At 41.5% G+C, this 57,671-nt stretch carries 45 protein-coding genes and 8 tRNA genes (1 of these 53 running past the window's edge); 28 read left to right on the top strand and 25 right to left on the bottom strand.

Features of this window, described 5'->3' with window-relative positions; all coding sequences use genetic code 11:
- Positions 1-172, bottom strand: partial view of a LytTR family transcriptional regulator DNA-binding domain-containing protein gene (locus N475_RS02565; protein ID WP_063355265.1) — the beginning only. The gene continues 671 nt to the left of window position 1, outside the view; the window shows 172 of its 843 coding nt (coding positions 1-172); its start codon is at positions 170-172; its stop codon lies off the left edge, out of view.
- 114 nt (positions 173-286) lie between these two features.
- Between N475_RS02565 and N475_RS02560 the strand changes: the two genes are divergently transcribed.
- Positions 287-1,489, top strand: coding sequence for an acyltransferase family protein (locus N475_RS02560; RefSeq protein ID WP_063355266.1), 1,203 nt, complete (start codon positions 287-289; stop codon positions 1,487-1,489).
- A gap of 40 nt (positions 1,490-1,529) precedes the next feature.
- Here the strand turns inward: N475_RS02560 and N475_RS02555 are convergent, their stop codons facing one another.
- Both N475_RS02555 and queC read right to left on the bottom strand, forming a co-directional pair.
- Positions 1,530-1,760 carry a hypothetical protein gene (locus tag N475_RS02555; RefSeq protein WP_063355267.1) on the bottom strand — a complete coding sequence of 77 codons (231 nt, stop codon included), beginning with the start codon at positions 1,758-1,760 and terminating at the stop codon, positions 1,530-1,532.
- A gap of 188 nt (positions 1,761-1,948) precedes the next feature.
- Positions 1,949-2,605: a 7-cyano-7-deazaguanine synthase QueC gene (gene queC / locus N475_RS02550; protein ID WP_063355268.1), complete on the bottom strand. Its 657-nt coding sequence runs from the start codon at positions 2,603-2,605 to the stop codon at positions 1,949-1,951.
- A 146-nt stretch (positions 2,606-2,751) separates the two neighbouring features.
- Here queC and queE point away from each other — a divergent pair, with 146 nt between their 5' ends.
- Entirely contained in the window at positions 2,752-3,417 is a 666-nt protein-coding gene (queE, locus tag N475_RS02545) for a 7-carboxy-7-deazaguanine synthase QueE (RefSeq protein ID WP_063355269.1), read from the top strand.
- A gap of 27 nt (positions 3,418-3,444) precedes the next feature.
- Here the strand turns inward: queE and N475_RS02540 are convergent, their stop codons facing one another.
- The 3 genes from N475_RS02540 to N475_RS02530 form a co-directional block, all read right to left on the bottom strand.
- On the bottom strand, positions 3,445-4,341 hold the full coding sequence (locus N475_RS02540) for a substrate-binding periplasmic protein (RefSeq protein ID WP_227008447.1): 897 nt from the start codon (positions 4,339-4,341) through the stop codon (positions 3,445-3,447).
- Positions 4,342-4,722: 381 nt separating this feature from the next.
- Positions 4,723-5,691 carry a cysteine synthase A gene (cysK, locus tag N475_RS02535; protein ID WP_063355270.1) on the bottom strand — a complete coding sequence of 323 codons (969 nt, stop codon included), beginning with the start codon at positions 5,689-5,691 and terminating at the stop codon, positions 4,723-4,725.
- A 182-nt stretch (positions 5,692-5,873) separates the two neighbouring features.
- Entirely contained in the window at positions 5,874-8,174 is a 2,301-nt protein-coding gene (locus N475_RS02530) for a carbohydrate binding family 9 domain-containing protein (protein ID WP_063355271.1), read from the bottom strand.
- A gap of 196 nt (positions 8,175-8,370) precedes the next feature.
- Between N475_RS02530 and N475_RS02525 the strand changes: the two genes are divergently transcribed.
- The 12 genes from N475_RS02525 to N475_RS02470 all read left to right on the top strand — a co-directional run bounded on the left by N475_RS02525 (position 8,371) and on the right by N475_RS02470 (position 13,709).
- Positions 8,371-9,516, top strand: coding sequence for a dicarboxylate/amino acid:cation symporter (locus tag N475_RS02525; RefSeq protein WP_063364631.1), 1,146 nt, complete (start codon positions 8,371-8,373; stop codon positions 9,514-9,516).
- Positions 9,517-9,660: 144 nt separating this feature from the next.
- A complete protein-coding gene (gene uvrY, locus N475_RS02520) occupies positions 9,661-10,311 on the top strand; it encodes a UvrY/SirA/GacA family response regulator transcription factor (RefSeq protein ID WP_063364630.1) in 651 nt (216 codons plus the stop codon).
- 8 nt (positions 10,312-10,319) lie between these two features.
- The gene (gene uvrC / locus N475_RS02515) at positions 10,320-12,143 is read left to right on the top strand and encodes an excinuclease ABC subunit UvrC (protein ID WP_063364629.1); all 1,824 of its coding nucleotides are present in this window, start codon (positions 10,320-10,322) and stop codon (positions 12,141-12,143) included.
- A gap of 42 nt (positions 12,144-12,185) precedes the next feature.
- Complete coding sequence (pgsA, locus tag N475_RS02510) at positions 12,186-12,731, top strand: CDP-diacylglycerol--glycerol-3-phosphate 3-phosphatidyltransferase (protein WP_063355274.1); 546 nt, start codon at positions 12,186-12,188, stop codon at positions 12,729-12,731.
- Positions 12,732-12,903: 172 nt separating this feature from the next.
- Positions 12,904-12,979, top strand: a tRNA-Gly gene (locus tag N475_RS02505).
- A gap of 18 nt (positions 12,980-12,997) precedes the next feature.
- Positions 12,998-13,071: transfer RNA gene (locus N475_RS02500), tRNA-Cys, on the top strand.
- A 38-nt stretch (positions 13,072-13,109) separates the two neighbouring features.
- Positions 13,110-13,196 (top strand) — tRNA-Leu (locus N475_RS02495).
- Between the two features lie 8 nt (positions 13,197-13,204).
- Positions 13,205-13,280: transfer RNA gene (locus tag N475_RS02490), tRNA-Gly, on the top strand.
- Positions 13,281-13,313: 33 nt separating this feature from the next.
- Positions 13,314-13,400 (top strand) — tRNA-Leu (locus tag N475_RS02485).
- A 19-nt stretch (positions 13,401-13,419) separates the two neighbouring features.
- Positions 13,420-13,495: transfer RNA gene (locus N475_RS02480), tRNA-Gly, on the top strand.
- 17 nt (positions 13,496-13,512) lie between these two features.
- Positions 13,513-13,586, top strand: a tRNA-Cys gene (locus N475_RS02475).
- Positions 13,587-13,622: 36 nt separating this feature from the next.
- Positions 13,623-13,709, top strand: a tRNA-Leu gene (locus N475_RS02470).
- A gap of 718 nt (positions 13,710-14,427) precedes the next feature.
- Here N475_RS02470 and N475_RS02465 read toward each other — a convergent pair.
- From N475_RS02465 to N475_RS02455, 3 genes are all read right to left on the bottom strand, one after another.
- A complete protein-coding gene (locus tag N475_RS02465; protein WP_063355275.1) occupies positions 14,428-15,003 on the bottom strand; it encodes a hypothetical protein in 576 nt (191 codons plus the stop codon).
- On the bottom strand, positions 15,000-15,761 hold the full coding sequence (locus N475_RS02460) for a hypothetical protein (RefSeq protein ID WP_063355276.1): 762 nt from the start codon (positions 15,759-15,761) through the stop codon (positions 15,000-15,002). The genes N475_RS02465 and N475_RS02460 overlap by 4 nt, the downstream gene beginning before the upstream one ends.
- 165 nt (positions 15,762-15,926) lie before the next feature.
- On the bottom strand, positions 15,927-19,487 hold the full coding sequence (locus N475_RS02455) for an nSTAND1 domain-containing NTPase (protein WP_063364628.1): 3,561 nt from the start codon (positions 19,485-19,487) through the stop codon (positions 15,927-15,929).
- 772 nt (positions 19,488-20,259) lie between these two features.
- Between N475_RS02455 and N475_RS02450 the strand changes: the two genes are divergently transcribed.
- The gene (locus N475_RS02450) at positions 20,260-22,140 is read left to right on the top strand and encodes a S8 family peptidase (RefSeq protein WP_063355278.1); all 1,881 of its coding nucleotides are present in this window, start codon (positions 20,260-20,262) and stop codon (positions 22,138-22,140) included.
- 59 nt (positions 22,141-22,199) lie between these two features.
- Here the strand turns inward: N475_RS02450 and N475_RS02445 are convergent, their stop codons facing one another.
- From N475_RS02445 to N475_RS02415, 7 genes are read right to left on the bottom strand one after another with little or no spacing between them, the layout of a single operon-like run.
- Positions 22,200-23,294, bottom strand: coding sequence for a hypothetical protein (locus tag N475_RS02445; protein WP_155730808.1), 1,095 nt, complete (start codon positions 23,292-23,294; stop codon positions 22,200-22,202).
- Between the two features lie 47 nt (positions 23,295-23,341).
- Positions 23,342-24,670, bottom strand: coding sequence for a sensor histidine kinase (locus tag N475_RS02440; RefSeq protein WP_081215808.1), 1,329 nt, complete (start codon positions 24,668-24,670; stop codon positions 23,342-23,344).
- Positions 24,670-26,004 (bottom strand): sigma-54-dependent transcriptional regulator, encoded by a 1,335-nt coding sequence (locus tag N475_RS02435; protein WP_063355280.1) that lies wholly within the window; start codon positions 26,002-26,004, stop codon positions 24,670-24,672. Before N475_RS02435 ends, N475_RS02440 begins: the two co-directional genes overlap by 1 nt.
- Positions 26,005-26,055: 51 nt before the next feature.
- Complete coding sequence (locus tag N475_RS02430) at positions 26,056-27,282, bottom strand: ABC transporter permease (protein ID WP_063355281.1); 1,227 nt, start codon at positions 27,280-27,282, stop codon at positions 26,056-26,058.
- A gap of 4 nt (positions 27,283-27,286) precedes the next feature.
- Complete coding sequence (locus N475_RS02425; RefSeq protein ID WP_063355282.1) at positions 27,287-28,654, bottom strand: ABC transporter permease; 1,368 nt, start codon at positions 28,652-28,654, stop codon at positions 27,287-27,289.
- A 10-nt stretch (positions 28,655-28,664) separates the two neighbouring features.
- Complete coding sequence (locus N475_RS02420; protein ID WP_063355283.1) at positions 28,665-29,360, bottom strand: ABC transporter ATP-binding protein; 696 nt, start codon at positions 29,358-29,360, stop codon at positions 28,665-28,667.
- A gap of 17 nt (positions 29,361-29,377) precedes the next feature.
- Complete coding sequence (locus N475_RS02415) at positions 29,378-30,646, bottom strand: efflux RND transporter periplasmic adaptor subunit (protein WP_063355284.1); 1,269 nt, start codon at positions 30,644-30,646, stop codon at positions 29,378-29,380.
- Between the two features lie 385 nt (positions 30,647-31,031).
- Between N475_RS02415 and N475_RS02410 the strand changes: the two genes are divergently transcribed.
- Complete coding sequence (locus N475_RS02410; protein WP_063364627.1) at positions 31,032-32,387, top strand: hypothetical protein; 1,356 nt, start codon at positions 31,032-31,034, stop codon at positions 32,385-32,387.
- A 34-nt stretch (positions 32,388-32,421) separates the two neighbouring features.
- Here the strand turns inward: N475_RS02410 and N475_RS02405 are convergent, their stop codons facing one another.
- The gene (locus N475_RS02405; protein WP_063355286.1) at positions 32,422-32,763 is read right to left on the bottom strand and encodes a hypothetical protein; all 342 of its coding nucleotides are present in this window, start codon (positions 32,761-32,763) and stop codon (positions 32,422-32,424) included.
- A gap of 394 nt (positions 32,764-33,157) precedes the next feature.
- On the opposite strand from N475_RS02405, the gene N475_RS02400 reads away from it, so the two are divergent.
- The gene (locus N475_RS02400; protein ID WP_063355287.1) at positions 33,158-34,978 is read left to right on the top strand and encodes a cytochrome-c peroxidase; all 1,821 of its coding nucleotides are present in this window, start codon (positions 33,158-33,160) and stop codon (positions 34,976-34,978) included.
- A gap of 54 nt (positions 34,979-35,032) precedes the next feature.
- On the opposite strand, the gene N475_RS02395 is transcribed toward N475_RS02400, so the two are convergent.
- From N475_RS02395 to N475_RS25700, 3 genes are read right to left on the bottom strand one after another with little or no spacing between them, the layout of a single operon-like run.
- Positions 35,033-36,631 (bottom strand): PepSY-associated TM helix domain-containing protein, encoded by a 1,599-nt coding sequence (locus N475_RS02395; RefSeq protein WP_063364626.1) that lies wholly within the window; start codon positions 36,629-36,631, stop codon positions 35,033-35,035.
- A gap of 4 nt (positions 36,632-36,635) precedes the next feature.
- Complete coding sequence (locus N475_RS02390) at positions 36,636-36,884, bottom strand: hypothetical protein (RefSeq protein WP_063355289.1); 249 nt, start codon at positions 36,882-36,884, stop codon at positions 36,636-36,638.
- A complete protein-coding gene (locus tag N475_RS25700) occupies positions 36,874-37,119 on the bottom strand; it encodes a hypothetical protein (RefSeq protein ID WP_162269578.1) in 246 nt (81 codons plus the stop codon). The genes N475_RS02390 and N475_RS25700 overlap by 11 nt, the downstream gene beginning before the upstream one ends.
- A gap of 830 nt (positions 37,120-37,949) precedes the next feature.
- On the opposite strand from N475_RS25700, the gene N475_RS02380 reads away from it, so the two are divergent.
- Positions 37,950-39,116 carry a hypothetical protein gene (locus N475_RS02380; RefSeq protein WP_063364625.1) on the top strand — a complete coding sequence of 389 codons (1,167 nt, stop codon included), beginning with the start codon at positions 37,950-37,952 and terminating at the stop codon, positions 39,114-39,116.
- A gap of 123 nt (positions 39,117-39,239) precedes the next feature.
- Here N475_RS02380 and N475_RS02375 read toward each other — a convergent pair whose 3' ends face one another.
- The 3 genes from N475_RS02375 to N475_RS02365 form a co-directional block, all read right to left on the bottom strand.
- On the bottom strand, positions 39,240-43,448 hold the full coding sequence (locus tag N475_RS02375; RefSeq protein WP_063364624.1) for a DEAD/DEAH box helicase: 4,209 nt from the start codon (positions 43,446-43,448) through the stop codon (positions 39,240-39,242).
- 73 nt (positions 43,449-43,521) lie between these two features.
- Positions 43,522-44,043, bottom strand: coding sequence for a GNAT family N-acetyltransferase (locus tag N475_RS02370; protein WP_063355293.1), 522 nt, complete (start codon positions 44,041-44,043; stop codon positions 43,522-43,524).
- Positions 44,044-44,105: 62 nt separating this feature from the next.
- Positions 44,106-44,522 (bottom strand): hypothetical protein, encoded by a 417-nt coding sequence (locus tag N475_RS02365; RefSeq protein WP_227008437.1) that lies wholly within the window; start codon positions 44,520-44,522, stop codon positions 44,106-44,108.
- A 113-nt stretch (positions 44,523-44,635) separates the two neighbouring features.
- Here N475_RS02365 and N475_RS02360 point away from each other — a divergent pair, with 113 nt between their 5' ends.
- Complete coding sequence (locus tag N475_RS02360; protein ID WP_063364623.1) at positions 44,636-45,430, top strand: helix-turn-helix transcriptional regulator; 795 nt, start codon at positions 44,636-44,638, stop codon at positions 45,428-45,430.
- A gap of 98 nt (positions 45,431-45,528) precedes the next feature.
- On the opposite strand, the gene N475_RS02355 is transcribed toward N475_RS02360, so the two are convergent.
- Entirely contained in the window at positions 45,529-46,671 is a 1,143-nt protein-coding gene (locus N475_RS02355) for a porin (RefSeq protein WP_063364622.1), read from the bottom strand.
- A gap of 84 nt (positions 46,672-46,755) precedes the next feature.
- Between N475_RS02355 and N475_RS02350 the strand changes: the two genes are divergently transcribed.
- The 8 genes from N475_RS02350 (at position 46,756) to N475_RS02315 (ending at position 55,913) form a co-directional block, all read left to right on the top strand.
- On the top strand, positions 46,756-48,639 hold the full coding sequence (locus N475_RS02350) for a methyl-accepting chemotaxis protein (protein WP_063364621.1): 1,884 nt from the start codon (positions 46,756-46,758) through the stop codon (positions 48,637-48,639).
- An 86-nt stretch (positions 48,640-48,725) separates the two neighbouring features.
- Complete coding sequence (locus N475_RS02345) at positions 48,726-49,178, top strand: YaiI/YqxD family protein (RefSeq protein ID WP_063364620.1); 453 nt, start codon at positions 48,726-48,728, stop codon at positions 49,176-49,178.
- Between the two features lie 169 nt (positions 49,179-49,347).
- Entirely contained in the window at positions 49,348-49,830 is a 483-nt protein-coding gene (locus tag N475_RS02340) for a GNAT family N-acetyltransferase (protein WP_063364619.1), read from the top strand.
- Between the two features lie 20 nt (positions 49,831-49,850).
- Positions 49,851-50,324, top strand: coding sequence for a GNAT family N-acetyltransferase (locus tag N475_RS02335; protein WP_081232361.1), 474 nt, complete (start codon positions 49,851-49,853; stop codon positions 50,322-50,324).
- A gap of 298 nt (positions 50,325-50,622) precedes the next feature.
- Entirely contained in the window at positions 50,623-50,943 is a 321-nt protein-coding gene (locus N475_RS02330) for a hypothetical protein (protein WP_155730810.1), read from the top strand.
- Between the two features lie 254 nt (positions 50,944-51,197).
- Positions 51,198-52,394 carry an efflux RND transporter periplasmic adaptor subunit gene (locus N475_RS02325; protein WP_063364618.1) on the top strand — a complete coding sequence of 399 codons (1,197 nt, stop codon included), beginning with the start codon at positions 51,198-51,200 and terminating at the stop codon, positions 52,392-52,394.
- A gap of 11 nt (positions 52,395-52,405) precedes the next feature.
- Positions 52,406-55,546: an efflux RND transporter permease subunit gene (locus N475_RS02320; protein WP_063364617.1), complete on the top strand. Its 3,141-nt coding sequence runs from the start codon at positions 52,406-52,408 to the stop codon at positions 55,544-55,546.
- A gap of 61 nt (positions 55,547-55,607) precedes the next feature.
- Positions 55,608-55,913, top strand: coding sequence for an Mpo1-like protein (locus N475_RS02315; RefSeq protein WP_063355302.1), 306 nt, complete (start codon positions 55,608-55,610; stop codon positions 55,911-55,913).
- Here N475_RS02315 and N475_RS02310 read toward each other — a convergent pair.
- Entirely contained in the window at positions 55,910-56,836 is a 927-nt protein-coding gene (locus tag N475_RS02310; protein WP_063355303.1) for a DMT family transporter, read from the bottom strand. The genes N475_RS02315 and N475_RS02310 overlap by 4 nt on opposite strands.
- A 268-nt stretch (positions 56,837-57,104) precedes the next feature.
- Between N475_RS02310 and N475_RS02305 the strand changes: the two genes are divergently transcribed.
- Positions 57,105-57,440, top strand: a complete 336-nt coding sequence (locus N475_RS02305; RefSeq protein WP_063355304.1) for a hypothetical protein — start codon at positions 57,105-57,107, stop codon at positions 57,438-57,440.
- The last annotated feature ends 231 nt before the right edge of the window (positions 57,441-57,671 follow it).

The raw sequence follows: 57,671 nt of genomic DNA, 5'->3' as shown, positions 1-57,671 counted from the left end.
TATACTCCCAAACGAAAGGCTCCCAAAGTTGAATTTGTGGCATCCCAGCACGAGAGTGTTCGGTCCAAACAGACAATGCGTTGACCGTATTATTAATCAATAAATATACTGTGGCTGTAATATAACCACACAGTGCTGTGTGCTGTTTGATTATTTTTTCAAGCCAATTCACGGTTCATCCCTTAATTCCACCTTTTATCACTATATGCATGTATTTCAATAACCTGGGTGGTTAACTGAGTTCACTATTAAACTAGATTAAAAAAATAACATGCTAGGAGGGACTATGACAAACTCGCATTTTACACGCCAATGGGATTTAGATTGGCTCCGTGTTTTAGTGTTTGGTGTTCTTATTTTATATCACGTAGGTATGTACTACGTGGCTGATTGGGGGTGGCATATAAAAAGTGCACAGACTTCAGAGCTACTACAAAACTTTATGTTGCTTAGTAATCAATGGCGCATGTCATTACTCTTTTTTATTTCAGGGATTGTCTTAGCCTTTTGCCACCAACGAATGGGCACTTGGCAGCTAATTAAAGCGAAAACTCTGCGTCTGTTTGTGCCTCTGCTCTTTGGAATGTATGTGGTCGTAGCACCTCAAATGTATATTGAGATGCTAGATAAAGGGCTGATCACGATGTCTTTTATTGATTTTTGGCTCGCTTATATCAACCCTAACACATCCCTGTTGGTGCAATATCAATCTGAGATAGGGCTGTTGACTTGGAACCACCTATGGTTTTTGGCTTATCTTTGGGTTTATTGCTTGGTACTGTTGATCTTGACACAAATCGTGCCACTGCGACTTATGTTAGCTGCACTAAAGCCTAAGCTTTCTGCGTCAGTGGCATTGGGAGTGGCGGTTGTTACTCTGTTTGCAGTTTGGATGATGTTAAGGCAAGCATTTCCTTCAACCCACGGACTTGTTGATGATTGGTATAATCACGGTAAGTATTTTTCAGTGTTTTTTATGGGCTATGTATTTGCACTGCTGCCGCATTTAAAGACGAGTGTAATCAGAAGTAGACATAGGTTAATGGCAGTTGCGCTCATTGGCTACATGCTAATTTTGATGGATAAACATGGGTTTTTATATTTCTTTTCACAACACTTTGAGACGAATATCTGGGTAAGAAGTCTTTATGGCATGGTTGTGATTGTAAATCATTGGGCTTGGATGTTGGCATTAATAGGGTACAGTGCTTCTCATTTGACTTCACCAAATCGACAATTGCGCTATGCAACGACGGCGGTTTTGCCTTGGTATATGTTGCACCAAACCCTCATTATAGTTTTTGCTTACTGGTTGAAACCATTCGAGATTTCACCCAGCGTCGAAAGTATTGTCATCATTGCGTTTACTACACTTTGGTGCTATTTGGGGTTTGAGGTGATTAAACGTAATAGGGTTTTGTGTGTTTTATTTGGCGTATCTCAGCAGGATAAACCTTGTACACCGAAAACAAAGTGTCAGACAGCTTGATAAATAGTGGCGCCAGCTTTAGTTGGCGCCACAAACTGCATTAGAGACTCTTAATTTTTTTGTCTACCTGATAGCCTTCATCGGTGACAATTTTTTCTAATACCGCAATTCTATCTTTGAGCTGATCAATTTCAGTTTTTAACTGTTCGCTTTCTTGTTTGTTCAATCCACTAAGCTTTTGTGCTTGTAAGTACTTACCATATAGGTCTCTGATCACGCCAAAACCAACGCTAACAAGTACGATTAAAAATACCATCGTAGTGCCTGACATACATTTATCTCCTTAAGCTTATCTATCCTAATAATAGTTGATAATTGTTGTGGGTATAGTGACAAGTGTCAGATTAAGTCGGTGATCTGCGAATCAATGACTAAGTGTTGTTGGCAAGTAAATTGTGTGAGTAGGAGGTGGGATCAAACAAGCGTACCCAAGGTGGCCTTTGGGTACGCGGATAGTTACTATTCGTAAGACAATGGATCTGTAGCCTGATTAAGCTCAAAAGCTTCTAAGCGTTCCTGACAAGCACCACATTTTCCGCAAGCTTTTTCACGGCCATTGTAGCAAGTCCAAGTTTGGCTGTAGTCCAAGCCCATTTTCAGACCGTCAGTAAGAATGTCGATTTTACTGTTATTGAGATATGGGCAGACGATTTCTACTTCGTCGTAGTTTGCGATGCGACATACATCATCCATCTTTTTTACAAACTCTGGGCGACAGTCTGGGTAAATTGCATGGTCACCAGAGTGGGCACCATAAAATACTTTATTTGCCTTCAGTGATACTGCATAGCCTACAGCCAGAGATAGCAAAATCATATTACGATTGGGTACGATTGTGCTTTTCATGCTCTCTTCTTCGTAGTGCCCTTCTGGCACTTCAATATCATCTGTTAAAGAAGATCCAGCAAGTAACTGATTGATTGCTGAAATATCAACAATCTTATGTGGCACATTTAAGTCATCACATACTTCTTTTGCTACTTCTAGCTCTTTAACATGTCGTTGCCCATAATTAAAAGACAGCGCATAGACTTCGTGACCCTGTTTAAGGGCTTTGTTAAGCACAGTGTAAGAATCCATGCCTCCAGAATAGATAACAACGACTTTTTCGCTCATAGGGGGTACCTCGGATAAATGCCTCAGGTTTTGCCTCGATTTTAATAGAGGTTTGCTTCAGGGCGCGATATACTACACGGCCGCTGAAAAAATGACAATTTTAGCAGGTTATTTTCGCAAAATATATTGAGTAGTTTGGAGCTATTTTGTACAAAATTAATGAAGTTTTTGAAACCATTCAAGGTGAAGCAAGTTTTACGGGGACACCGTCAATCTTTGTTCGCTTGCAGGGGTGCCCTGTGGGTTGCGCTTGGTGTGACACTAAGCAGACATGGGATGTAAACCCGACATACTTGGTTAGCTTGGACAAAACGGTTGAAAAAAAATCTGATTCTGAATGGTGGGCCAATGCCACAGCTGAGGAGATCGTTGAGCTACTGAATGTGCGTGGATATACCGCTAAGCATATTGTGATTACTGGCGGTGAACCTTGTATGTATGACTTAACATCATTGTGTGAGACGCTTCACCAAGCAGGCTATTCAACTCAAGTTGAAACCAGTGGTACATTCGAAATTTTGGTACCAGACGAGACTTGGGTAACTGTGTCACCAAAAATAAATATGCGTGGAGGCTATGATGTCCTTACCTCTGCGATGCAACGCGCTGATGAAATTAAGCATCCGGTGGCAATGCAAAAACATATAGATGAATTAGAAGCTCTGTTTGATCAAACAGGGGTGAGGCCAAAGCTTATCTATCTGCAACCTATCAGCCAAAAAGCCAAAGCGACTAAATTGGCTATAGATACTTGCGTTAAAAAGAATTGGCGATTATCTATTCAGGTGCATAAGTACATCGGAATAAACTAAAAGGGCGGCTTATAGCCGCCTTTCAAACTAATAACACTCTGTACTGCCGATTTCAATAATGCGCTCGGTTTCTCCACTATTGTTAAATAGGTAGAGACCTTTATTTATATCATTTAGTACGTTGCGCCATGTAGGCTTCTTTTTACTCAACGCAAAGAATAAGTTGTTGTAGCGCAATGCGGGCTCCACATCTTCGAGTCCGCGTAGTAGCGTCACTTTTTCAGATTTGGACAACTCAGAATAACTGACCGTAAAACGCAACACTTTTGGGTCACCGATAATGAGGTCGACGCGTTTACCTACGAGCAGTTTTACTAACTGTAAATCATCAACTGCCTCAACGATAATAAACTCACCATTGTCCATCATGGCATCAAATTCGGGGGTGTTTTGGTATCCGCGAACGACACCAATCGTGGTGCCTTTTAAATCATTGAGATTACCTTCAAACTTGTCAGCCTCACCACGTCTTTTTAAAAATCCGATCTCTCCTCCCGGAAACGCATTCGACAAGGCCAGTAATTCTCGTCGTGTTTTACCAGGGAAATTATCTGAAGGAGAAGCATCTTCAATAAAATACTCGGGAAACAATAAGTCAGCTTTGCCCGACTCAGCGGCTTTCACTGCTCTAGCCCAGGGTAAAAACTCAAGGTAGACAGGGTAGCCCTGATCAACAAGTAACGAGACCGTAAACTGAAACACCCAGCCTTTATTGCAAAGCTGGTCGCCAATATAAGGTGGCCAGTCCAATGTTACTAGGTGTAGCTGTTCCTTCGTCGGGTTTTTGCTAAATAGGTAACCATTTTTGTATTTTTCGCCCATGATCATTTGATACTGCCCAGATTTAAAAAAGCCTACTTGGAGACTCGCGTGGGAAGTAGTTGCAAACAGGGCTAAATAACCAAAGGCAAGATAAACTAGCATTCTCATTTTATTTATCCTTATTTAATATAAGGTACTCTAATCAGCAGCCCATCTGCTCGATCTAATATTTTCGTTTAAGAGTAGCGACAAGTACTCTTATTAAACGCGCTATGATTTAAACAAATTTTAGCCTAGATACTGGTATGATTAGTTGTTCAATTTAGCGAGTTAAAGCAACCATATTGTGACATTGTATTTAATTGAGTGGCTATCAATGTATTACCCAATGTGCAATTTACTAAAGTCGCATGACTTTTGAATCAGTTTGTCAGTGGTTTAGCTGATATACATTAGTCTAGTAAGAATACGAAAAAAGGCGAGGTGAAATAGTGCAAAAGAAATGAAAAAAGCCAGCAATTTGCTGGCCTTAGAAGAGAGTTATTACTGAACCAGTTCTTGTTCGCTGAATTCGTCAGCAAACATTGGGCTTGATAAGTAACGCTCTGTTGCACTTGGTAGAATAACAACGATGTTTTTATCTGCGTTTTCTGGTTTTTCAGCAATACGCTTTGCAGCAACAACCGCAGCACCAGATGAAATGCCTACCAAGATACCTTCATCTTTCATTAATTGATGTGCCATAGCAATTGCATCTTCGTTAGATACCTGCTCAGTGCCATCAATCAGATCTAAGTCTAAGTTGCCTGGGATAAAGCCTGCACCAATACCTTGGATTTTATGTGGGCCTGGCTTAGCTTCTTCGCCTGCTAGTGTTTGAGTAATTACAGGTGAGTCAGTCGGCTCAACAGCGATTGATTTAACGTTTAAGCTTTTCTCTTGTTTTAAGAAGCGGCTCACACCTGTAATTGTACCACCAGTACCAACGCCTGCTACAAAGTAATCAATGTTGCCTTCAAGTGCGTCAAAGATTTCAGGGCCCGTTGTTTCGAAGTGGATCTTAGGGTTAGCAGGGTTTTCGAACTGTTGTAGTAAAACATACTTTTCAGGGTCGCTTGCTAGGATCTCATTTGCTTTTTCAATTGCACCTTTCATACCCTTAGCACCTTCAGTAAGTACTAAATTAGCGCCCAATGCTTTTAATAGCTTGCGACGCTCAAGGCTCATTGTATTTGGCATAGTTAGTGTTAATTTGTAACCACGTGATGCAGCAACAAAAGCGAGAGCAATGCCTGTATTACCCGAAGTTGGCTCGATCAGCTCTTTGCCTTCTCCTAAAAGACCTTGCTTTTCAGCTTCCCAGATCATTGATGCGCCAATACGGCACTTTACACTGAAACTTGGGTTGCGAGATTCAACTTTGGCGTAAACGTTACCACCTGTAACACGGTTTAATTTAACGATTGGTGTTTGACCTATCGCTAGGCTGTTATCTGAAAATACTTTAGACATAGTGTTCCCTTGAATAAGCTTAGGACTATTATTAAGTAATAATGAATATAGTCACACTTTACTGGTCCGAAAACAAAACAAGAAGTAAAGAATGGCTATAAGATATATTAAAAAAGCTTATAGCTAGAATGAATATAAAATAAGCTGTTAATTACGTTAAGTAATTAACAGCTTATTTGTATCTATAGTAACCAAGCGTAGCTAAACTTGGCGAAAAAGGTTTTGTTGTCTTTCGTGATACTGGTTAAGTCATCGTCTTGATAGCCACTGTCTGAGTAGCCGACAAATAAGACGGTTTCAGGGTTAAGCTTATAGGAGTATAGAAGTTGCGTGCTCAGCTTTTTGTATCGACTGTCAACCTCATCAAGATACTTTTGTTGATTTCTATCTATATCTAAATTGATCACAGCAAGCCTTATATAGCTATTAATACCAAATTGATAGGTCAAGCGTACATCAGAGAGGTTTGCGGTGTAGACATCTTCGCCCTCATGTTCAAAACGCTCATAAGTGTGTCTTAACTTCACTTCAAAATGACGGCCAAGATTAAAGTTTAGTGTGGGTTTGATTAAGTGTCGTTGCCCTAGTCGATTGTTGGCCAAATCCACACGGTTTCCTGTGTTTAGCGTAAGGGCAGCAAAAACGCCTGCTTTGGGCTTCATTTCAAAGTATGCCCACTGGGTGTTTTCGGTGAATAAGTCGGTATTTCCATCGATGGACAACACAGACTCATCATACCTTAAGCCTGTGCGCTTGCGGTGGTCGATACCAAACTCGATGATACTTTGTAGTGGACCCTGTAACTTGAAACTTGACTGTACTTCTTTTTCAAGTAATTCACCATCTTCGTTATGAGTAATATCCCAATCAGTGTACCAATTTGCGCGATTCCACCAATTATTTTCTTCTCCATACCAGCGGTATTCAAAGCCAGTCACAAACTTATTGAAATCAACTTGTGATAAAAACCCCATATCTGCACGAAATGCAGATTCATAGTTTCTATAAGAGGCGAATGCACGCCAGTGTTTTCGATTGTGTTCATAGCTGGCTAAGTAACCTAGCCCTTGTTTATCATTTTCGTTAAGTACGCGGAGTACGCTTTCATCTAATTCGCAGTCAGCCAGTGGGTCATCGTCACACAGCTCATCAACAAAATGTTGGTCATATTCGGTATCCGTCAATGTTGCCTGTAGTTTAACCGTGTCGTGTTTTGTTGGGCGATATTTACTGTCTAAACTGAACACCTGGTTGCGGTAATTTTCACTTTGTCTGACTGTGCTGGTGGCGCCAATTGAAAGGCTACCGTCTACATCATACCGATATCTAAGCGCCGCGTTTTCACTCTTTTGCTCGAGTGACACAATACTGGACCCCAAGTTACCTGGAATGAGCACATTAGTCATTTCATCATTTGCCACAAAGCCTGCAAATGTATGGCCTTGTTTGCTGCTGGTGAGTTTGACCCCATAATCTGGTGAAGCGACATTGCGAGTATGTACCAAGTTTAAGTGTGAAGAAAAGTAGTCATCATTCTCGAGGAAGAATGCGCGTTTTTCTGGGAAAAATAGACTGAAGCTATTGTTTACACTTAGTTGTCCTGTGTCGGCTTCGACTTGCGAAAAGTCAGGGTTGAGAGTTAGGTTCAACGTAGTATCAGGTGTGATAGCCCACTTAACATCTAGACCAGGCTCATAATCGGTCTCGTCACTAAAGTCAGGTATTTCTGCGCCGTCAATATCTCGAGTCTGCGTGTTTGCGATGGCAAGTGCTGGGGTAACGGTGATGTTGCTACTTTGTTTGGCTTGTTCAAATCCGCTAAACAATGGCATCTGGCATATCCAACAACTGTTACTGTGGTCTAGTTGCATATTTGAAATGCGTAGTCGTTCATCTCTTGGTAAAAAACGCAAAAACTCCATAGCCATGGTTTTTGTTTTTTTACTATCATCAAAGTTTAAAACGCGTAAAGGAATCTCCACTTCGACAGTATATCCATCGTTTGAGATAGTTCCTTTACTTGACCAAATTCCGTTCCATGATGCATTTTCATTCTTGGTGAGTTCATCTTCAATCGAGTCTAATTGAACACCCAGTGGATTGATAAAAAACTGATAGGCATTGCGACTGGTATTAAGAGAGTCAATTTTGAGCCCCACAAGGTCATCATTCCAAATTTTATCCCTGTCTCTATAGTGAACACGAATTTTCTCTGGATTAGGATCTTTGGCAATAAACGCAACAAACAATGAACTGCCATTTTCATAGACCAGCGCTTTTGTCTTCACTGGGCTGGCGATATTGTCATGGGGCCAAGTGACGTTATCGATTTGAATTGTTTTCGCTTTTTGCCAAACAGGGTCCTGAATATTGCCATCTATAGTAGCTGATTCAGGCACGTAAGGAATGTCTATGGGGGCTTTCTCTGCGAATGCATTCATCGAAAGTAAAAGGGCGCAGGTGTAGCTAGTACTTCTTAACATGATAAAGATTAATTCTCAGTCGAATGAGCTGTTAATTAAATAATAATAGTATAAGCGCCTCAATTCTTTCTCGTTAGATTGCGTTAATATCAGGTGAAATGAGGTAAACCATATGCAGTTAAAGTATCGCATTTGTATACCTAAGGGGTAAAAACATGATAAAAAGGGCCTCAAACTAATATGATTCGGGCAAAACATGTCTCTAATAATAAAACTTATCGCCGGTATCTTAGGTGGTATATTGGCGGGTTTATATCTGCCTCTGGGTATTACAGAGTTACTTTACACAGCAAAAGTAATTATTGGTCAATTAATTAGCTTTACTATCCCTTTAATTATCTTGTTCTTTATCGCCTCAGGAATTGCGGGATTGCCCAAAACTTCAGGGCATTTGTTGGGTAAAACAGTTGGCTTTGCATATGGCTCGACTGTAATCGCAGGTACATTAGCCGTTTTACTGGTATTGACCGCGACCGGCTTTTTTGAGGGCAGCGTTGCTTATGAGGCTGCAAAAGGCGCCGAGCTCAAAGGTTATATACAACTTGAAATTCCACCTATCATGGGTGTTATGACTGCGCTTGCGACAGCGTTTATCTTCGGTATTGGGATCAGCCAATTAAATCTGGTGCAATTAAAAGACGTGGTTGATCAAGGCCGTGATGTGATTGATGCATTACTGGCAAAAGTGATTATACCTGCATTGCCATTCTATATTGCTGGTGTATTTGCTGAAATGGCTGTAGCTGGCACAGTTGTTGATACGTTAAGTACCTTTGGTGTCGTGTTAATTGCTGCTGTGGCAATGCATTGGTTGTGGTTAACGACTTTGTTTGTTGTGACTGGACTAATGCTAAAGCGCAGCCCAGTTGAATTGGTCAAAAATATGCTACCTGCTTATTTTACTGCAATTGGAACTATGTCGAGTGCGGCAACCATTCCAGTATCATTGAGAGCGAGCAAAGCAAATGGGGTATCTGAAGAAGTAGCCAATTTCTCAGTTCCTTTATGTGCTACAATTCACTTGTCTGGGTCTACAATTACGATTGTGACTTGTGCAATGGCAGTGATGTTTTTGTCACCTACTATGGCGGTTCCATCCTTGATTGATATGCTGCCATTTATATTTATGCTCGGCGTGGTAATGATTGCAGCACCAGGTGCTCCAGGTGGCGCAGTTATGTCAGCATTGGGTTTGTTGACCTCTATGTTAGGGTTTGACGAAAGTGCCATAGCGTTAATGATAGCTTTGTATCTTGCACAGGATAGCTTTGGTACTGCATGCAATGTGACAGGTGACGGCGTGATTGCATTATGGGTGAACCGCTTTTCTGAAAAGGGATAGGCGTTTTATATAGAATTAATAGTAAATTCGTATATTTATAAAATGGAATGATGTAATTGATTATGCTTTGCGAAATTATGTGTTAATCTCGCAAAGCAAATCGAAAAGATTTTAATTACCAAGGGCTAGCGTGAGGATGTTCCATTGATTAACGTACTTTTAGTTGATGATCATGAACTTGTAAGGACTGGGATCAAGCGCATCTTAGATGATGTGCGTGGTTTCAAGGTGGTCGGAGAGGCTAAAACTGGGGAAGAGGCGGTCACTTTTTGCCGTCAAAATGAACCTGACATCGTATTAATGGACATGAATATGCCGGGGATCGGCGGTTTGGAAGCAACGAAAAAGATTTGTCGTTACTGCCCAGACGTAAAAGTTATCGTTTTAACGGTGCACTGTGAAGACCCATTCCCAAGTAAGGTAATGCAGATTGGCGCACACGGTTATCTAACTAAAAGTGCAGGCCCTGATGAAATGATGAATGCAATACGTTCGGTGAATTCTGGGCAGCGTTATATTGCGCCCGAAATTGCTCAGCAAATTGCACTTGCGCAGTTTAGTGGTAAAGTGGATGAAAACCCTTTTCAGTCCCTCTCAGATAGAGAGCTGCAAATTATGTTAATGATCACCAAAGGTGAAAAAGCGCAAGATATCGCTGAACGCTTAAACTTAAGTTCAAAAACAGTAAACAGTTACCGCTACAGAATGTTCGAAAAGCTGGACGTAAGTGGTGATGTTGAACTGACACATTTGGCAATCCGTCATAAAATGATCGACATAGATAGTTCTCGTTAACCATTTGAATGGCTGTATTTGATCATAAATCGTTTTTAAAAACGCTTACAACTGAACCTGGTGTCTATCGAATGTATGATAAAGAGCACCAGGTTATTTATGTAGGAAAGGCAAAAAACCTTAAAAAGCGCGTTAGTAGCTACTTTCGTAGCAATATTCCAGACAGTAAAACTCAGGTTTTGGTTAGCAATATCGCGAATATTGAAGTCACATTAACCAATACAGAAACCGAGGCGCTGCTTTTAGAAAATAACCTAATTAAGAAGTATCAACCTAGATACAACATTCTCCTGCGTGACGACAAATCATATCCATACATTTTATTAACCGATCATCGTCATCCTAGGCTGGCTTTCCACAGAGGAGCGCGCAAGCAAAAGGGCGAATATTTTGGTCCATTTCCTAGCAGTGCAGCAGTCTCTGAAAGCTTACGCCTAATGCAAAAAATCTTCCCTGTACGCCAGTGTGAAGATGCATATTACCGCGCACGAAGCCGTCCATGCCTGCAACATCAGCTAAAACGTTGTTCCGCACCTTGTGTAGAGAAGGTGAGCGATGATGAATATAGCAATCAAGTCGATTTAGTTAGGCAGTTTCTTAGTGGTAAATCGCATTTGGTCATCGAAGCCCTAGTTGCAAAAATGGAACAAGCGAGTCTGTCCTTAAATTTTGAAGAGGCAGCAAAATTCCGGGATCAAATCGCCTTACTGAGGCAAATGCAAGAGCAGCAATCTGTCGCGGGTAATTTTGCTGAAATGGATGTGATTGGTTTTGTACAACACAATGGCTTATGTGCTATTCATATGCTGATGATTCGAGACCATAAAATTCTGGGTAGTAAAACTTACTTTCCAAAAGTACCAAAAGATTCTAACGATGATGAGATTTTAACGTCTTTCATTGGACAATATTATATTTCAAATGGCTCAAACGCACGCATCGCCAGCGATATTGTGTTGCCTTTTGATGTGGCAGAGCGCACAGAACTTGCTGAAGGCTTGACCCAGTTGGCGAAAAGAAAAGTGCAGTTACGCGTCAATGTCCGCGCAGAACGTGCCCAATACCTAGCGCTCGCTAATAAAAATGCACACAATAGCATTATGGTTAAGCAAAGCGCACAAGATGCAATTAGTAAACGGTACGCGTTGTTAAAAGAGGCGGTGGGGCTGACAGATATCGATCGCATGGAGTGTTTTGATATCAGCCATACTATGGGTGAAAATACAGTTGCATCTTGTGTTGTTTTTGATGGGCAAGGCCCCAATACAAGAGAATACAGGCGTTACAATGTGACTGGGATTACGCCTGGTGATGATTATGCGGCAATGGACTTTGCATTAAATAAGCGTTACGCCAAAATTACCGACGAGCAGAAAGTACCAGATATAATCTTTATTGATGGTGGTAAAGGCCAGCTCGCCAGAGCAGAGGCATTTTTTGAAGACTGGCAGCTAGAAAAAATGCCGATGTTAATAGGTGTTGCAAAAGGCACAAGTCGTAAACCAGGATTAGAAACTTTACTATTTGACGGCGGGCGTAAAACGATTAATCTAGAGAGCGATTCACCTGCCTTACATCTAATTCAGCATATTCGGGACGAGTCGCACCGATTTGCCATTGCAGGGCATCGAAATAAACGTCAAAAACAACGAACGCAGTCAGTATTGGAAGAAATAGCTGGCGTAGGAAGTAAACGACGCCAAGTTTTACTCAAATATTTAGGGGGATTGCAGGGAGTAAAATCAGCAAATCTACAACAATTAGGGCAAGTGCCTGGGATCAGTCCAGAGTTGGCTGAAAAGATATTTAATCATTTGCATGACAAAGCTTGATGCTTCGTGCGAACATATAGAAAAAGAATTCTCTAAGTAGTTATGTGGAATATTCCAAACACGCTTACAACATTTAGGTTGTTTCTCATCCCCGTATTTGCCGTGGTGTTTTATTTGCCATACTCATGGGCCTTTTTTGCTGCCGCTTTTATTTTTTGGTTGGCATCGATCACCGATATTCTTGATGGATATTTGGCGCGCAAATTAAATCAGTCCACTCCGTTTGGTGCGTTTTTAGATCCTGTTGCAGATAAAGTTATGGTCAGTGTTGCCTTGGTGCTTATAGCTGCACACTATCAGAATGTTTTGGTCACTTTGGCTGCTGTTATCATTATTAGCCGTGAAATAGTCATCTCCGCATTGAGAGAGTGGATGGCTGGTATAGGCAAACGTGCCAGTGTTGCCGTATCTAACTTGGGTAAATTCAAAACAGCTGCACAAATGCTAGCGATTATTGGCTTAATTTGGCAGTTTGCACCTTGGATGATCATGTTGAGCTATGCGTTGTTAGCGATAGCAACATTACTTACCATTGTATCTATGTTGCAATATTTGTTTGCAGCAAAGGGGGAATTGCTTAAATCTTAACTGATCTTGAGCAATTACAGAACGCTTTAGATAAAAAATAAGCAAACAGTTAAAAACATTCATTTTTTATATTGACGCATCCAAGAAGTTCTGTAGAATGCGTCCGTGTTGAGAGACAACAGTCATCAAAACGAAATGTTGTTAAAGCTTACTTAAGAGTTTTAATTTCAATGCGAGTATAGCTCAGCTGGTAGAGCGCGACCTTGCCAAGGTCGAGGTCACGAGTTCGAACCTCGTTACTCGCTCCAACTTCTTTTGAAGAATATGGCGGAATGGCAGAGTGGCCATGCAGCGGATTGCAAATCCGTCTACCTCGGTTCGACTCCGGGTTCCGCCTCCATTTTCTCAACAACATCCACATGCGAAAGCAAACCCGATGCCCGGGTGGTGGAATTGGTAGACACAAGGGATTTAAAATCCCTCGCTGGTAACAGCGTGCCGGTTCAAGTCCGGCCCCGGGCACCATTTATTGTGCGAGTATAGCTCAGCTGGTAGAGCGCGACCTTGCCAAGGTCGAGGTCACGAGTTCGAACCTCGTTACTCGCTCCAACTTTACTTTAAGGTTGGCTTTTGCGACCCGATGCCCGGGTGGTGGAATTGGTAGACACAAGGGATTTAAAATCCCTCGCTGGTAACAGCGTGCCGGTTCAAGTCCGGCCCCGGGCACCACTTGTTTACAAGTGAAAATGCGAGTATAGCTCAGCTGGTAGAGCGCGACCTTGCCAAGGTCGAGGTCACGAGTTCGAACCTCGTTACTCGCTCCAACTCTTTATAAGAGTATGGCGGAATGGCAGAGTGGCCATGCAGCGGATTGCAAATCCGTCTACCTCGGTTCGACTCCGGGTTCCGCCTCCATTTACTTCCACGTAATCTATTTTATAGACATCCGATGCCCGGGTGGTGGAATTGGTAGACACAAGGGATTTAAAATCCCTCGCTGGTAACAGCGTGCCGGTTCAAGTCCGGCCCCGGGCACCATTTTACTATTTATCTCATATATCTAATATTTCTCTCATTTTTCTAGTCTGAATTAACTTTTTGAACGACTTTGTGCATCTATTCCATTCTTGCCCATTTCTTATTTAAAGCAGTTCTTTTAAGTTGATGCTATGTAGGAGTGATAAAATTAGGTAGTCACTTTTATTGTATTACTTTCTTTATACTTTAGTTTGGCCCTAAGTTGGGCATTATTGTTGGGCATTATTACTTTGCCACAATCTCCGCTCAGAAATAAAAAAGCGCTGTGTTGCCAATCACCTTTGTAATTGCCTGCGGGTGAGTGGTTGCGTTTAGCGTGCCGTGTTAGATGTTTCAGTCACAGTGTTGAATAAATAAAAACCAAGAGCCGTGTATTGGAATAACCTAAACGGTGACATTTAAACCTATAGTGAATGTGTTTGTGTGGCAGCACTCAGTTCTATGAGTATATATTTTCCTTTTATTTGCCAGACCAGAAAGACACAAACTGCATTACTTGAATTGGGATGTCGCTTTTTTCGTTAACTGATTAAGAGACTTAATAGGTATCAAAAGAGATTTACTTCAGCATCATCAGAGCTGACCTTAAGAGTATTTGATGGAGTATTGGGCAGATGTTGGATAGAGCTGGAGGGTATACTTTGGGTGTAGAGCAGTGTAATTGCGGGCGTTAATTAAAGCCCGCAATGAATAAGGTGCTCACAGCAAATAAGCACGATTACTGCTCTTCACCTGCTAATGAGAAAAATTCTAACATAAGCTTAAAGTGGCCATTGCCGAAGTACTCACTGGACACAATTTTACCTTGCCCACTCACACAATCCCCTTCAAAAGAATGCACTAATTCGCCTTCCATAACGACCTGACGACGATTCTTAGCCCAGTATATGCGAATACCTTGCTTGGTACCTCTAAAGGTATCAAAGTAGTCGTTAAACTCTCTCTCTTTGCCTTTAAGAGGATTGAGCTCAAAATCTACATACTTGCTGAGATCTTGGCCGTAGGAACTAAAAACGGCGAGTTGGAATGTGTCATTGATAATGGTGTCGAAGTCCCACCAAGGCTTGTCTATACCAGCTTGATCTGCACTGGCTGCAAGTAGTTGTACTTCAAAGTTCAATTCGTTTGAAGGCACTTGCTCGGTTTTATTTTGATTATAAATATGTTCAATAATCGCCATCTCTTGAGGTGTGAGAGCTTTGTCATCCTCATACTCAAACTCTGTAATTGATTTTGCAATGAGGTGATCTTCTAGCGACTCTAATACCTTGTCTGTGATCTTAACCTTATTCATACTGATATCGTCTCATTTATTGTATTGCTGTGAGTGAGAAAGTAAATGTCGAAATCTGTTTGGGGGTTGCCACCTAGCTCTAGGCTTAGCCCCGACTCTTCAACGCGTTTTGCCAACTTTGTTACAAATCTAGAAATATATGTAATTGCAGCATTTCCTTTAAACCCATGGCGCTCTCCCAACTGTTTTTGCGTGAGTGCGTTTTGTCTAAAAGATAAAGAGAAAAAATCATAGAAAAGCGCCTGCTTTTGTTTGTCTTCCTCTTGTGCAATCGTTTCCAATAATAAGTTTATAAATAACCGTGCATTTTTATCCATTTTGGTTACTTGGTCAGGGGAGGGCTGATCGCTCGGCATCAGCTCATAGATGTTACTTGCTTTATCCTCACCCTGGTTTGTCTCATACAAATGGATTATTTGCACTGAGCGCCCCTCATCAGGCGCTTTTGCCTGCTCTGAAGCAGACTTTTTTCTATATGTGACGTTGCTGCCCATATCTAAGTAGACGCTTTCAAAAGCACGGTATGTGTATGCTTTCAACACGTGATTAAAGTCGCTTTGAGCGTTGAGTCTTTGCGCATCCTGCTCCGCCTCTTTTTTTTGCTCAGCTTCTTGTTTTGTTGCTTTAATCACTTTTAATAAGGTCTCTTGGATAAGTGCTTCGGTATCGATACGATGGTCCGTAATTGCCTTTTTTCTAAGTAAAAATTTGATAAATTTATACGCTTCTTGTACGGCTTGTTTGTTATCAAACCACATCAATACCCCCTTTGTCGTTGCTGTTGTATCCTTATGTCCGCCTATTGTATGACATTACTCTAATGTGAGTCACTTCATTACCAATTGCGGTATAACAACTTTTGATAAAGTTTCAGCACAATGTTTTCCGTCTTCTAACTAATGCTATCAAAGTTTGTTGCTGTTTTAGTTACACTTTAATAATTCAATGTAGTGTTCGAACTTATTCTTGGCTTTTTGCCACTTGATACTCGTATTTGACTTTAAGTACTCCTCAGAGAGGCTTTTACCTTGCCTAAAATAGTTACATGCACTTTCAACTTCACTCAGTTCAGAGGCCACGTAACCAAGATTAAATAGCTTTTTCCGATAACTCACTTGATACGCATGGTTGCTAGGGCGTTTTTGAGTCAAAGCTAAAGCTAACTGACGAGCTTCCTCTAAATGCGATTGTGCTGCTTTTTTGTCACCAAGATCGTATAGATGAGAGGCAACCTTAGAATGAACGCCTTGAAGTAAACTGATAAAGTCTAGATTGTCAGGATCCTGTGCTGCGAGCTTGATGGCTGCTTGTAGCGCCTTTTCGTAGTAAATCGTACTCTGCTCAGGTTGAGCAGATTCTTCAAAGTAGCCTGCGTATGCTGTGTACAGTTCGATACTGTGACCTTGCCAGTCAGTGTTATGCTCATTTAGCTGGCGTAATTTCCTAGCTATATCCAATCCAACTAAAAAGTGCTCTTGTGCTTCGACGAGATAGCCTTGTGCTAATTTACTCTTTCCAAGTCTGCTTGCTAAAAGTAACTGGGCTACTTGCACATATACGTTGTCAGGATCTTTGATTGAGTACTTACGAGCTAACTCATCGGCTTGGTCGTAATACTGCATCGCTTGGGTTTTGCTCGTACTATACTCAGCGAGATTGATGAAGGTACGTAACAAGTTGTACTGTGACACCAAATGGTTTGGGTCATTACTTAATTGTTTTTCAAGTATCGTTTTGGCTTGTAGCAGTAAGTCACTTGACTTTTGCTGGGACGAAGAGGCCTTAGCCAACTCTCTAAACACGTTAATTCTTAATACGTTGTATGCTTGTTCGAGCTGTTGTGAGGGAACAATATTATTTAGAATTTGCAAAGTTTGATTGAGTTGCTCTTGAGCAAACTGTATTTCACCTGCATCTAGCGCAATAGAGGCAATCTGCGAAGTCGCCCGTGCTTTTGTGAGCGTGAGGGATTCATCTTCCGGCATGTTCTCAATCCTGCTTAGGGCACGCTTAAAATAAGATTTGGCCTCGTCAGCTCTACCTTGCTTAAGTAGCAATGCACCAAGCTCATATTTAAAAGCCACGACGAGCTGCTGCTCTTTTGGACCTTTATCTCCAATTGAAGTAAGTCTACTTTCTAGTGCGCTGATTGTACTGATAACCTCATCTATATGAGTTGAGTCATCTTGACGAAGAATTTTAATTTTTATTAGTAACAGCCTAAGTTTATCAATCTCATCCAAGCCGATGTCATCCACGCTATTGACCAACTTTGACAGGTGAGTGTTGAGGTATTTACGCTGAAAAGTCGGCAAATATTGGGCAAGAATTGGTTCTATGGAGTTGATATTTAGTAGGACATTGTTTTTTAGGTGGTTTAATGCTTGAGCAGTTTTTGCTTGTTCTTGTTCTATTTGTTGCTTCTGAAAATAAGCGAATGTTGCGGTGCTAAAAGCACAGACAAACAATATACTGGTTGTAAGCAGTCGGCGCTTTTGTGTTTTATTTTGAAGCTCGAGCGAAGATTGGTATTGGCTTTGCGATGAAATAATATAGTTTTTAACTGCTTCAACGCCAACGGTACCCGGTTGACTGAGATATTTTGCCCCGTCTGACAGCTCATGTTTTGTTAGCGTAAAGTGGCGCTGCTCTTGTGGCTGAGTCGCAAAGTTTTTCCACTGTTTATATTTTGCTTCTACACCATGGAACCATTGCAAATACTCCTTTCTGGCGGTGAGCCAAATGTAAAATCTAGGCCAGATTTGTTGGTCAAGTGATAAGTTATCAGCGATTGTGATCAAACAGTCATGTGTCAGTTTTACATAAGGAGGTAACTTTTGTGCTTGATGACGTATGATAAGCTGCTTTTCAATTAGTGCATTTACTAGCTCAAGTAACTCAGGGTTTTGCTGCTCTAAGGCAATAAAATCAACATGTCTCGCATAACAAGTGCCATTAATATTTACGCCGACAAAGAGCTCAAAAAACTGTTCTGTTAATGGTTCGAATTGACCAAGTATATGTTCTGCCTGCTGGTAAATAACACCCGTCAGTTTATTGAGTTGGTTGTACTGCGCAAAAGTGAGTATTTTGGGTTGCTCACTTGTGATAGCAAGCGCGTGCATCTGTGCGAGCAAATATTCGACAGCGGGCAGAGCATGAGATAGCTTGAGCGCTTCTGTTTGAATGGCATGTGCCAAACCATCCTCTAGCACAATGCCTAACGCGAGCGCTTGGTTATTAATGATTTTTAACCAGTCTTCTGCCGAAAGGCTGTGGGGGACATAGAAATCCCTACCTACCATATCTGTCTGATGTAAGTACTCGCTTCGTATGCTGGTCACTATTTTTATTGGGGTTAGCTCACCTAGTAGTGCTAGGCTTTGTAATAAACGGTTATGAGGATCAATTTCATAGATTTCTTCAAATTGATCGATAAACCAAACATAAGTTGCTTTATGTGCACTTAAGTGCAGTGCAAGCTCATCTAGATAGGTTTTGTTAAGTTGCAGTAACTCTTGGATGAACTTGTCCAAGTCAACAGCCATAGTTTGCAATACACTGATGAAGCCAGCTTCGTTTGAACTAATGAAGTGAGACAAAAGTTCATGGCTATTAGAGAATTGCTTGGGTAAGCCAATTTGCCACTTAATGGTATCTTGTTGCTTGATAAGCTCTGGCAATAATCCTGCTTTTACAAGGCTTGATTTACCGCTGCCTGAAACGCCATGTACTTTGATAAGGGCGGGGTTTTCGTTGAATAAATTTACAAGCTTGGTTGTCAGCTCCTCTCGACCGAAGAAATAATATGCGTCATGAGGATCGAAGCTACAAAGCCCTTTAAAGGTTAAAGTGCCATTTTGCTGTTCACCATCAAAATCCTCCCCCAAGATATGAAGCAGTGCTTGGTTTATATGTTCTACAGGGCATAGCTTGCCGCCCATCTCTGCAACTTGTGCAATTAAATCGGCTTCAATTTCACTTTCATTGGCTTTGGGGTAAAAAATGGTAAAGGGACCCTGATGGCGATGTGTCATCGCATAAATGGCACCCTGTACCTTACTATTAATATGCCCAATGCTATGAACATTACCACTAGGTGAAACTTCGCCAGTCGCAAATAATGTTTCGTCTATATGTACATTTTTATTGAGGTGGCTGCGATAAGCTAACGAGCAGCCTAGAGCATAGCCGAGGCCAATACTGGTGCTGTCTTGTTGCAGGTTTATTGTTTCATGATTGCTTGAAGTAAGCTTGAGTTCTATAAAAAACTGACTTTGCTGCCTATCTAAAGGGTTTAAGGACATGAAAGCGGCTTCTGCCGCCATCGTGAAGTAGTTATTTTGTTCCTTAAATTTATAACCCAATGCGAGCACTAAATCATTAGCGAACTTTACTTTCACCTTTTGTTGATCTTTCGGTTTTATAAATCTGAACTCAGGGCTATACGTATAGCGTTTGTCAGACAAAAGAATGTGTATCATTTCTTGCTCTTATAATTTAATGCCGCACTTGATACGTGCAACTGTTCTTGTGACTAATACGTGTAGAGCTATTACACTTAGGCATAGGGTTTTCTACAGCTCACTTCTTATTACAACCTCGATTCAAGGCAAAAAATAACATTTGCGATGAAAAAATTAAATTTGGCAAGCCTAACAGTTGGTTATGAATATTATTCAAGTTTGCGGGATTTTCAGGGTTGCCTTTAAACACCTTTTTAGTAAAGTTCATGATAAGACTTAGATTTTAATTTCCCTACTATGAATTTTTTTATAAATCTAGCTTTTTTTCAGTTTTTTGGTGATTAATGAGTTTGTTTTGTTATTTTTTAATCAATTTTTCGTTTGCTAGTATAGGGGACTTGTTTTTTGTAGCGGTATTTCTTGTGAATAATAGAAATCAGCAATTAAAAAAAAGAGAAAAGCAGTTAGTTGGGGTGGGCTGTTTAGTTTGACAAAGATTAAGAATCTTACTCGACTATATCGCGAAATAAGCAATTATCAATTCTACTGTCTAAGCGCTAAAAAGTGACGTACTAACAGAGAACATCGATTGCTTAAAATCGTACAAAAAAGCTCAATTAAAAAGAGGTGTAGCGATATAAATACAAATGTTATTGAGTCATAGACTGATGTAGATAGCTTTAAATGGATTGTTTCGCTGATACAAACAATTGCAGTGTTGATAAATAAGAAAAATACAACAAGTCAAAATAATAAATAAAAGTAGAAACATCGCTTGTTAGGAGGTGGTATGGTCTGTTCGAAGAAAGGTTTATTGGTTGCAAGTGTCGCCGCGGGATTGAGCATGTTGTCATCTGTACATGCGCAAGGAACAAGTGGCGTTTATTTGGTTGAGTATGCGCAAGGTCAACTTTCGCCTAGCGTACTTAGCTCTTTGAAAGTGATTGGGCGCAATGGTAATAACTACATCGCACAGGGCCATTTGTCAGCCCAGCAAGTGGCAGGGTTAGAGCAAACTGCGGGTGTTGTGCTTGAACAAGATTATGGACTATCACTGAGCAATAATTCTTTGGATTACCTACGCAATAGCTCTCATAGTCTTGAAACCCTTAATAATAGTGAATTAGAGCCGTATTGGCTGCGTGCAACTGGTATTAATAATTTACCGGTGGCTCTAAACGAAATACCTGTATGTATTATTGATTCTGGAGTAGACAGTGAACACCCTGATTTACCCAATAATATCAATGGTTATCATAGCGTGTATTCTGGTTTTTGGAATCAAGATGCGCTGAGCCATGGCACTCATATGGCAGGCATCATTGCGGCGCAAGGCAATGGTATTGGTGTAAAAGGTGCATTAAGTGAAGGTGTTGCTAGATTACAGGTTCATAAGCTAATAAGAACAGCGCATGGCAAGAATTCGTCAATTACTGGTGGTAGCTTAATTGAAGCAATAGAAGTATGTGCTAACGCAGGGGCTAAAGTCATCAATATGTCCCTGAGTGGTGACCAGTATTCTCCAATGACAATGTCGGTGATTGATAGACTGACTTATGATCGAGGAGTTATATTTGTTGCAGCGGCAGGAAACCACGGATCCCAAATTAAGAAGTGGAGTGGTGTGCACGATGATACATTGCACTACCCAGCGTCTTATCACAATGTATTGTCAGTTGGTGCGCTCGATACCAATGGCGCAGTAGCTTCCTTTTCTCCTGCAAACCAAGAGATTGATTTGGTGGCACCGGGCAGTAAAATTATTTCGACTGCTAATCGAAGTCATTATGCAGTTCAAAGAGTGACAATTCAGCAAGGTGCAATGGCAGAAGAGTCTCTGACTTATACCCAGATAGACTTGGGTGTACACAGCCAATCCATGCAAGCTGCATTACCACAGCAATGTGTTTATACCTTATCAACTGCGGATGCTCAGCAGCAAATTACTACGCACGCCTTATCTTATGATACCAGAGTGGCGCTAAATAATGCTGAAAATAGTTGTAAATCTGCTGGTGGCGAGGTGATGATTGTTAACTACCCACACAGTACAGTGGGCCTCGTCAGAGGTCTAGATCATTACACTGAATTTCCAACCTTATTAGTGCATCAAATGCCTAATGTAAGTGATTTTTCAAATGTAACGATAAAATTAGACAGCTATCACAGTAATTATGTTGTGGGGGCTGGCACGTCTCAAGCGACGGCGATTATTTCAGGTGGTATCGCTAGACTATGGTCTCAAAACCCGCAGTGGAGTCGTACGCAAATTATTAACGCAATCAAAGAGACGAGTTATGACTTGGGCACAACGGGTCAAGATAATGTCTATGGACATGGCTTACCCAACTTCGCTAAAGCACTAGAATATCTGCATGCTGGAAAAACACCTGCATGCCCTCAGGATTGGTATCAAAACAAACCATACTCTGGTGGAGAGCAAGTTACGTACAACGGCATAATTTATACCGCGCATTATTGGAACAAGAATTTAAGTCCGGCGGAGTCTCCTGCTATGTGGCAAGCTGAAGGGGAGTGCGATACAAGTAACTCTTCGCATTCCACGCCAACAGATGGTGGCTACAGCATTTTAGATTTCTCTGGCTTAGAGGAAGAAGAGGTTAGCTATAGCTGCAAAGGGTTGAGCTTAATGTGTAGCGGTGGAAGGTAACTTTACAAGAAACTCAGTAAGGGAGATTTTGGCGCCTTACTGAGTTTATTTCCCATGATTCAGCGCTCTTCAAGTAACCAAACATAGACATTTGGCAGGCCGTCTTTATAGTTTATTTGAATATCGAGCAATCGACCCGAAACAGTTTGTTTAATGGAGTAATGTGCGTGACTCAAGTAGTATCGGCCATTGTTTTGCACGAGTGTACTATTAGATGAAACCTCTACACCTTTAACTTTTGCAAGCTCAACCAATGCATCTCGTATTGCATATTTAATTGCACTGCTTAACAAATTATCAGGCGCAATTGTTCCATTTTCGCCAAAATTCCCCAACACAACACTTTTGCCCTCAAACAACTGTTTGTCTCGCCAATTAATGGTCCGCATAGCCGGCGTGACTTTTTCTGAGAATTGATAGTTTGCAAAAAGTGTTGAGCCATAGTTACAGCTATTTGTCATAAGTAGTTGGTTTTCAAACTTGCTAGCGGTGACATCTCCCTGTCGAGAGAGTTTAAAGGCATGTTGCTTATCTGCTTGGTCATCAATTTTGAAGCTTTCACTTAATTGTTCATTCATGTTAACTCTAGCCTGTGCAAGATAGCCGGCAAGTGTCCTGGCATTTTGCGCACTCATTGGGAGCTTTTGGTGAGAAAAAGCGGTGTAATAGCTCACGCCTATAACGCTATTTTGGGTACCTTGACACAACCAGGATGGTTGACATTGCACAAAATTACATTGAATTTCGTTACATTGTTCATTGGTTTTGATTGGTGTGGTGCTCGCGTAGCTATACAAGGTATCAGCTGTAGAGTATGGCTCTGAAAAGTAGACTTCTTTTCCATTGTTCAGTGTGATTTTCGACGCTGTGTGAGTCACTTTGTTGGTTTCCAGCTCAATGAGTGGCAGTTTATAATGTGTAATCAGTGACGTTAATGCACGTTGCCTACTTGCGATGATAGAACCATACTGTGTTGCGCTTAACGGAGCTGCAGTACCGATAAAACCCACCTGATTTTGACTTACCGGTGATTGCAACCAGCATGGTGCAGGTGGTTTTTGTACTGGTTTGATGTCAGTTTTGGGTGTTGTTTGGCAACCCATCAATATTAGTAAACTAATACATGCAGTTCCCTGGCGGAATATTGTCGTCATAGTCTTTCCCGTGAAGGCACCCAAACATGAAGACAGGTGCAAATCCTTTATATGGTAGTAGTGTCCTGCAATGGGATATCAAATTCAACCATTAACCCTCCTTGCTGGCGGTTTTTGAGCTTAATGTGGCCTTGATGTGCGTATACAATGTCATTGCAAAGACTCAAACCTAAACCTGTCCCATCGGCTTTTGTCGAGTAAAAAGGCAGTAAGGCCTGATGGTGGTTACCATCGATGATCCCAGAGCCACGATCAACAACAGCGATTCGAAGGCGAGCATAATCTTTGACAACCTTGACTGCAACATCATCGGATTTACTGCCTGACTCATGTGCGTTCTTTAAAATGTTGATCAGTACCTGTTCCATTTGAGCCAAGTCGAAAAAGGCTCTTTCAACTGGCAAAGGCGCCAACAATTGAAAAGGGTAGAGCTGGCTCACTTGTTCAAAAAGAGGCGCTAGCTCATGATAGTCCATATTGGGTTTGGGCAATTTCGCGAATTGTGCATACTTTGCGATAAATGAACTTAAATGCGTAGTACGCTGGTCGATGGTTTGCAAAATGTCTGGCAACATATCCAAGTGTTTGCTTTGTTCTACCATCGTTTTTGCCGATGTGGTGAGGGAGCTAATGGGCGCGAGGGAATTATTCAATTCATGACTTATCAAACGAATCGCATTTTTCCACATGTTGATTTCTTCTTGACTCAATTCATTGGAGACATTCTTAAAAACCAAGAGTTGATGATGCTTTTGATTCATCATGACCTTTTTAAAGCTCAAGTAATAACTTTGTTTTTGGTCATTTTGTTCAAAACTGATTAACCCTGTTTGTCGTTCTGCAATTGCTCTTTGCAAATTAGGGGGTAATTTGTCCACGCATTGATGTAGAGGTACGCCATCGAGTTTGGGGCGTTGTAATAGTTGAGTGGCTTCATTATTGAAATACACAATGTGATGAAAAGTATCGAGTAAAACAATGCCCATAGGAGAAGCTTGAACGATACTATCGAGCAAAAGTTCTCGCTGGTTTATCGATTGACGTTGATGCTTTATGTTTTGGGCAAGTTTGTTATACATTACAAGTGCTTCTGTTAAATCAGCATTGTGGTGAGATGAAAGCCGAATTGAGAAGTCACCATCTTGAATGCTTTTAAGTCCATTAGTGAGCGTATCTATGGCACGTTTATGTTGTCGAAAAATCATTTCACAGCAAACAAAAACCATCGGAAGAACCAAGAGTAATGACACTCCCGTCGCAACTTCAAAAGGCACACCCAGCAAGGTTAGTCCAAACTGCATCGCCACCAGCATCAAAATAAATCCAGCGCAAAAGCAAGCCATTTTGCCTGCAAGTGAACTCCATTTAAGCTTCATTAGCGTTCAATTCCAAATTTATCCATTCGCCTATACATTGCTTGTCGGCTTAACCCTAGACTCTTAGCTGCATGCGTTACATTTCCATCATGGGAGCTAAGCGCTGCCCGAATATCTTGGGCAGAAAATTCTGATGTTGCTGCACTGCTTGATTGCTTTATATTGATCCCTAGGTCGCTTGGCTCAATGATATTGCCCTGCGCGAGGAGCTTTGCCCTGCCTATCACATTTTGCAATTCTCGCACATTACCCGGCCAATTGTATCGCTTTAGGGTGTGTATAGCGCCAGAACTAAGCTGTTTGCCTTCGCCAATAAAATGCTCTGCAAGGGGGATGATGTCTTCGGGGCGCTCAGTCAATGATGGCAAGCTAAGCTCAATCATATTAAGGCGATAGTATAAGTCTTCTCTAAATTGTCCTTGTAAAATTGCCTTAGAGAGTTCTGCATTGGTGGCACTTATTACGCGTACTTTCACTTTTTTAGTCTGGCTACTGCCTACGGGCTCAAACTCACCCGTTTGTAATACTCTTAACAGTTTTTGCTGACCAGAGAGTGGTAAGTTACCTATTTCATCTAAAAATAACGTGCCTCCATCAGCGGCTTCAAAGCGCCCAATACGGCTTTTTGTTGCGCCAGTGTAAGCACCACTGACGACACCAAATAGCTCTGCCTCTATTAAATCAGCAGGCAAAGCACCTGCGTTGACTTTGATAAACGGGGCTTCTTTATAAGGGCTGTTGGCAACAATGACCTCGGCTATCTTTTCTTTTCCAGCACCATTTGGACCAGTGATTAAGATTGGGGCATCAGAGTGGGCAACTTGTGTGGCAACTTCGAGTAAACTGAGCATGGCAGGATCTGCGTATACAAGACCCGCGAGATCAAATTTATCGGCTAACTTCGTCGTGCGTGCCAGCGACTGCTTTTGCTGCTTAAATTGCGCCTTTTCTAATCGGTACATTTCCATCAGCTGATTGACTGATGCAAGTAGCTTTTCTTCACGCCATGGTTTTTCTAAGTAGTCGGCCGCACCATCTTTAATTAGTTCGACAGCCATTTCTAGATTACCCCATGCGGTGAGCAGAATTATAGGTAAATCGGAATTGAGCTGTCGGATATCTTGATACAGGGCTTTACCTTCAACGCCCGAGGTTGTGTCCAAGCTAAAGTTCATGTCTTGAATGACAAGGTCATAGGAAGACGTCTTGAGCATTTCAAGCCCTTGCTCTGGAGAGGTTGCGCCGTCACAGTCTATATCATTGAGCAAAAAGAGCAGTTTAAGCGCTTTGACAACATCTTGGTTGTCATCGATAACAAGTATTCTATGTTGCATAACGTCGTTACTCTGATGCCAGCACTTAATGTACTGGCTAATTATTATTTTTTAACTAGTTTTTGTTACTTGAGCAGGGGCTATCTTAGCGGCTTTACGAGCCGGAATATAGACAGCGCAAGCACTTAGCAGCCAAACGGCAATCGCAACAATTGCAGCGAGCCATGGCACAATCAGACCTTGGATCCTCAAATTAGTCACAAAATACTGGTTTAGCCACAATGCCGCGAACAGCCCGACGGCAATTCCAACAAATGCCAAAATACTGTTTTCAAGTAGTAGTGTGCGTAAAACTCTATTTTGGCTTGCACCAAGTGCTCGCAATACACCTATCTCCTTAGTCCGCACGGAAATAGAAAATGAAACGAGCGCAATGATCCCAACACCCGTCACTAAAATTGCTATGCCACTAATCCCCATCATGATAAACGCAAAAGTACTGCGGCCGTCCCACAGGCGTTTTTTAGCACGTGCAGCATATTCGACTTGCTTAACAATGCGGCCTTCTTCTTTGAACAACAGGTTTTCTATATTTTCAAGCGTACGTTTTGAACCGTCGGTATGTACTTTCAATATATAGTTAACCTGACTATTTTGCCCATAGTGCGCTTCAGGAATGATGGCTGAGTGGTACCAGCTATTGTTGTAGACAGCATTTTCTCCCAGCATCATGTCTTCATAAATACCAATGACTTGATAGGGCAGCCGCTCAGTGTGCAGGAAAAGCGTTTGACCAAGTGCATTTTGCTCAGGGAAGAGGGCTTGTGCAAGTGTATTGCTAATTACAACAACACTTGCTCGTTGTGCTTGTGGTCCCGTTGATGTGAACATGTATTCGGTATCGTAGAAAGTACGCCCTTGAGTTAACTTTACGCCCAGCGCTTCTACCCCTTGAGGTGTTTGTGCAAATAAAGCAAGGCGCTCACCTTGTTTTTCTCTATCTAAGCTATTGTGCACAAAGTTGCGACCATTAACAGTTGCGAGGACGAGTTCGTTTGCCGCATAACTTGCGAATTCTACTTCTGGCAAAGCTCGCAGATTTTGTAGGTCTCGTTCTATTAATGCGCCTTGATCTAAGTCTTTATCAAAAACACGAGTGTAAACATTGATAATTTGCTCTTCAGCCATATGTGACGGAATGAGCCAATTTTGGAGTGTACGGTAGCTGATAAAACTGGTATTACCTACAATGGTCACCGCTATGGCAATTTGCAAAGTGATCAACAGCGAAATACTCTTGTGTTTAAAGATCAATTTCAAGATATGTTTAATTGCCATGATACTACCCTCGTAATTGTGAAGCTGGTGCAATGCGACTGGCTTTAATGATAGGGAATAAGCCTGCGATTATAATTGTCAGATAAATAGCGCCAGCTGCTTTGAGCGCAAACAGCATATCCATTGAGTACAGTTTGAGTACTTGGTCGGCAACACCTACATAATCCATTTGATATAATGCGAGTAAATACATGACGTACAAACCAATCTGAGCACCAACTAGGCCTAGAATGATGGCAATAGAAGCCGCTATAAATAGCTCGATGATTTGTATTTGGATAATGTAGGCACGGTTGGCCCCCAAGGCACGATAAAGAGACACCAGCTTAGCGCGGTGTTGGTTTTTAGCCAGTAAAATGCCCACAGTATTCACCAAGGTAATAGCAAATAATAAATAGGCAAAGTTAAGGTACACTCGCTCCCAGTCCATAAACCCATAAATTGTGTCATGGAATAGCCTTAGTGACTGAACGTAGTAGCTCTCAAGGTGTGTGAATCGACCTTGCGAAGCTTGCTGCTTTGTATAGTTTCTGAGCCACAATGTTAAATTCCCAAGCTGTTCATCACTGTTCAATAAAGATACTTCGGCCCATGCGTGAATAAAGCCACACTCTGCGGTTTTTAGCCCGTTAATATCACTTTGACGGTAGCTAGGACGTGCTGGTTCTTCTTTCGTCATGCAGGGCATGTAACCGACACGAGGCAGGTTATGGTTAATTGCATAGCCCAGCGGTACAAAGGCAAGATCGTTTTCCCGGTTGCTGAAGCTGATATTTTGAAAGCGGTATGTGTGACTGGATAAGTCTACAACGCCAACTACTTCGAGCAACTGATTATTGATAACGACACGCTTGCCTACTGAGTTTTGCCCAGCGAAAAGGTGGTCATTGGCTTTTTTATCTAGCACGATAATTGCCTCTTCTGACATATCGTCACCCCACGCAGCGCCATATAAAAAGGGAATTTGCATCATGGGAAAGAAGGCATTGTCCACAGCTGAGCTGGTGGCATCCATGGGTCTTGCCGTGTCGTCTTCTACATCCAAAACAAACGATGTCGTATAGCTGAAACTTAAGTTTTCCAGTTCAATATCATCTTGCTGATATGCTTGCGTTAATGCTTGAGTATCGCGATACGTCAATGGAGGTGTTCTAAACGCGTTTCTTCTATCAAACTCAGCATCCATAAAGTTCAAGCTGATATGGTGTAGCTGGTCCAATTTGTGCGAAATTGCGGACTGTCCACTTTGAGCAATGATTGTGCCCATGGTCAACAGCAAGGTAATGCCGATCACAAGGTTAGCTATCATTAAAGAGGTTAATTTTGATTTCTGCCTAAACCCTTGCCATGCAAGGTGAAGTAAGTCATTCATAGCGCCCCCTTTACACAGCCAAATCAGTAAGCTGACTTTTGGCAATATCACTTAACTGACCATCTAATATCTGAATGTTACGATGGGCTCTTTGTGCTAATTCATTGTCATGGGTCACCATAATTAACGTGGTTCCCTGGCGGTTTATCTCTTGTAATAACTCCATGACCTGACGAGCCATCATGGTATCGAGGTTGCCAGTTGGTTCATCAGCAAGTAAAAAGCGTGGCTTTCCTGCAAGCGCGCGTGCAATGGCTACGCGTTGCTGTTGTCCACCACTCAATTGTGCTGGAAAATGGTTGGCTCGACTGCCAAGGCCAACGAGTTCAAGGCTTTCTTCAATGCGCTGTTTACGAATTTGCTTATTGAGACCTCGGAAAATTAAGGGCACTTCTATATTGTCATAGAGGTTTAGGTCTGAGATGAGGTTAAAGCCTTGGAATATAAATCCTATTTTTTCGTTTCGTAAGCGAGATAAGTGTTTATCAGATAACTGACTCACATCTTCACCGTCTAGAAAGTATTGCCCTTCTTCAAAGGTTTCAAGCAACCCAGTGATATTTAAGAAAGTGGTTTTTCCCGACCCCGATGGGCCCGTTACAGCAATGAACTCGCCTTCTTCAACTGTTAGGTTTACGCCGCTAAGCGCGTGTGTTTCCACCAAGTCAGTACGATAAATTTTGCTGATATCATTCATTTTTAGCATGGTTTTTCCTTTTATTTTTATTCGCTTAAGATGACTTGTTGGGCTTGCCCAAATGGAGATAGGCTAGATATTACTATGGTATCACCAGCCTGTAAGCCATCTTTCACTTCAACTTCTCGAATACTTTTGATCCCAAGTTGAATCGAGGTTCTATACGCATTGCCATCAGAAACGCGGTATGCCAATCTGGCTGAACCCGTTTCGACAAATGCGCCGCGTTCTACTTTCAGCACATTACGTTTTTGGGAGATGATGATTTGGGCATTCACCCGCTGGTTTTGCCTTAAGTTATCTGGTTGTTGCTCGAAGCGTATGCGACCAGACACTCTGCCATTTTCAACTTCTGGGGAAATAGCCATCAATGTTGCAGGGTAGTATTGGTTGTTGATCTGTACGTGTGCAGCCAAACCAATGCCTAGATCATCGGCCAAATTCTCTGGAATATAAGCTTCGACTTCGAGTTCTCTTAAATCAACCAGTGACATGAGTTCAGTGTCTCTTTGTACATGCTGTTTCTGCTGCACATTCAAGTTGCCCACAATACCGTTGAGAGGAGATGTGAGTGTGAGTGCATCAACTTGGCGCTGTAAATCTGAAACTAGGTGGCGTTGGCGATCCAGATCTAATTGGGTACTTTGTAGTTCAAAGTTAAGTTGTTCTTGTGACAACGTTAAGCTGTCTATTGCATGGCGCTCGTTCAATTCTGCGCGCTTAAGCTCTACCATGGTTTGCTCAAGCTCTAGCTTAGATATGATTTGTTTCTCAATACTGGCGTTTGCACGTGCCATTTCACTCTGGGCTGCTTCTAACTCGACTTTTGCCAGCTCCATTGCTTGAGTATTGTCGAGCCGCTGTTGCTTTATCGCAATTTGCTGACGTTTAACATCCATTTCCAAGCGTTGTAATGTTGCCTTCTCTTGTAACAGTTGATTGCGAAGTTCAGGACTATCGAGGCTTGCTAACGCCTGTCCTGCACTAATTGTATCTCCGGCTTTAACATGTAGGGTCACCGTACCAGATGCAATAGCATAAAGTGATGGACTGACTGCCGCGAGGGTTCTTCCTTCGACGCGCACATCTTGAATGATATCGCCACGCTTCACTTTTGCAGTCTTTAGTTGTTGACTTGAAATGACTTGTTCAGCAGAAAGCAATTGTGAAAAGTTATCTAGAGATAATGCGACAGCGCTTAACAGTCCAATACCTGTAATACCGGCTATTAGCCACTTTTTTGAGGCTGGCTTTTTGGTGATTACCTTGTCTTGATTGGATGTACTTCGGATCATGGCATCAAACTCCTTGAAAAATTAAAATCGTTTTAATCCATAAAACAAAACATGTGCCAACTTTTAAGATTATGATTTAATAAGGTTTTTGCTTTTTTCTTGAATGGTTTTAGTGATAAGCGGACGGACAGCGGACAGTACGCGGACAGTGAAATTTAGCCGGACAGTGGACAGGTGTTGAACATGCAAAGTATGGCAACACAAAAAATTATTAGGCAATTATAGTATCCAATCAAAGATCATTATGTAGGCATCTGTAATTTACTCTTGCTGCGCTAAATTTATTTACATAAAGGGGATAGTAATAAGGTGTATTATCGTCTTGGAAAATTTTTACGACAATGAATATGCTAATATCGCGCGGTAATTTAAATGGGAATTTATAATGAAAAGCAAAAAGCTATATCGCTCTTTAATTAGCACCACAGTCCTATTCTTTTTAAGTGGATGTGGTGGCTCATCTGCGGACTCTACTCCAGAGAATAATTCACTTTCATCAATAATTGAAAAAGCAGCTGACAAATCTGTTCAACTAGAGGCTGTATACCCAGGCTGTGAAAAGCTCGAAGCACAACCAAATACGGATATTATTTTCCACAACGCGAATGGAGAAGTGGTTACAACATATCAGACAGATGCAAACGGACTATTTAAAGGGAGTATCCCAGAAAATGCAAAACATTTGTCTGCGGTCAATTCCGATGGTAAGTACAGTCAAATATTTACTTACATGGATATCAGTGAAGGGGTAAACCTGGGCAGAATTACATTTTCAAGACCTAGCTCACAGCCATCTTGTCCAACTGAACGCGTTTGTGATCAGGTCAATATTGATGTAAGTGAGATAGGGGGAATGTATCCAGGTTATACATTGTATAACGGCAGTCTTATTGCTGTTGACGCATTGAGTGGTGATAGGAAAACAATAGAGGTGAGCAGATGCGAGAGTGACGAGCCTTTCTATTTTGCTGTTGTATCTCCATCTGGTGATGAAGCTTTCGCAGCAAAAGTGCCAGTCAATAGTATGAGCTCACTGAGTTTGAAAAGCGAAGAGTTTCGACATGCAGGTGTGAGGGTTTCCACTCAATCATATTCGGGTGATGGGTCAGAGCGCATATTAATTGTAGATCCAACAGGTATTGATGACAGCTACAATGATGCATTTTTCGCGTTAGAAGTTGATATGCCATATATTTTCCCAAGCTTAGCTGCATCCAATAACTATCGAGTTTCCCAAAGTGATCACTTCGATTTAGGGCCTAACGAATTTCAAGTTCATTCATATTCAAATTCTCGTTCAGTAATTTCAAATGATGGTACCGTAGATGTTGAAGTACCAGTCACTTTAAATAGAGATGCTGCCACCGCTTTTGTAGCTGGTGGCGCGAATGGAAGCTTTAGCTTCACATATGACTTTAGTGATTTGGATAGCAGGCTTCACCGGCTAACGTTGCAATTCGATTTTACTACGACGAATAAACAATCGGTAGATTGGTTCATAGACAGTGACGTTGCAGGAACTTTACCTGAATTTCAGTTTGGTGACGCAATAGACTTGGGCGAGGCAGACTTCTCTGCGCTAGATAGTTTTTCAATGTCACTTTGGGGTCACCCACATGCGCCTCAAGCTTTGAACGAGTATCGAACGTTTGTGTCTTCTAAACAGGATGTGTTTAGGCTTTCTCTACCGGAATATAAGTCGTATGTTTTTGTCTATTATCGTTTCTTTAATCGTAACTAATGCGACCATTGATTTAGGCTTTTAACTTTTTAGTCTAAATATGAAATCCAACTTGTTGCAGCCCGTGAAGGGCTGCAAGCTGGATTAACCCCAACCAAAGCGTGAATATCCAGCTCCAAGACTTTGATAATCCTAAAGTTCGATTGCAAACAAACATTATCCATAAAAATACTAACGTAATACTGATTAATGACTCGAGGGCTTGAAGCGAGAAAAGTATTGTAATTGTGATAATGAGTACCGTCACAGCACAGCGCGTGAAGCTCCCATAATCAGGGTCAATAAAACGTATTGTGAGTTTTGCAGGAAGCAGTGTGACGATAAACAGCAACAACACCAGTACGAGTGTTGAATCCTTATGGTGTATCAATTCCATGTTGCAACGGTGTTCTTTAGTTTCTTATATAGGGTCATTATTCCATAAGATGGTCAGTTGTTTCCAGTTGAGCTTTAAATGTTGAGGGTGATACGTGTTCAATTTTTTCATAACTTCGTTGTGCTATTTATGTTGGAGTTAGAACCTTTTTACGTACTAAATATATTTTCCCCAATTCTTTTTTATTGGTTTATTTTGTTTTCTCCATATTTTTTCCTTATTTCATGCTCAAGCTGTCTAGCAATGCGTCTACCAGTCTAATTATTTGATTTTAAGTAGCTTTGTTCCTTATAGAGGGTCGGCTACTTGTAGTCTTATAGAGTGACGGGCACAGGGGCTGGTGGACCATTACCTCACTCTCGAAGAGTGCATAAGTCGTTACGGAGGAAATACGATGTTTGGAAATAGCTACTGGCACCTGCTAAGGCACGTCGCCTTGGTCCCAATAATAATGATATCCACCTTTGCGTCTGCTAGTACGCCCATTGAGGTATCCGCTCCAGAGCAACTGGTTGCAAAAGTACGTTCAGCTACCGAAGTTGGTTTGAGTTGGCAAGCCCCAACGGGTGTTGAAGGCATTGCTGGTTACAGGATCTTTCGTGATGGCAAGCGCATTGGTCGGACAAAGGTTACATTTTACATTGATACAACAGCAGTCCCCAATAGTGAACATGTTTACCATGTAACTGCATTTACCAGAGGCAAAAATAAGCTCTCTAGCCAGGCTTCTAACATAGATATCGTAAAAACACTTAGTTCTGATGACAATGATGGCATGCGAAATGGGTCGATTATCCGAGTGGGAATTGCACGTTTAGTTGATCATTGTGGAACCAATGATTTGAATGCAATAGCTGACAGTGAATTGGATGTGTGTATGGATAAACTCATTGATCATTATACTCTTCGACAGGGGCTCGATGATATGCAGGCGTATGTTGCGCGTTATCGCCGTCAAGAAGATCCACAATTGATTGAACTGGGGAAGCGCTTATTCTTTAGCAAGGCGCTTAGCCAAAACTACGACACTTCCTGTGCATCTTGTCATCACCCTGCACAAGGGTGTGGTAGTGATGGACTGTCTTTATCTATCGGCGTGAATGCCGAAAATGCAGGCTTAATGGGCTTGGGGAGAAGTGATGGCACAGTGGTGCCAAGCGTTGGTAGGAATTCACCACAAATATGTAACTCAGCACTGTGGGTAGATAGCATGTTTTGGGATCAACGTGTTCGTCTGCGCGAAGCAAGTCGCGATAGTGAAGTTGGTACTGTTTCTACAGCCGATATACAGACACCTGAACTGGAAGTTACGCGATTAATGAACGAAGAGGTGGCGAATACGGATCCCTTGCGTTTATTAATGGCGCAGGCACATTTCCCGATAACCGCCCCCGCGGAAATGGGAGATCCTGCTGGATTCGAATCCCCTCAAGCATATCGCGAATTTATTGCGCAGAGGTTGAGTGAGCAATGGAAGCCATATTTTAAAGCCGCATTTGGTGATGAGCAGGTGAACTTCCTTCGCATTGCAAGAGCCATGTCGGCGTATCAGGCGTCATTCTTGTTTATTGACAACCCTTTCTTCAACTACATTGAGGGTCAACATGATAAGTTAAGTGAAGAAGAAAAACGTGGTGCTCTATTCTTTTATACAGGTGCAGGCTGCGCCAATTGCCATGATGGTGTGATGTTTACCCCAGAGCGCACAAGAGGACCATTATATCCACAAATTGGTGCACATGGTGTGGCTGATGGTAACTTTAAAAACCAGTTTAGAATGCCTAGTTTGCTGAATGTTGGTATTACCGCACCGTATGGTGACAAAGGGGTGTTTGCTACTTTGGAGCGTGTTATTGAGCACTATTCAGATGTTACTGGTTCTTTAGAGCGCTTTTATGGTGAAAATGAAACCTGTGGTTTACCACAGTTTCAGCATTTAAATACTGAGCAGTGTGAGCATATTGTTGGCGATGCAGGTGACTATGTATTGGCGCTCAATGCACAAAACCGTGCAGCATCAGGCAGAAGTGATGATGCGATTATTCGAGGGTTTACGCCACAGCAGGTAAGCTACTTGGCAGCATTTTTGCGTGCTTTAACGGATCCCAAAGCACTGGCCGGCAGTCATGAAATCAACGTTCTTATTCCCAGCAGAGATGGGGGGCCTGATGGCCATCAATTTGATGCAGTGAACAAAGAAGGTAATGCCTTGTAAATAGTATAAGAAGGGAGCTCAAAGGCTCCCTTACTTTGACATTGCTAAATTGCTTTATGAGTTCAAAGCTGTTTCTGAGCCCATTGTGTTAATTTCCTGCTGTAACTGTTCTGCACGCTTTTCAAACTTTTGGGCGCTGTACCAGCAAAGTGCTGCGATGGTGTAAAGCATCATGTCAACGATAACCAAATCAGCAACAACCTGACCAGATAGAATACCGCCAAACTGAATGTAATTGGGTATATTCAACAGTGCGGCAATGGCATAAGCCAACCCTGAAAACTTGAGTAGGTAGTTGCAGAACAGGTCTTGCTGTTTAATGACCAGCGAAATTACAGTAGACAAAAAGAAGCTTACATACACAATTGTGTGTATTGTCGACATACGACCCGCGACGTCCAAAGGGATTAATTTAGCCGCTACGGCCCCCAGTGCGATTGCCAGCATGCATCCGATAAAAGCGCCTGATGTAAGTCGCGTTACAAAAGTAAGACTACGTTTACTCTGCTTTTTCTGTTTTGCACGTTTACTTATCCACATCAAGTTTCCGGTAATGATGATGTAGGCAGTGGCCAAACCAAGAATAAAAAAGGCTATGCGCATGCCATATCCCGCAAAATCACCAAAGTGTAGACTTGCGATGGTAGCTAAGCCACCCCTCAAATTATTGTCGTAGTTATCCTTGGTGATGTAGACTTGCTGTTGGTCCTTAATTGCGTATCGCACTTCCACATCATTGGAAAACTCATCATTGCTCTTTGCCATAAACACCAATACAGCGCTTTGGTCGCCAAAATGCTCAATCATCATGCGACGAAGGGTCACATCACCCAACTCATCCATCGCTTTAGTATATAGTTCATCAATTCCTTGCATCGGCATGCGAATATCTACCTCTTCGATATGTGGCTCATTGAAGCCTGCAGCCTGTAGGACTTTGCCTTGATCACCTTGATAGAGTAATACCGCATATGAGATTTGATAAATGATCACAAGGTTAAATACTAGCCCTGTAAATGCGTACATAATATGAAAAGGCAACCCCATTGTGCCGATGAGGTTGTGTGCATCAAGCCACTTATCTTTATTGGCTCCTAAACGGTATTGATAGAAATTTTTGAATAACTTGCGCCAATGAATAACCACACCACTTATCAGCGCAACAAAAAAGAATAGCGTGATAATGCCAACAAAATATAAACCAATTCGCCCAGCGCCCAGATCGTAGTGTAAATGGTAGACAAAGTTAGCAAATTGAAACTCGTTGGCATCGGCAATGATGTCCCCATTAACAGGATTTAGTAATAGGTACATGTCTTGATGATCTTCACCTGTTATCGGGTGAGGTTCATCAAGTTCAATAGCAAAATAGACTTGAAGAAAAGGGTTTCTTTCTGTTGGTTGATATAGGTAAAAAATATGGTGGGTATCAATCTCGTATTTTTCGTCTAATTTAGCTAACACTGTGTCATATGAAACTTGACTAGTATGAGGGGAGTGTTCACCAATCAGAGAGACCTTCTCCCAAGTTTCAATATTTTCTCTAAACAAGCTAATAGAGCCGGCTATAAATACAATAAATAAGACAAATGAAATGATCAGTCCTATCCATGCATGTGCATTTGTTAATGATTTCAAGGTTTGGCTTTTCATTGCGTTACACCATTAAGAAAACGTTGAGGAGCGCTGATGGTAAGAGTACTAAAAGCATATACTTTGCTGCTTTACGAGCAGTGTCAAACGCATACGCCCATACCATAATGCTGGCCCAAATAGGGAACCCCAAAATAAGACCAATCAACAGTCGTGTATCTTCTGCAAACGGTAAAATAAGGTTGGTGTTCAGTGCCACGGATACTGAGATTAACAAACCAAACAGGAATCCTAATATTGTTTTAGGCCACATATAAAATCCCTCCGACGCTTGAGCATATTGTGAGTAGCAAAACAGAAGTCACCATAAACAAACGTTTCGATTTACCCGCTAATAAAGTGACGCTTACAAGTCCCATCATTAAGACGACTAAACTGGCGAGTAAAGCGGATACTAGCGGGTAGCTTTGAGCAAACAAAGTATTTGCGCATACATACAAGCCAAGTGCTAAAAGGTAACTTGGCCACTTAGGTAACGGTTTGCTCAACAAATACTGTTTAGGGCTGGCCAAATAGAGTAACAGTGATGCAATCCATATAGGGATAATAGCGAGAAGGCTCATGAGAATAGTAATAATTGTTATTTTGTTCTTTATTGTTTCAATAAGTGAATCAAAATTCAACACTTGAGCCTAAATTGTCCAGTTTAATTACAAATTTACAAATCTAGTTGTGTGTTCGTATTATGCGCGACTAAGTCTAACGCCCTCCGTAGCTTTCTCAGTGGCACGAGTATGATATTTAGTTCTGGCGCAGATACGTTGATTTCAGATGTCTTGAATAAATCATGGTAACGTATTGTAAGAGCGCACAATAATATTAGTACTGTTGTGTTGTATGGGTTAGGCTGAAGCAATGGAACATGGACGATCAAACTTTAAACCTTGCTTCAAACCTCGCTTATTTCTAGTTGCCTGTTGTTCTAGGTGATTAGGCACAGATACGTTATCTGTCAAAATACTGAGCTGGTGATTTTGGACCATCTGTAATTGATGTAGTGTCTAAAGCTAAGAGTTTTTGCACTGGGTTCTATATCACCAAATAAACTAGAGGCAGGCATGTGTATACTTTTATGATCCGGTTTATACGTTTTCAATAGGATGTTTAAAAAATCAATTAAGACTTTTACCAGCCCCCACGATACAAGCTTTTAGTCGTAATTTTCATAATATGATTATATAAGGTTAGTATAATTAAGGTTAATATTTTGTTTTATAAATGTGTATTTTAGATTTTTAATTCTGTACCCTAGATTGGAGTGCGGTATTTAAAGTGCACTCATGGAAATTTTATTTGTGTTTTATACAAGGATCAGACAATGAAATTTATACAGGGTATTTTTATATTTTCTCTTTTATTTTTTGCGAAGTTTGGGCATGCCAAATTAACCATCGTTGATAATCAATGTTCTAGGGTTGCTAGTGGTTTACATACAGATGAAGGTCTTTTAGATACAGGCATTGAGTTGAGTAATGCGCAGATAATTGAGAACGGAGTGAGATTTTTAGGCTTTGATATTGTTGATGTAGCAGGCGTTAAGCATTTAAGCGCGAGGTTTGCGGGTCAGAATCTTAAAATGGGTTTCGGCTTTGTTAGGACTGACAGAACAAGCTTTATGTGTGGACGTCTTTATGGTGGTGGGGAGCATAAAAGGTCATCTTGGGCTATCAATATGCCAGTTGAGGAAGCCTTAGCTCATTTAAAAACGAGCAATGACATTGCAATTCAAATGTATTCAATTCACCTAGTAAATGGTGAAGAAAAGCGCTCTTTTTCTCGCCTAAGATATCATAAACCAGCACTTGAAAAGCTTTTGAAAAAAGATATTACGCTTGATTTACCTTATGACCTCGCCATTGAACATCCAATTGATCTAGTAGACGTGCGTGGTGAGCAGTGCATTGTCTATTGCTTAAATAGCAATTATTCAATGTGTGATTATTCAATCGAGGATCACCCGCGATATCACGACTTTACTTTTAACGATCTTGGGATTGCACTGCCGTTTAAAGGTCAGTTTTCGGTAGATGGTTATATCACTCGCATACTATTTAAAGAGGATATAACAACAGATATGAGATTGGCGCCGACTGAGTTTGGTTTGTGGCAGTACTATGGTGGCCTTTTTGAGCTGGGGGCATTACGAGGCGACGCGAAAGCATTTCTGTCGCAGTTCTTCACATTGAGTTACAGCAATGATCCTGTTACGGGTTCAGTTGTTACCAACATCGCATGGGATATTCCAATGGAACATGGAGAGTTTTTAGACCCTGCGAGTTACATGCGTGATTATAGAACGTACCTGATGATGAATTTTGCATTTGAAGTAAATCGTTTAGGTAGTTTAGAGGATGCACTTAGACAAGGCTATAGCGAAGCAGAATATGTTCTGCAGTCGCAATTAGGGTCCGTGACAATGACAGGGCTAGAAGAAGCGAGAACAGGTGCATTTAAACAAATGCCACTGACGGTGACTTTCCCTTAAGAGAGTTGAATGAACTCAGTCTAGACCCAAGCTCTGAGTATCGTTGAAAACTGGCGCTTATTTTTTACAGGCGCCAGTTTTTTGTAATCCAGTTCTAACTACTTAGATTTACGCTGCACTTGATCACAGTGTATCTTTGAGCAACTCTAATACCTCTTTCACTGAGAGCTTTTGAGTTGTATCACTGCCAGAGAGCACTTGATTGGCTAAGTCGCGCTTTTGGTCGTGCATGGCCAGTATTTTTTCTTCAATGGTGTTTGATGCAATCATTCTGTAAATAGTTACTGGCCTGATTTGGCCAATTCGATGTGCTCTATCTGAAGCCTGCGCTTCTACTGCAGGATTCCACCAAGGATCCATATGGATAACATAATCTGCGGCAGTTAAGTTTAATCCAGATCCACCCGCTTTAAGGCTAATAAGAAAGACATCACCTTCACCTCTGGAAAACGCATTTACACTTAGTTGTCGTTGTTTTGCTGGGGTTGAGCCATCGAGGTATTGATAAGTTAATCCCAATTCATCTAAGCGCTGTTTGAGCAGTTGCAAGTGGCCAACAAATTGACTAAAAATTAGGGCTTTGTGGCCATTTCTTCGCAGCTCATCAAGTAGCGCTTCAAGTTTGGCTAATTTAGCACTATTGAGCATTAACTCTGGTGCAACGAGGTTTGGATTACAACACACCTGCCTGAGTTTTGTCAGCTCTGCCAGCATGGTTAAGTGTTGAGAGCCTGAGTCTTCTTGCTCATTTGCCTTTGCAATATTGGCAATGGCATTTTGCCTCAGTGCTTCATACAAAGTTTGCTCTTCATCACTTAGTTCAATATTGAGATTGATTTCAGTGCGTGGTGGCAACTCTGCAAGCACCTGATGTTTCATCCTTCTGAGGATAAAAGGCTGCAATAACGTTTTGAGGTTTTGCTGTGCGTACCTTGCCGCTATTGGCTTTTCTTCTCGGTTTTCGATGGGTTGAATAAAGCGTTCAGTGAATCGCTTTAAATTCCCCAGTAGGCCTGGATTCACAAATCTAAATAGTGACCAAAGTTCCGTTAGGTTGTTTTCAATTGGTGTTCCTGTGGTGATCATTTTAAAGTGGCCACGAAGGGCGCATGCAGCTTGGGCTCGTTTTGATAGCGGGTTCTTGATTGCCTGTGCTTCATCCGCGATGATGCATTCCCAGCGAATAGACTTCAGCAGCGTCAGGTCTTGTACCAATAGCCCATAACTGACGATGAGTACGTCATTGGCACTTAGCTTTTCAAGTAAAGAGGCCCTTTGGTCGCCAGATTTAAATTGTGCCAGCGTAAATAATCGCAAGGTAGGTGCAAACTTGGTTGCCTCCTGTTGCCAGTTAAAGCATACCGAAGTTGGTGCGATGATTAAACTGGGACCATTGCTAGCTTTAGCCAGCAACACGGCTAATGATTGTAATGTCTTTCCCAGCCCCATATCATCTGCCAAACAAGCACCTGCTCCCCAGTGTGCAAGGCGCATTGCCCAGTCATACCCTGCGACTTGGTAGTCTCTCAAGGTCGCTTGCAAATCAATCGGCTCAGAGATTGTCAATGTATTTGCTTGTTGCATCAGTTGTGATTGATGCTCCCAAGCGTGAAGCGTTTTCATTCGCATACCTGTCACAGCTTCATTTACTAGTGGACTGGCCAAAGGGTGAAACTTCCCATTTTCGGTGCCTTGGTTTAGCTGGGTAAGCCGTTCATGTAGGGAATGAGAGAGCGCTACAACTTGTTGGGAGTCCAATTCAATAAAACGACCATGACTTTGTTCAACAAGTTTTAATAGTTCTTTTAAATCGATGATCTGTTGATCATTAATTTGCAGTTCACCATTGATATCAAACCACTGATTCTTCTTTGATATGGCCAGTTGCAGGTGGTGCGACTCCAAAGGCTTAGTTAGTTGAATTTTTTTTCCTTTAGGCCAACGCAATTTGAAGGCCAATGGGGATTCACTGTTAATTGCCTGCTCAAGTTGTTCCAGCGCATTCAATGCATCTTGTAAATCAGCAATACTTAGCTGATTATCAGCCATAGCTAAAAAGGCAGGACATGTTTCGTCTAGGTTGTCTAATAGTTCTTGCTCTGTGGCTAGATTGCGTTTTGTCGCAATACGCCTACCGTCAATTTCGGCGCTAATATTGGCATTCCCAACTGCTGGATGAAATGCAGGCCCTTTATCACCAAAGGGCATGCTAAAACAATGAAAAGACAAACCTTGTAAGTACGGGCTAATATTAATCACAAGCTCTGGCTGTGCTTCTATTGTTTCTAAGCCTATGTCAATGTCACTGACTTCTGATTGAATATTCATCAAAGGCGCAATGGCTTGAATGCTGGCCATTAATTTTGCTTTTGCAGCGAGGGGGATAAGTAAGCCGTTTTCGCCAATGATATTGGCAATTTTGAGGTGTTGAGTATCAAAGTGAGTGAATACACACTTATATTTAGAGGTGAATTTAGCAGTATATACACTGTTACGAGTTCTAAAGTCGTCGGGTAAGTCTTGTAGTGTAAGGTATAATTGATCCCCCTGTTTAGTTATCGCCAACTGAGCAGGGGACTCGACAATTTCTAGGGGCTCATCTAAATCATCTGGCAAGAAAATATTAGGTGATCGCATTGCTGCTTTTAGTGCTAATAGCCCACTAAGTGTATAGTGAATTTCCCCCCAGTGTTTTTGAACTTCTATGGCTTCAACTAGTGCAATGTCTGTCTCTGTTAAATAAGGCATCTGAGTATAGTTGGAGTAGAGTGATTCGAGGGAAATCGCTTTACCTTTACTCCAACCAGATTGGATTCGCTTTTGTATTTTCGGTGCAAGCGTCACCTCCGCATTTTTCGTTTCTAATATCCAGATTAACTGTTGGTCATTTGTATGTGTACTTTCTAGAGTGCCAGGGGCTAGCGCAAGTAATTTGTCTAATGCTAATTCCCATTCAGTCTGCTGTTTAATGAGGGACGGAAAGTTTACGCATAAGCTCACGTCGTTATGAATTGAGTTTATATGCGCTAACAATTGACCTGTAATACTGTCAAGTAAGTGTAAATTGGCACTGCGATAGAATGTACTGCAACGCTCCAGTATATATGTATGCTCTTTTGTAAGTGTGTGCTTACACCAGTGGAGTGATAAAATAGAAATGAGCTGGCAGGAATAGTAATCAAACGGCCTATCTTGTAAATCTCGCTCATGTTCTGTTAGCTGAGGGATAAAGGGGGCGCTATTTGAAAGTGACTCGGCGAGACACTCAAAAATCTGGCCAATGTAATAGTTAGTTTTTGAACCTTTTTTGTCTGTCAATTGGTTACCGGCCAGTTGCATTGCTTGGTCGTAATGATTATTTTGCGCCTCCGCTGACGCGAGCAGAGCAATCATATGAAGCCAACCAAACATGCGACTTAAATATGGACCTTTCTTTTTAGTAAATTTTTGTTGTGCTTGTAAGGCGGTATTGAATTGTTCACAAGCTGCTGCAACATGATTATTTAGTAGCGATATTGTCGCTTTTAGCTGCAGACCGTAACTAGATAGGTCACTGGGCTTGGTGTGGCTACTGGCGTGTTCAATTTGGCCTTGGAGTAGTAACTGTTCGGCCAGCAACAGCCTCAAATTTTGATTGCTGGGCTTTTGTTCTAAGGCAAGCCTCAGCATGTCAGTAATCAGACTTATGTCACCCCCATGCTGAATCTGGATCGCACAAAGTGTCGCAAAGGCTTGATATTGCATTTCATCCGGCAAATCTTTAAATGTGTCCAACTGAAATGGAAAAAACACAAAATGAACCAATGCTCGATTGTTTTGAATATTGAGTATTTGTGGGTTTTTATTAAACCCAAGTCGGGCCTTTGCTTTGGGAAGTTGCCCTAGCCACAAAAAGTCTCTGGTGAGTCGGTTTTCGTCTTCAGGTTCTCGTTCCCACTCATAAGCATTGAGAATAGGAATGTACTCTTCGGCATATTTTAATATTGGTAGCAAGCGACCAAGTTTTTGAGTGTGCTGCGTAACAAGGTTGGCGACCAGAGGGTTAATTTGTACGTTCAGTTGATCGCAAAGTGCAAGTTGGTTTTGTTCTAAAATAACAATTAGTTCAGAGCTTAGCGCAGACACAGGCCGCCCTTGCTCAATAACACCTTGCTCAGTAAGCTTTTTCAATATTTGCTTTATTTTAACTGTGGACGTCGATTTAAAAATCACGGCCAATACTTGAACGAGTGTCTGATAGTCGTCGTCTAAAGATAAATAGTCCGCGTAAAGCTTTTCTATGGTGCTATTGGTTGTGCTGGTGATTATGAGTGCGCGATTAAAAGAGTGCAAAGCTGTTCCTACGTATGCATTTTAACGTTGGCAAAGTACCAAATGCATTACTTCGCCTCAAGCTTTGCATGCTTTATAGTTGCAACTTGTAAAAGGCATTGGTGTCTTTGTTCCCTAAGCTCTCTTGGGTAAAACTGCATTTTTCTAGTGCCCGTATCGAGCCCACATTATTTGGATCTACGCCTGCGTATATTGTTTTGACTAAGGTGTTGTCTCGTAAATAATCAATACTGCCGGCGAGTAACTCAGTTCCGTAACCCTGGTGCCAGAATTGCTCGTGGATCAAATAGCCAATATGTGCAGTATCTTGTTCTATATGCATGATAAACAAACCAAGTGGGGGAGAGCGTAAAGCTTGTAAAGTTTTACTTAATTCATTTCTAGGAAGTGCTACAAAGATGTCGCTTTGAATCAGCCGCTCTTTTAACCAATGCAAAGCCTCGTTGGAGTCTGGCTTAGTTTGCCAGTCATCTGGCAAGAATGTAGCCGTATTTGTCGTTAATATACGAGTAATAAAATTCGCATTGCTAGGCTTCAAAAGGAGTTCGTTGCAACAAAAAAAGTCTAGGCGTGGCGTTGTAAATAGTGTTTTCATTTTAACTCTTACATCGGGTAGCCACATAGAAGCTACCCGAATGAACTATTGATAATGTAATCCTAGTTGCTTTGTTCAGAATGAGCCTGCTTAAATGCCATCACTTTTTGATGGCCCACAAGCGCAGGGCCTGAAAGCGCCTTAATCAATAAACTTCCCACAAAAATAAGTAGCGCACTTACCAAAGCATCTAAAAACAATGCAATGGGTGTCGCAGCCATGCCCAAATAGGCTGGCATTGTTTTTAGGGAAGCGAGCGTAAATTGACCGGTTAGCATGTGTATTGCTAGTGCAGCCCAAAAACCAAAGCAATAAGGACAGTGCCAAGACTCATACAAGTAAGCAAGTGGCCTAGGTAAGTGCATAACAATTTTGTTAAACCAGTTTCCCCACTCTGGTAGCTTTTCCCAAATTAATACGTGTAAAGAGAGCCCCATTAGTACAATGGACCAATTTATTGTGATTGGTGTTTCTAGCATAAAATACCTATAAATCAGCTTTTTTTAATGTATGGCTATTCTATGCTTAGTATTTAGTGCTATAAATTGACGTTTTTTGGTTTTTATCGGCTTATTTTAATTTTGAGGTGGGTATGCATGCATTAGCTGTTGGTGAGGAACGTTTTGGGTCTATTGAGCCGCAAAAACATGATACCCATGCAGAATGCGTTATGACGTATATAGTCGCGGGTTCTTTAACGATTGCACATCGCCAGCCTTTTGATGTGTCCTCTGGTATGTTCAGTGTAGTACCCCCAGGCGTTCCACACGCTTTGCTAAAAGGACACGAGTTACATGTATTGTGGTTGAGCTTTTGCCCTGACTGTTTGAATTTGGGCCAAAGTGAATTAATGGTGCCATTTGATAATGTGAAACAAGGAGCGTTACCAGCTTTAAAAGCTAACCCCAAACGCCATGAGTTTATTCAATCATTATTTTATGAGTTGATTGCTGCTAAAAAGCAGGCTTTGAGTTTAGAGGTTCAGCGGAGTTTTGTGGTGTTACTGTTGAATGAATTGAATAGAGCTTGTTTTAGCGAGTTACAGCATGTTAGGTATAACAGTAAAGTAGAACAAGCAATGGCCTTCATTCAAGCTAATTACTTGCAGCCGATTGGGCTTCAAGAAGTCAGCGATGCGGTGCACCTAAGTGCCCCATATTTAGCATCACTGTTTAAAAGAGAGACTGAGTTTACCGTGGGGCAGTGGATTACGCAAAAACGGCTGTCTCAGGCTTGCTCGCAGCTGTTACACACGCCTATGCCAATTAGCAAACTTGCAGAACAATTAGGTTGGAGTGACACCACACACTTTATTCGGCAATTTAAAAAGCACATAGGCCATACGCCCGCGTCTTGGCGGAAAAAATATAAAAAGCAAAATGTGTAGTATTACTAAAAGCTCTATTATCCTCTGCTTATTTACTTCATAAAACGCAGGTGACGCAACACATTAACGCCTGTTAAAGTACTAGATTATACATCTATCTAGTACTTTATGGATGTTCTAAAGTCATACCTAAATCCGACAGACAAAGAATCAAAGTCTTGGTCGTTTGTATAAGACTTGGTTAAGTATTCGAGATGCACACGCAATGGCGGCGTTGGCAGCCATTCTAGAGTGATGTTAAACCCATCAAAACTTTGATTATTAGGATCGCTTTCGGCAAAGCCGTCGTCAAAGTCAAAGTAGCCCGTTTTTAGTTTGTAGTGCTTGCTCAGCTTGTACGCAAAAGACAAATCAAAGGTGGAGCCATCTCTATCTGCAATATTATGGCGTTCGTAGGTTTTATCTTGGTATGCTACGGCACCATAGAGTCTATCAGTGAAATCATATGCAAATGCTGCAGCCCAAATTGAATTCTCTCCTAATTGAGTTTGTTGATCATACACTTCATTCATTTGATAAGTAATCGCCGCATGGAGCCCGTCTTTGTCGTAGCTCAAGCCTGCATTAAACAAGTCGTTGTTGTTTTCATTGCCTGCACCGTCAAATTGACCCACGGCGACAAAAGTAAGAGGACCACTTTCTAGTCGGTAACTTAATAAGTTATCGACAAAAAAGATGCTTTCAGGGTCGTAAGCAAAAGGGCTGTTGGCATGATTAAATATATCCACATATTCGGCGATAAATAAATACTGTGCAGGGCGCTGTTTGCCTATTCCAAAGCGCCCAAATGGGGTTACAAGTGCTGTATAAGCACGTCTAGAGCGACCAAATTCTCCAGTATTTTGTACATCAATACTCCACTCACCATGGAGCTCTGCTGCCCAGTCATCATTAAATCTATGAGTTGCTTTTACACCCGCGTGGGATAGAGCATCTCTCACGTCGTATTGATTTTCTCCCCTGTCTTCAATGCGACCAAATGTAGGTCGCATCGTTGCGTATACATCAACTGTGTGCACAGCATCTTTTGGTTGGTTGGCTTTTGCTGGTTTGGGTTTGGACTGTGATTCGTCTTTTTGCGGCAATTGCTGTAAAAAACGTCGCTTAAGTTCAGCAAGCTGCGCTTCTAGCGCTTTGATATCTTCCATGGTAACGGGACTATTTTCTTCGGCTGCTAAAGCGTGTTGTGCCAAAGAAGATGAGAGCAAAACGGCAATAAGAGAGCGAGTCGCTGTTTTCATAGTCTTTAAACCAATTAGTTGCGATAAAGCGAATTATAGACAACACTTTGCGGTGTTGACTGATTTTTTTTCTGGCGAATAAATATGAAGATTAGAACCAAGTTTTCAGTCGCTTCTGCGCTGGTGGTATTTCTCATTATCCTAGTGATCAGTGGCACTACCTATTGGTTTATCAACGACTCCATGAAGCAAAAAACAGCTGCATATGTGGCCGACACCACAAAGCTTCTGGCAATTGGCATAGACAACTGGTTATCTCAAAAGGCTTCTCAAATTCATGTAGTTAAGACACAGTTGGACGGCGATTTCAGCACTGACAAGTTTCAAGCTGCCTTAGACACACCATTTTTTAAAGAGTCATTTTTATTAGCATTTGGAACGGTAGAGGATGAAACTGGGTTAAGATCGAATAATCCGAATAGGCAAAATCCACCTGGCGTAGACTTTCGCCAGCGACCTTGGTACTCACTTGCACGTCAAAATGGTAAAACCGTATTCACCAGTCCCTACATTGATGCGGCAACAGGAGAGTTACTTTTGTCTGTGGTGTCTCCTATCAATTCTCGGGGGGCGTTTCGGGGTGTAATTGGTGGTGATTTGAGCTTGGCAACAATCGCCAGCAGTATCAATGCGGTAGATTTTGACCATACTGGTTTTGCATTTTTAGTTGATAGAGAAGGTACAATCATTTCTCATCAACAAACTGAGTTAAACGGTAAAACACTCAAAGATATTTCTTCAAACCTTTCGTTATCTCAAACTAAAACCATTTTGGAGGTGGAGGTCGCTGGGGATGATAAAATCATGTATTACTACCCACTGGATGATCAGTACGGTAATGCATGGTACTTGGCGGTGATGCTTGATAAAAACAAAGTATATGAGGCGCTCAATAGTTTGACTTTAAACACGTTTATCATCGCAATTTTGGCTATTGTTCTGGGCTCATTGAGTATTCGAGCATTGGCTATTCACTTACTGAAACCGCTCAAAGAGTTAGAGGCTGCAATAACCAATATTGCGTCAGGAAGTGGTGATTTAACTCAAAGACTAACTATCAAAAACGATGATGAATGTGGGAAAGTAGCACGACAATTTAATGTATTTCTTGCTTCATTGCATCAGCTAGTGACCCAAGTAAAACAGGGGACCGATGTTGTGGTGTCCAGTAGTGAGGCTGCGAGGGAATTGTCCACACAATCAAGTTCAAGGTTACAAGAGCAAGTTAGTCTGGTAGAGAGTTTAGCTACCGCGATGCATGAAATGAGCACGACATCCAGTGAAATAGCTGGTAGTGCGCAAAATGCTGCTAGTTCCATAACGACCGTAAATGATAAAACTCGAGATGGGCAACAGGTGTTTTTGGAAACCAAAAATGAGATTTCGGCGCTATCGGAGGAAATCAATGAATCCCATGCAATGAGTACTCAACTTGCTGAATATAGTCACAGCATTGAAAATATTTTATCGGTTATAAATGGTATTGCCGAGCAAACGAATTTATTGGCGCTCAATGCTGCTATCGAAGCTGCACGGGCTGGTGAACAAGGGCGTGGATTTGCAGTGGTTGCGGACGAAGTAAGATCATTGGCAACAAAAACACAAGAATCTACTACCGAGATCAAGAGTATGATTGAACAAATTCAGGTTTCTTCAAACCAGGTTCAAAATGCAATGGGCGCAAGTAGAGACAAAACACTGCAATGTGTGGAGCAAACGGAGCATGCTACGCAAATGCTCAATGAAATTTCTGAGTCGGTAAAAGATATAATGGATAGAAATATTCAGATCGCAACGGCAATTGAAGAGCAAAGTGTTGTCATTGAAGAGATAAATAAAAATACGGCGAACATCAATGACATCAGTGTAGAAGTGGATAATTTTTCTAGTCAGCAGTATCAAGCAAGCCAAGAATTAGCGACGCAGTCCCATGAGCAAGAGACATTATTGTCTAAGTTCACATTGTGAATGAGGGGGTTGCTATATGCAGACGTAATAAATGTGCGTATCATGCCACTCAATTGACAGCCCAAGCTTTTTAAGAGGAGAAAAGTATGGCTATTTGGGTTGATGCTGATGCGTGCCCTGTTGTGATAAGAGAGATTTTGTTTCGTGCTGCGGTAAGAACAAAAGTGACTTTGACCCTTGTCGCGAATCAATATTTAAAAACACCTACATCTCCTTACATTTGCAAACTACAAGTGAGTGCGGGTTTTGATGTTGCTGACAATGAAATTGTTAAGCGCATGAATTCAGGCGATCTAGTAATAACCAGTGATATCCCCCTTGCTGCGGAAGTTATTGAAAAAGGTGGTTTGGCATTAAGTACACGTGGTGAAATGTACACATCAGAAAATATTCGTGCTCGCCTAAATATGCGTGACTTTATGGATACGCTTAGAAGCAGTGGTGTGCAAACCGGTGGACCACCTCCACTAAGCCAAAGTGAGAAGCAACAATTTGCCAACTGTCTGGATAGGTGGTTGCAGCAACATAAATCCAAATAAATCCATCACTGTCAGAACAACCTGTATAGCTGTGCAGGTTGTATTGTAGTCTTTGTCGTTCTTTTATCGTCTCAATCTTGCTATTTCCTTGAGCTTATGCACATGATATTTATCACAAAAGCATTGGTTACATCACCAATGAACGCCCTTCAATATGGAGTAAGTTGATATGATCAGAGCGATGACAAAGCAAGATTTTGTTGCATTTTGGCCCGTGTTTAAAGAAATAATCTTACAACAAGAGACCTATGCATTTGATCCGCAAATGGATGAAGAGTGCGCCTATCAACTTTGGTGTGAGCAGCCGTTAAAGAGCTTTGTATACGTTGAAAATGATAAAGTACTTGGCAGCTATTATCTTAAAGCTAATGCTATGGGGCCAAGCGACCACATAAGTAACTGTGGGTATATGATATCTCCCCACGCGAGAGGTAAGGGACTGGCAAGAAAGTTGTGTGAACACTCTCAAAAACAAGCCTTGGAGCTTGGCTTTCGCGCGATGCAATTCAATTCAGTGGTATCGAGTAATGAAGTTGCCGTGTCCCTATGGAAAAAACTGGGGTACGATATTATTGGGACAATTCCAAAAGCATACAGGCACCCAAAACTTGGTTTAGTAGATAGTTATATTATGTATAAATGGTTGGAGTAACATATTAAGGAAGTGGTCAAATGAACAAGGACTTGGATTTTTATTATTTAGCAGACAAACCACAATACCTCAAAACAATTGCATCTTGGTATTTCGAAGAATGGTGCGAACAAAGTGGACGCTATTCTTTGCTAGAAGTTAGGCAAAAGCTTGAAAAAGCACTCAATCAACACTGTTTGCCAATGAGTATCATCGCTCTAAGAGGCGATGAATTAGTGGGTGTTGCAGAGCTGAAGTTTCATGAAATGGACGCATATTTAGAATATGAGCACTGGCTTGGTGGCGTTTTCGTGTCGCCTTCAGCCAGAGGCGCAAATATTGCTAAACATTTAGTATTGTATCTTATTAAACAAGCCAAGCGCCTAGACATTAAAACGCTTTATTTGCAAACGGAATCTTTAGGTGGCGGTTTATATAGCAAACTAGGCTTTGAGCCTCTTTTTGAAGCGGACTCAAAAGGTGTGCGGGTACTCGTTATGAAAAAAGACTTGTGAGTATAGGAAAATGATCACTGGCCTCAATCATATAACACTCTCGGTAAGGGACTTATCGTGCTCGATTGGTTTTTAATCAAAGCTTGGTACGCTGATAATTAGAGAGTCTAATTCCCGTTTTTAGCTATTAAAAATTTTGCAATTTATATAGGTAATGTTATTTTATAACAGTAACTTATGTTTTTATTTGTGCCTCATTAAATTGACTTTTTTTGCTGTGCTGTTTATATTGTCGACGCATTATTTTTAATACTAAGGTGTTAGCTTGATATTCAGGATAGCGGTTTACGTGATACTCATGATAGTGATTGCATTGCAATCCGTGATGTCTGTCGCGTCGATATCTGAGCTCCAGCCGATAGACGGGAAGCACCTTCAAGCTAGCCACACTCATCAATATGACGAACAATTAACAACATCAGTTAAATTAGACGAGCATGGTCATGCCATTCAAGATTGTCATCATTGCGGACATTGCTCGGGCAGTCATACATCTTGGGTGAGCTCAGAGCTTCAGGATTATAGTACTCTAGATCTCTCATCTGCCATCTTTAATGTACCTGATAGACAGGTGCGAAAAAGAATCGAAGCCAAGTTTAAACCTCCAATTTTGTCATAACTCGTCGCTTTTCATTGCTCAATATTCCCAACTTAGTGTGTATGTACAACATGGGCAATGACTCAACCGTTGAGTTTTGGATAACTAAACATATCCAACTGAACATATAAAAACACGCACGTTAGTTCGTGTTAGTTTGTCATGTCTTAGCTTGTTACCACAGGTATTGAGCGAATAGCTGAACATGACATTTTTGTCATCCCTATCTGGCACAGGTTGCCATGTTATATGGTTGATAAAAGGAGGTTTTATTTATGGGTATTAAACCTAAGCAGTCTGTCATATTTTTTATTTTTTTTGCTTTATTACAAAGCACATGCTCTTTAGCGAACGCTGACGAACATGAACATTCGTTGGCGCTTCAACCAGATCTTGCGCATCAGCGCCCAGAACAACATAGCCATGATCACAGCGAAGACACACATGATGATGCAGTCCAGCATCAGGCAGTTTCGCTAAGTAAAGTTCAACGATCAATGGCTGGAGTTGAAGTAACTAAAGTTTATACGAATGTCTATGCGCAAACTTATTATGCGCCAGCAGAAGTCAAAGCAAACGGGTACACCAGTTATATCGTATCTCCCCGCACAGAATCGGTGGTAATGAATCGCTATGTAGTTTTAGGCGAAAAAGTACAGCAAGGGCAAAAGCTCGTTACTTTGTTTAGCCATGAAATGGCTCAAGCGCAAGCAGATTACTTGCTAGCTAAAAATGAGTGGGAAAGAACAGCAAAATTGGGTTCTGAAACTGTGAGTGAAAGCGAGCGCCTTGCTGCTAAAACAAGGTTCAATGCAGCTTATGGTCAACTGATAGCATTAGGCTTGAATGATGTAGCGATACAAAAACTTCATTCACCGACAAGCGATACATTAGGTCAATACACATTGGTTGCTAAGCAGGCAGGGGTTGTTTTGAAAGATAACTTTTCACAAGGCCAACGGATCTCAGCTGGCAGCGAGCTTATGCTTTTGGCAGATGAAACGACGTTATGGATTGATGCTAAATTGTCAGTAAATACAAAGTTTGACTTAGAGCGAGTCTCGCAGGCTTTCGTATCTGTTGATAACCGAGATTATGTGGCGCAAATCATACAACAAACACACACTATTGATACGCAAACACGTACTAAAGTTGTGAGGCTCTCTGTAAATAATGAAAGTGATACATTACATGCTGGTATGTTTGTAGATGTACGCTTTGTTGTTACTTCCGAGCACAAGGCGATGGTTATTCCGGAGTCAGCTGTAATAAGGGGGGTAGATCAAAATTGGTTGGTGTTTGTTGAACAGGTTGATAAATCGTTCTTGCCTGTGCAAGTAAAAATGGGGCCGCAAATTGATGACCAACGCATGGTATATGGTTTGCCAGAGGGAAGCCGTGTTGCTGTCAAAGGGGCATTTTTCATCGCATCTGAGCTCGCAAAAAGCGGCTTTGATCCGCACAACCATTAGGGAGTGGATCAATGCTTAACAACACGATTTTATATGCGGTGAATAATCGCTACCTTGTATTGGCCAGTATGGTCTTGATGACTATTCTAAGTGTTTTCTCGATTCAAAAGCTAAATCTTGATGCATTTCCAGATGTTACCACCATTCAAGTGGTGGTGAATACTGAAGCATCTGGCTTGGCGGCTGAAGAGGTCGAGCAGCTCATCACTTACCCCATTGAGGCGGCTATGTATGCATTGCCTGATGTACAAGAAGTGAGGTCAATATCTAAAACGGGGCTTTCTGGAGTGACGGTAGTCTTTAAAGATGGTACAGATATCTATTTTGCTAGACAACTTGTGTTTGAGCGCTTGCAAGATGCTAAAGAAGCAATTCCGACTGGTATAGGAACACCCAAAATGGGACCAAATACATCAGGTCTTGGACAGATATTTCAGTACTTATTAGTAGCAGACTCAAACTCTGGTTATGATCAGATGGCATTGAGAAGCCTCAATGATTGGTTAGTTAAATTGCTGCTTATGCCAATTGATGGTGTGACAGATGTATTGTCTTTTGGCGGCTCAGTACGTCAGTATCAAGTGAATTTAAATCCTAGAAGATTATTGGCATATCAACTCACTCAGGCAGATATTCAATTGGCCCTGCGAAACAACAACGTAAACGCAGGTGGTTGGTATATGGATAGAGGGCAAGAGCAGCTGGTTATCAGAGGTGCGGGATGGTTTAGAAGTGGAGAGTTAGGGCTTGAGCAAATTGCGCAAGTGCCAGTTAAAGTGATAGGTGGTACCGTCATTACTATTGCTGATGTAGCGAACGTGCAGTTTGGTGAGGAAATTCGCCAAGGTGCGGTTACGATGACAAAACGGGATGAGAATGAGCGGCCTGTGGCAATGGGTGAAGTGGTGTCAGGCATCGTGCTTAAGCGCAGTGGCGCGAACAGCAAACAAACGATTGATGCTATTCATGCGCGTTTGGCAAATATAGAAAAGGCCTTGCCAAAAGGTGTTAGCGTGGTGCCGTTTTATGACCAAGCATATCTTGTTGAACAGGCAGTTATGACGGTTACAAAAGCACTTGGTCTAGCATTTATCTTCATCACCATTGTATTGATGCTGTTTTTACTAAACTTAAAAGCTACCTTATTAGTTCTAATCTCTGTTCCTTTATCAATTGGTCTGGCATTGATGACGATGGTTTGGCTTGGTATATCGGCTAATCTAATGTCCTTGGGCGGAATAGCTATTGCTATCGGAATGTTAGTTGATGGTTCTGTAGTAATGACTGAAAGAATCGTAGCTAAGCTCGCTACTTCACAGGAATTGAACGCCAAAGAAGCGTCTAAGCAAAATGGGTTAATAGTGAGTGCTGCCCATGAAGTTGCGCGTTCAATTTTCTTTGCGTCGCTGATTATATTAATTGTTTTTGCCCCTTTATTTAGCTTTGAAGGGGTGGAGGCAAAGATGTTTGAGCCAATGGCAATGAGCATTATGTTGGCTATTGTTTTCGCGGTCATCATTGCTTTGTTTGGGGTCCCAGCGCTAGCGAGTATTGTTTATCGCAAGGGGCTGAAAACGAAAGAAAATAGAGTCGTAAATTTTCTGGAAAACAAATACCGAGCCGGTTTGTCCTGGGTTATGGGGCACAATAAGCTACTGTTGCTAGGACTGATGGGACTGCTATCTATTAGTATTTATTTTGCATCTAAAATCGGCACTGAATTTGCTCCAGAGCTAGAAGAGGGGACAATAAACTTACGAGTGACACTAGCATCTTCTGCCAATTTGGAAACAGCGCTAACGTTGGCGCCAAAACTAGAAGAGAAGCTACTTAAGTTTCCAGAGGTAACGTATGCGCTCAGTAGAATTGGGCGTGCAGAGATTGGTGGGGACCCTGAGCCAGTTAACAATATAGAGATCTATATTGGACTTAAACCGCAAAAACAATGGCAAAGCGCGAGTAATAGAAAAGAATTACAATCGCTCATGAAAAATAGTCTAAGTGTGTTTCCTGGTGTTTTACTTAACTTTTCTCAGCCAATTGCAACGCGTGTCGATGAACTACTGTCCGGTGTTAAAGCCCAGCTAGCGATTAAGTTATTTGGCCCAGATCTAGACGTTTTGGCCCAAAAAGGAGCGCAGCTTGAGCAAGTGATTAAAAGAGTTCCAGGCACTTCGGATGTGGCATTAGAACAAATAACAGGTGAGTCCCAATTAGTAATAACGCCTAAACGCCGTGAATTATCTCGCTATGGCCTTTCAGTCGCAGACGTTATGGCGATTGTCAATGAAGGTATTGGTGGTCAACATAGTGGCCAAATTGTGAAAGGAAATGAGCGTTATGACATATATGTACGGTTGGATAAAAAATTTCGAAATAGTCCTTTGGCTATTGCTGACTTAACTTTGTTGTCTCCCAGTGGTGCATGGGTAAGGCTCGGAGATGTGGCTGAAATAGAGTTAGGAACGGGGGCTCCTCAAATACGGCGAGATGATGTGCAAAGGCGAATTGTTGTTCAAGCAAATGTCCAAGGTGCAGACATGGGAAGTGTGGTTTCACAAATACACAATCTAGTTTCTTCCGACATAGAATTACCAGCGGGTTACTCCATGGTTATTGGTGGTCAATTTGAAAGTCAGCAAAGGGCACAAAATCGCCTTAAACTAATAGTCCCTATATCCATTTCTCTGATCGCTTTACTGCTACTGGTGGCCTTTAAATCTGTAGGTCAATCAGTGTTGATATTGATAAATATTCCATTGGCAACCGTAGGTGGGATCATTGCACTATACTTTTCAGGGTTATACTTGTCAGTTCCCAGCTCAGTGGGGTTTATTACCTTATTTGGTGTGGCTATTTTGAATGGAGTCGTGCTGGTCGAGAGTATTAATGCTCGATGTCGCCAGCAAAGTGTTCATGATGCTATTTTGGATGGTGCTGTTTCACGTTTAAGGCCCGTACTAATGACAGCTTTGACATCTGCACTGGGTCTTTTGCCTATGTTATTGGCACAAGGGGTAGGGGCTGAGTTACAAAAGCCAATTGCAGTTGTTGTAATTGGTGGATTGGTAAGCTCTACGTTATTGACATTGTTTGTTTTACCCAGTTTTTATACGTTCTTTTCAGGCAAGGTTGCTAGGATTGAAACTTAGGTATTTTCAGTGAGGTTCAGGTTGAGCCCACTTCGGGCTCAACCAAAGACGAGAGCGGAATATGGCACGCAAATTTAATAATTTTGATGAGTTTTATCAATTTTATCTGCAAGAACACAGTAATCGATACTGCAGGCGGATGCACTTTATTGGTTCTTCTCTAGTACTGTTGGCATTACTAATTTGTGTGGTTACGCAACTATGGGCGTTGCTAATACTTATACCTGTTATTGGTTATGGCTTTGCGTGGTTAGGGCATTTTATTTATGAAGGAAACAAGCCAGCTACTTTTACCTATCCGTTCTACAGTTTGCTAGCGGATTGGGTGATGTTTAAAGATATCATCACCCGAAAAATAAGTATCTAGTCTTGTTTACTCTTTGCAGGCTGATTCAATAGATAAACGGCACACAGCGCAAATCCCCCGCCTACTGAAACAGCTAAGCTTAGCTGCTCAGCAAAATACCATACAGATAGGCCCATAGCGGTAACCGGTACAATGAATATAAAGGAGCTAGAACGATTTGCACCTAATTTTTGCGTCGCTAGAAAGAAAATAGTTGTAGCAATACTTATTACAATGATCGACAGATACAACATGTGGTACCAATATGTACTTGAATAACTCGTTATATTTGTCAAAGGTTCATACTTATATGCAAATATATAGCTAAGTAAGGTCGCCCATAAGTACATAAGTGTACTAAAAGTCAAAAAATCAGAGAATTTGGTACCTTGCTTACTGATCAAAGTAAGTGCAGCCCATGTAATTGACGCGAGCAAGAAAAAAGCGTTCCCTGATGCAAATATTTCGGCTGCGTTAAAGCGCCAAACTTCTATCATTAATAAGCCACCGATTAACCCAAATACGAGCCCTAGTATTTGTTTAGTAGAGAGTGTCATACGAAATATCAAGAAACTAAGCATAAAAGTGAATACGGGGTTAGTAGTAGTGACTAACATGCCTCCTTTACCTGGCAGTCCGTCAACAAGGCCAACAAAAAAGAACTGATTGTAAACTGCCATTAGGACGCCAGCAGGTAATGACCACAAGAGCGCTTTGTTTGAGTAACGTAATTCAATCAGTTTGAATTTTTGCATAAAATATAAGGTTGGTAACATGCTTAATGCCGCAAGGGAAATACGGTAAAACACGGTCACTTGTGAAGGAGCCATGTCCGCAATAATTTTCCCTGATATCCAACTTGAACCCCAAACTAGCATTGCACTTATTAATGCAATAACAATGGTTGTTTCCTTCGAAGAGGTATCTAAAGTGGTCGTAGTCATATGATCCCTTATTATTGGTATTTTAGTAAAGCACGAAGGCTCAGGGAATACCGTTAATCTTATTAATACAGAGCTATTGAGCTGGGTATGAAATGAGCATCGATTGTACAAACTTTGAATCTTTGATTGAAGTGATTTTTTCAGGACATATGTTTACTGGTTAATTGAATTACTTCTTATTACACAATGGACTGTAATGCCCCGTAATTGCTTTTAATCTGAATATCCCTATAGTTGCACATAGATTATTCAGAACGAGGGAATCGCAATGTCTGCAAAAGTTACGGTGACATTTATCAATAAAACGGATAAGCCAATGTTCGCTTTTTTATTGCATGAAAAGCAGATTGTTGCACTCACTTTAACTCAGATATTTCCGGGGTCGGCATACAGGTTAAATGAAAGCGTAGAAAACTTAGAAAACTTGTCGGTTGGGTTTGGTCAGTCTTGGTCAAATGCTGAATTAGAGATGCAGCTAGATATAAAAAGAGGGATCACTGACTTTAATGTTGCATTAGATAATGAAGGTGCAATGGAAATAATTTCAAATGGTGAAACTAAACTTAAAAGAAAGCATTATTTCTATAGAGAGGCATTTTGTTAAAAAGTGCCTACTCTGACAACGTATAGAATGTTCACCGTGTAGAGCCGAGGCACTTATAAATGAGTTGTTTAGTGTAAATCTCTCAATGAATAGCGTTGCGAATCACAATCTCTGTATTCTTCTAGAAACTGTTAAACTGCACTACCTTCGAAATTGTTCTCACATGTACCATAAAATAAAAATGAAAAAGTGCTTGCACTAATTTGGGAACTCCCTATAATGCGCACCCAC

Origin of the sequence: Pseudoalteromonas luteoviolacea DSM 6061 (assembly GCF_001625655.1) — a bacterium.
GTDB lineage: Bacteria > Pseudomonadota > Gammaproteobacteria > Enterobacterales > Alteromonadaceae > Pseudoalteromonas > Pseudoalteromonas luteoviolacea.
The sequence above is the reverse complement of the archived record's forward strand: the minus strand, read 5'-3'. Positions and strand labels throughout refer to the sequence as shown.

Excerpts from the sequence above, each read along its gene's own strand:
- N475_RS02540 (WP_227008447.1), bottom strand. The coding sequence starts at position 4,341 with ATGCTAGTTTATCTTGCCTTTGGTTATTTAGCCCTGTTTGCAACTACT.
- N475_RS02315 (WP_063355302.1), top strand. The coding sequence starts at position 55,608 with ATGGCACGCAAATTTAATAATTTTGATGAGTTTTATCAATTTTATCTG.
- N475_RS02380 (WP_063364625.1), top strand. The coding sequence starts at position 37,950 with ATGAAATTTATACAGGGTATTTTTATATTTTCTCTTTTATTTTTTGCG.
- N475_RS02415 (WP_063355284.1), bottom strand. The coding sequence starts at position 30,646 with ATGATCCGAAGTACATCCAATCAAGACAAGGTAATCACCAAAAAGCCA.
- N475_RS02555 (WP_063355267.1), bottom strand. The coding sequence starts at position 1,760 with ATGTCAGGCACTACGATGGTATTTTTAATCGTACTTGTTAGCGTTGGT.
- N475_RS02325 (WP_063364618.1), top strand. The coding sequence starts at position 51,198 with ATGGGTATTAAACCTAAGCAGTCTGTCATATTTTTTATTTTTTTTGCT.
- uvrC (WP_063364629.1), top strand. The coding sequence starts at position 10,320 with ATGGCTGTATTTGATCATAAATCGTTTTTAAAAACGCTTACAACTGAA.
- N475_RS02340 (WP_063364619.1), top strand. The coding sequence starts at position 49,348 with ATGATCAGAGCGATGACAAAGCAAGATTTTGTTGCATTTTGGCCCGTG.
- N475_RS02530 (WP_063355271.1), bottom strand. The coding sequence starts at position 8,174 with ATGTTAAGAAGTACTAGCTACACCTGCGCCCTTTTACTTTCGATGAAT.
- N475_RS02425 (WP_063355282.1), bottom strand. The coding sequence starts at position 28,654 with ATGAATGACTTACTTCACCTTGCATGGCAAGGGTTTAGGCAGAAATCA.
- queC (WP_063355268.1), bottom strand. The coding sequence starts at position 2,605 with ATGAGCGAAAAAGTCGTTGTTATCTATTCTGGAGGCATGGATTCTTAC.
- N475_RS02400 (WP_063355287.1), top strand. The coding sequence starts at position 33,158 with ATGTTTGGAAATAGCTACTGGCACCTGCTAAGGCACGTCGCCTTGGTC.
- N475_RS02450 (WP_063355278.1), top strand. The coding sequence starts at position 20,260 with ATGGTCTGTTCGAAGAAAGGTTTATTGGTTGCAAGTGTCGCCGCGGGA.
- N475_RS02410 (WP_063364627.1), top strand. The coding sequence starts at position 31,032 with ATGAAAAGCAAAAAGCTATATCGCTCTTTAATTAGCACCACAGTCCTA.
- cysK (WP_063355270.1), bottom strand. The coding sequence starts at position 5,691 with ATGTCTAAAGTATTTTCAGATAACAGCCTAGCGATAGGTCAAACACCA.
- N475_RS02435 (WP_063355280.1), bottom strand. The coding sequence starts at position 26,004 with ATGCAACATAGAATACTTGTTATCGATGACAACCAAGATGTTGTCAAA.
- N475_RS02390 (WP_063355289.1), bottom strand. The coding sequence starts at position 36,884 with ATGTGGCCTAAAACAATATTAGGATTCCTGTTTGGTTTGTTAATCTCA.
- N475_RS02395 (WP_063364626.1), bottom strand. The coding sequence starts at position 36,631 with ATGAAAAGCCAAACCTTGAAATCATTAACAAATGCACATGCATGGATA.
- N475_RS02355 (WP_063364622.1), bottom strand. The coding sequence starts at position 46,671 with ATGAAAACAGCGACTCGCTCTCTTATTGCCGTTTTGCTCTCATCTTCT.
- N475_RS02360 (WP_063364623.1), top strand. The coding sequence starts at position 44,636 with ATGCATGCATTAGCTGTTGGTGAGGAACGTTTTGGGTCTATTGAGCCG.
- N475_RS02330 (WP_155730810.1), top strand. The coding sequence starts at position 50,623 with ATGATAGTGATTGCATTGCAATCCGTGATGTCTGTCGCGTCGATATCT.
- N475_RS02370 (WP_063355293.1), bottom strand. The coding sequence starts at position 44,043 with ATGAAAACACTATTTACAACGCCACGCCTAGACTTTTTTTGTTGCAAC.
- N475_RS02350 (WP_063364621.1), top strand. The coding sequence starts at position 46,756 with ATGAAGATTAGAACCAAGTTTTCAGTCGCTTCTGCGCTGGTGGTATTT.
- N475_RS02445 (WP_155730808.1), bottom strand. The coding sequence starts at position 23,294 with ATGACGACAATATTCCGCCAGGGAACTGCATGTATTAGTTTACTAATA.
- N475_RS02560 (WP_063355266.1), top strand. The coding sequence starts at position 287 with ATGACAAACTCGCATTTTACACGCCAATGGGATTTAGATTGGCTCCGT.
- N475_RS02305 (WP_063355304.1), top strand. The coding sequence starts at position 57,105 with ATGTCTGCAAAAGTTACGGTGACATTTATCAATAAAACGGATAAGCCA.
- N475_RS02430 (WP_063355281.1), bottom strand. The coding sequence starts at position 27,282 with ATGGCAATTAAACATATCTTGAAATTGATCTTTAAACACAAGAGTATT.
- N475_RS02405 (WP_063355286.1), bottom strand. The coding sequence starts at position 32,763 with ATGGAATTGATACACCATAAGGATTCAACACTCGTACTGGTGTTGTTG.
- N475_RS02310 (WP_063355303.1), bottom strand. The coding sequence starts at position 56,836 with ATGACTACGACCACTTTAGATACCTCTTCGAAGGAAACAACCATTGTT.
- N475_RS02335 (WP_081232361.1), top strand. The coding sequence starts at position 49,851 with ATGAACAAGGACTTGGATTTTTATTATTTAGCAGACAAACCACAATAC.
- N475_RS02460 (WP_063355276.1), bottom strand. The coding sequence starts at position 15,761 with ATGTGGTTTGATAACAAACAAGCCGTACAAGAAGCGTATAAATTTATC.
- N475_RS02465 (WP_063355275.1), bottom strand. The coding sequence starts at position 15,003 with ATGAATAAGGTTAAGATCACAGACAAGGTATTAGAGTCGCTAGAAGAT.
- N475_RS02320 (WP_063364617.1), top strand. The coding sequence starts at position 52,406 with ATGCTTAACAACACGATTTTATATGCGGTGAATAATCGCTACCTTGTA.
- pgsA (WP_063355274.1), top strand. The coding sequence starts at position 12,186 with ATGTGGAATATTCCAAACACGCTTACAACATTTAGGTTGTTTCTCATC.
- N475_RS02345 (WP_063364620.1), top strand. The coding sequence starts at position 48,726 with ATGGCTATTTGGGTTGATGCTGATGCGTGCCCTGTTGTGATAAGAGAG.
- N475_RS02365 (WP_227008437.1), bottom strand. The coding sequence starts at position 44,522 with ATGCTAGAAACACCAATCACAATAAATTGGTCCATTGTACTAATGGGG.
- N475_RS02455 (WP_063364628.1), bottom strand. The coding sequence starts at position 19,487 with ATGATACACATTCTTTTGTCTGACAAACGCTATACGTATAGCCCTGAG.
- N475_RS02420 (WP_063355283.1), bottom strand. The coding sequence starts at position 29,360 with ATGCTAAAAATGAATGATATCAGCAAAATTTATCGTACTGACTTGGTG.
- N475_RS02525 (WP_063364631.1), top strand. The coding sequence starts at position 8,371 with ATGTCTCTAATAATAAAACTTATCGCCGGTATCTTAGGTGGTATATTG.
- N475_RS02440 (WP_081215808.1), bottom strand. The coding sequence starts at position 24,670 with ATGAAGCTTAAATGGAGTTCACTTGCAGGCAAAATGGCTTGCTTTTGC.